Here is a 54,847-nt window from a genome sequence, read left to right on the forward strand (position 1 = left end):
ACCACCCAGAAACGCCTGAACCGCGAGGAGCGCCTGGCCCGGTTCAGGGCCGCGCTGCTGGAAAGGAACATCGATCTGGACGACCTCGAGCGGTTCAGAACCGAGCGCACCGCCTTTCACATGGACGTGTCCGAACAAGTGACGACGACGGCGGCAACGGCGACGACGACCACCACCACGACAACAACGACGACCACAAGGGTCATGGGCCACCAGCTCCAGTGGCTGCTGGAGGTGCTGATCGACCCCAGCGAGCACGTCCCGTCCCCGCGCCATCTGCAGCCCCTGGCCCAGGCACCCAAGGTCCAGGCGCCGTTGATGGGCCACGACGTGCTGGTCGGCGCCATTCAGGAAGTCGGCCACACCAAACTGAAACCCTGGTTGGTCAAAGAACTGGAGGGCCCCAGCTTCCGCACGCCCAACCCCATGGGCACGGCGGGGCAGTTTCTGAAGCGGATCGATCAGCGCCCTGAGCTGATCGACGAGGTACTGAACGCCCTGAAGGTGTGGAAGCTGGATAAATTGAGCAAACTGCCCGGCAAGCCCACCGTGCCCCCGGGATTCAACAGCCTGGACAACTGGTTGCTCGCGGCTTTGCAGGAACGCATCGACCACTCCCAGACGCTCAGCGATGGGATGGAGGCCAGCCTGGCCGCCGGGCACAAGCAGCGGGGAAAGCGGCTTTTCCGCCACCTGTCCGACGGCCGCCTGGCGGCCATGGCCTGCGCGCGGCGCCAGGAGGCCCTGATGAACGGAACGGCCACGCTCCTGCATCCCGACACCGGCTTGCAGCGCTTGATTTCCGTGGAGTAGAGAGGCCATGGGCCTCGCCCGTGGCGCTCTTCGGCTGGCGCCACCGGGCGGGCCTCTGCAAACAAAAAGGCCTTGCGATCACTCGCAAGGCCTTTTCTCTGGAACGGGGTTCCTGGTGGGCGGTGCAGGGTTCGAACCTGCGACCCCTGCCGTGTGAAGGCAGTGCTCTACCACTGAGCTAACCGCCCGATCAGCGCCGCTTGGCAACGCTGTCGGAAGCCTCGCATTATAGCCAGATTTTCGGGCCGCTCTTTCAGGCCGCTTCCAGCCGCCGCCACAGGGTTTTGCCCTTGCTGGATTTGTCGAGTTCGGCCAGCACGGTGTCGTGGGCCAGTGCTTCCTGCTCGTTGGCGCGCAGCACGGGCAGGTCCAGGCGGCTCAGGTCCACCACCTCCACCACCCCGCCCTCGCCCGGCGCGTCGGCCACCTCGATGAGCAGCGCGTCCTGGCCGCGCGTCATGTTGATGTAGACGTCGGCCAGCAGTTCGGCGTCCAGCAGGGCGCCGTGCAGCGTGCGGCCCGAGTTGTCCACGCCCAGGCGGTCGCACAGCGCGTCCAGGCCGTTGCGCTTGCCCGGGAACATCTCCTTGGCCATCACCAGGGTGTCGAGCACACCGCTCACCACCTCGGTCACGCGCGGCAGGCCCAGGCGCCTGAACTCCATGTTCAGGAAGCCAATGTCGAAGGGCGCGTTGTGGATGATGATCTCGGCGCCGCGCAGGTACTCGATCAGCTCCTCGGCGATGGCCGCGAACTTGGGCTTGGTGCGCAGGAATTCGTTCTGGATGCCGTGCACCTTGAGCGCGTCCTCGTGGCTGTCGCGCTCGGGGTTGACGTAGTGGTGCAGGTTGTTGCCGGTGAACTTGCGGTTGAGCAGTTCCACGCAGCCGATCTCGATGATGCGGTCGCCGTTCTCGGCCGACAGGCCGGTGGTCTCGGTGTCGAGAATGATCTGGCGCATCAGTGGTTCTCTTTGGCGTGGTTGATCGTGTACTTGGGGATCTCGATCGTCACGTCCTGCTGGGCCAGGATGGCCTGGCACGACAGGCGCGACTGTGGCTCCAGGCCCCAGGCGCGGTCGAGCAGGTCTTCCTCGTCCTCCTGGGCCTCGTTCAGGCTGTTGTAGCCCTCTCGCACGATGACGTGGCAGGTGGTGCAGGCGCAGCTCATGTCGCAGGCGTGCTCGATGTTCACGCCGTTCTCGAGCAGGGCCTCGCAGATGGAGGTACCGGCCGGCGCGCTGATGGTCTTGCCCTCGGGCGCGTACTCGGTGTGCGGGAGGATCTTGATCGTGGGCATGGGGTTTTTCGACTCAGACTTCTTCGATCTTCTTGCCGGACAGGGCCTGCTGGATGCCGCGGTTCATGCGCTCGGCGGCGAAGGACTCGGTGCCCTTGGCCAGCGCCTCGATCGCGGCCTCGATGGCGGCGGCGTCCTCGCCCTCGGCGGTGGTTCGCAGGGCGGCCATGAGGGCGTCGATCGCATCGCGCTCGTCGGCCCGCAGCAGATCGCCATCGGCCGCGAGCGCGGAATGGGTGGCCAGCAGCAGGCGGTCGGCGTCGACGCGGGCCTCGACCAGGGCGCGGGCCTGCATGTCCTGCTGGGCGGTGGCGAAACTGTCCTGCAGCATGCGGGCAATCTGCTCGTCGCTCAACCCGTAGGACGGCTTGACGTCGATGCTGGCCTCGACACCCGAGGTCAGCTCTTTCGCGGCCACGGCGAGCAGGCCGTCGGCATCGACGGTGAAGGTGACGCGGATGCGCGCCGCGCCCGCCGCCATGGGCGGGATGCCGCGCAGCGTGAAACGCGCGAGGCTGCGGCAGTCGGCCACCAGATCGCGCTCACCCTGCACCACGTGCAGCGCCAGCGCGGTCTGGCCGTCCTGGTAGGTGGTGAAGTCCTGCCCGCGCGCGATGGGGATGCTGCTGTTGCGCGGCACGATGCGCTCGACCAGCCCACCCATGGTCTCGATGCCCAGCGACAGCGGGATCACGTCGAGCAGGAGCAGGTCGCCATCCTTGCTGTTGCCGGCCAGGGCGTTGGCCTGGATCGCCGCGCCCAGCGCGACGACCTCGTCCGGGTTGAGGTTCACCAGGGGTTCGGTGCCGAAGAAGCTGCCCACCGTGCGGCGGATGACCGGCATGCGCGTGGAGCCGCCCACCATCACCACGCCCTTCACCTCGTCCTTGGACGTGCGCGCGTCGCGCAGGGCCTTGCGCACGGCGGCCATGGTGCGGGCCGTGAGCGGCTCGGTGCAAGCCTCGAAATCGGCGGCGGTCACGCTTTGCTCCACCACGCGGCCCGCCAGCGTGGCGCGGAACGGCACCTGAGCGTCGGCCGACAGGGCCTCCTTCACGCGCCGCGCCTCCTTGTGCAGCGCCGCGCGCGCGGAGGCGTCCAGCGATTCGATCGCCATGCCTTGGCGCTGCAGCACCCAGGCCGCGAGCGCCTGGTCGTAGTCGTCGCCCCCGAGCGCGGAGTCGCCGCCCGTGGCCAGCACCTCGAACACGCCGCGCGTGAGGCGCAGGATGGAAATGTCGAAGGTGCCCCCGCCCAGGTCGTAGACCGCGTAAACGCCCTCGGCGCCGTTGTCCAGGCCGTAGGCGATGGCCGCGGCCGTGGGCTCGTTGATGAGGCGCAGCACCTCGATGCCGGCCAGCTTCGCGGCGTCCTTGGTGGCCTGGCGCTGCGCGTCGTCGAAGTACGCGGGCACGGTGATGACGGCGCCGAACAGGTCGTCGGCGAAGCTGTCCTCGGCGCGGTAGCGCAATGTGGCCAGGAGCTCGGCGCTCACCTCCATGGGGGTCTTGCGGCCGGCCACGGTGTCGATCTGGGCCATGCCGTCCTGGTCGACCACCGCATAGGCCAGCCGGTCCACGTCGACCACCTGGTCGCGCCGGCGGCCCATGAGGCGCTTGACCGAGCTGATGGTGTTGGCCGGGTCGTCCACCTGCGCGGCCAGCGCGTCGTGCCCGATCTGGCGACCCGAACCGCCGGCCGAGGCCGGGAGGTAACGCACCACGCTGGGCAGGATCACGCGGCCTTGCTCGTCGGGCAGGCATTCCGCCACGCCATGCCGCACCGCGGCTACCAGGGAATGCGTGGTGCCGAGGTCGATGCCGACCGCCACCCGGCGCTGGTGCGGGTCAAGGGACTGGCCGGGTTCGGAAATCTGCAGGAGCGCCATCGGGGTTGTCTGTCGTGTCGGTATCGCGGGAACGGGAGCCGCTTATTGTCCCCGCTGATCGAGCCGATCCTCCACGTCGCTGGCAAAGCGCTCAATGAACATGAGGGCTCTGACTTGACGCGCGGCCTCCGGCGCGTCACCCCGCTCGTCCAGCGCGGCGCGCAAGGCCTCGACGCGCGCGCGCCTCGCCTCGGCCACCTCGTCGGCCAGGGCCTCCAGCGCCTCCACGCCCTCGGTCTCGTCGAGCGACTCGCGCCACTGCATCTGCTGCATGAGGAAGTCGGCCGGCATGGCGGTGTTGTTCTCGGCCTCGATCGGGGCGCCGCGCCGCTCGCACAGGTAGGCCGCGCGGCGCAGCGGGTCCTTCAGGCGCTGGTAGGCCTCGTTGATGCGCACCGACCACTGCATGGCCTGGCGCTGCGTGGCCGGATCGGCGTGCGCGTTGCGGTCGGGATGGGCCTGGCGCTGCAGGTCCTTCCAGCGCGCGTCGAGCGCGGCGCGGTCGATGGCGAAGGACTCGGGCAGGCCGAAGAGCTCGAAGTCGCTGGATTGCAGGTTCATGGAAAAAGAAAGACCGCCGAGGCCTGCGCCGGGCGGTCGATTCGAGACCTCATCGCTCAGATTCTGAAGCTCTCGCCACAGCCGCAGCGGTCCCGTTCGTTGGGGTTGTTGAACTTGAAGCCCTCGTTGAGGCCTTCGCGCACGAAGTCGAGTTGCGTGCCGTCGATGTAAGGCATGCTTTTCGGGTCGACCAGCACCTTCACGCCGTTGTCCTCGAACACCACGTCCTCGGGGGCGATCTCGTCGGCGTACTCCAGCTTGTAGGCCAGGCCCGAACAGCCGGTGGTCTTGACGCCCAGGCGCACGCCCACGCCCTTGCCGCGTTTGGCGATGTAGCGCGTGACGTGGCGCGCCGCGGCTTCGGAAATCGTGACGGCCATGGGATCAGTTCGCGTGCTTCTTGCGGTAGTCGTCCACGGCCGCCTTGATGGCGTCCTCGGCCAGGATGGAGCAGTGGATCTTCACCGGCGGCAGCGCAAGCTCCTCGGCGATCTGGCTGTTCTTGAGCGCGGCGGCTTCGTCGAGCGTCTTGCCCTTGACCCATTCGGTCACCAACGAGCTCGAGGCGATGGCCGAGCCGCAGCCGTAGGTCTTGAAGCGCGCGTCCTCGATCACGCCGGTGGCCGGGTTCACCTTGATCTGCAGCTTCATCACGTCGCCACAGGCCGGCGCACCCACCATGCCAGTGCCAACCGTCTCGTCGCCCTTGTCGAAGGAACCGACGTTGCGGGGGTTTTCGTAGTGGTCAACGACTTTTTCGGAATAGGCCATGTTGTTCTCCTTCGGATCAGTGGGCCGCCCACTGGATGGTCGACAGGTCGACGCCATCCTTGAACATTTCCCACAAGGGTGACAGTTCACGCAGCTTGGCGACGTTCTCCTTGATCGTCGCGATCGCGTAGTCGATCTCTTCTTCGGTCGTCCAGCGGCCGATGGTCATGCGCAGGCTGCTGTGCGCGAGTTCGTCGCTGCGGCCTAGGGCGCGCAGCACGTAGCTGGGCTCCAGGCTGGCCGAGGTGCAGGCCGAGCCCGAGGACACCGCGAGGCCCTTGATGCCCATGATCAGCGACTCGCCCTCGACGTAGTTGAAGCTCATGTTGAGGTTGTGCGGGATGCGGCGCGCCTCGTTGCCGTTGATGAACACCTCCTCGATGTCCTTCAGGCCATTGACCAGGCGGTCGTGCAGGGCCTGGATGCGCTTGTTCTCTTCGTGCATCTCGGCCTTGGCGATGCGGTAGGCCTCGCCCATGCCCACGATCTGGTGCGTGGCCAGCGTGCCCGAACGCATGCCGCGCTCGTGGCCGCCGCCGTGCATCTGCGCCTCGATGCGCACACGTGGCTTGCGGCGAACGTACAGCGCGCCGATGCCCTTGGGGCCGTAGGTCTTGTGCGCGGTCAGGCTCATCAGGTCCACGGGCAGGCTCTGAAGGTCGATATCGACGCGGCCCGTGGCCTGCGCGCCATCGACGTGGAAGATCACGCCCTTCTCGCGGCAGATGGCACCCAGGGCCGCGATGTCCTGGATGACGCCGATCTCGTTGTTCACGAACATGACCGAGGCCAGGATGGTGTCCGGGCGGATCGCCGCCTTGAAAGCCTCCAGGTCGACCAGGCCGTCGGCCTGCACGTCAAGGTAGGTGACCTCGAAGCCCTGGCGCTCCAACTCGCGCATGGTGTCCAGCACGGCCTTGTGCTCGGTTTTCACCGTGATGAGGTGCTTGCCCTTGCCCTTGTAGAAGTTCGCCGCGCCCTTGAGCGCGAGGTTGTTCGATTCCGTCGCGCCGCTGGTCCAGACGATCTCGCGCGGGTCGGCGCCGATCAGCGCGGCCACCTGCTCGCGCGCGGTCTCCACCGCCTTCTCCGCCTCCCAGCCCCACGCGTGGCTGCGCGACGCGGGGTTGCCGAAGTGCTCGCGCAACCAGGGAATCATGGCGTCCACCACGCGCGGATCGACCGGGCTGGTGGCGCTGTAGTCCATGTAGATGGGAAAGTGCGGGGTGCTCATGGGCTTGTTCTGTCTGGCGTTGGACAAGGGCTGGCGAGGCCGGCGGCCAACACGCCGCCAGCCCCGCGGGCCGGATTCACTTCGAGAGCGCGGCGCCTCCGAGGGCGAACACGGAGTTCGGCGCGTTCACGCGGATGGGCTTGACCACCGGCGTGCTGGAAATGGCGCGCTTGATCATGGGCGCGTTCTCCACCACCACGCCCTTGGCGAGCTGCTCGTCCACCAGCGACTGCAGCGTCACCGAATCCAGGAAATCGACCATGCGGGCATTGAGCTGGGCCCAGAGCTCGTGCGTCATGCAGCGCTGGCCTTCGCCCAGGCAGTTCTCCTTGCCGCCGCATTGGGTAGCGTCGATCGGCTCGTCCACCGAGACGATGATGTCGGCCACCGTGATCTCGCCCGCCTTGCGGCCCAGTGTGTAGCCACCACCCGGCCCGCGGGTGGACTCCACCAGCTGGTGCCGGCGCAGCTTGCCGAACAGCTGCTCGAGATAGGACAAGGAAATCTGCTGCCGCTGGCTGATAGCCGCCAGCGTGACCGGACCGTTGTTCTGGCGCAGGGCCAGATCGATCATGGCTGTGACCGCGAAGCGGCCCTTCGTCGTGAGGCGCATTGCAAGCTCCTATTGTGTTGCTTGACCTTCGTGGCAAGGCCCGCCGGGCATCCGCCGTGGCGAACCCCTCCTCCACCCGCCCCGACCCTTGAGGGTCTGTTGCTGTCGCGGGGTTTCCCGACTAATTTTGTCGAATTATAGCCCAAAAGCTGAGCGATTTGCTCGGCATTGTACCGGCATGGGGTTTGTGCCAGTGGACAGGCGCCCGGGCACACCCCCCGGATTCTGGGAGTCGGCTTGCCACGAAAACGTTCAGGCCGCGCTGTCGTGCCCGGTGGACCCGAACACCCGGGCCTTGAGCTGGGCGAGTTGGTCGCGCACCTGGGCGGCCTTCTCGAACTCCAGGTTGCGGGCGTGCTCCAGCATGAGCTTTTCCAGCCGCTTGATTTCCCGGGCCACGTCCTTCTCGCTCATTTCCTCGAGCTCGGCGCGGGCGGCGCTTTCGGCGGCCAGGCGGTCGGCCTCCTTGCCCGCCTTCTCGCTGTAGACGCCGTCGATCAGGTCCTTGATGCGCTTGTTCACGCTGCGCGGCTCGATGCCGTGCGCCGCGTTGTGCGCGATCTGCTTGGCGCGGCGGCGCTCGGTTTCGCCGATGGCCGCCTTCATGGAGTCGGTGATCTGGTCGGCGTAGAGGATGGCCTTGCCGTTGAGGTTGCGCGCAGCGCGGCCGATGGTCTGGATCAGGCTGCGCTCGGAGCGCAGGAAGCCCTCCTTGTCCGCGTCCAGGATGGCGACCAGCGAGACCTCCGGAATGTCCAGGCCCTCGCGCAGCAGGTTGATGCCCACCAGCACGTCGAAGGCGCCCAGGCGCAGGTCGCGGAGGATCTCCACGCGCTCGACCGTGTCGATGTCGCTGTGCAGGTAGCGCACCTTCACGCCGTTCTCGGTCAGGTAGTCGGTGAGCTGCTCGGCCATGCGCTTGGTGAGCGTGGTGATGAGCACACGCTCCTGGCGCTGCACGCGCAGGCGGATCTCCTGCAGCACATCGTCCACCTGGTGCATGGCGGGGCGCACCTCCAGCTCCGGGTCGACCAGGCCGGTGGGCCGCACCAGCTGCTCGACCACCTTGCTGGCGTGGGTTTTTTCGTAGTCGGCCGGCGTGGCCGAGACGAACACCACCTGGCGCATGCGCTGCTCGAACTCCTCGAACTTCAGCGGCCGGTTGTCCAGCGCGCTGGGCAGGCGAAAGCCGTACTCCACCAGCGTGGTCTTGCGCGCGCGGTCGCCGTTGTACATGCCGCCGAGCTGGCCGATCAGCACATGGCTTTCGTCCAGGAACATCACCGCATCGCGCGGCAGGTAGTCGGTCAGGGTAGACGGCGGATCGCCCGGGCGCGCCTGCGACAGGTGGCGCGTGTAGTTCTCGATGCCCTTGCAGTGGCCCACCTCGCTCAGCATTTCCAGGTCGAACCGGGTGCGCTGCTCCAGGCGCTGCGCCTCCACCAGCTTGCCCATGCCCACCAGTTCCTTCAGGCGCTGGTCGAGTTCGAGCTTGATGGTTTCCACCGCCTGCAGCACCTGCTCGCGCGGGGTCACGTAGTGGCTGCTGGGGAAGACGGTGAAGCGCGGGATCTTCTGGCGCACCTTGCCGGTGAGTGGATCGAACAGCTGCAGGCTTTCGATCTCGTCGTCGAACAACTCGATGCGGATCGCCATCTCGGAGTGTTCGGCCGGGAAGACGTCGATGGTGTCGCCGCGCACGCGGAACTTGCCGCGGCCGAAGTCGGTTTCGTTGCGCGTGTACTGCATGCGGACCAGCTGGGCAATGGCGTCGCGCTGGCCAATCTTGTCGCCCACGCGCAGGGTCATCACCATCTGGTGGTAGCTCTCGGGCTTGCCGATGCCGTAGATGGCGGAGACCGTGGCCACGATGAGCACGTCGCGCCGCTCCAGGATGCTTTTGGTGCAGCTCAGGCGCATCTGCTCGATGTGCTCGTTGATCGCGCTGTCCTTCTCGATGAACAGGTCGCGCTGCGGCACATAGGCCTCGGGCTGGTAGTAGTCGTAATAGCTGACGAAGTACTCGACCGCGTTCTTCGGGAAGAACTCGCGGAACTCGCTGTAGAGCTGGGCGGCCAGGGTCTTGTTGGGCGCGAACACGATGGCCGGGCGGCCAACGCGCGCGATCACGTTGGCCATGGTGAAGGTCTTGCCCGAGCCGGTCACGCCCAGCAGGGTCTGGAAAACCTCGCCGTCGTTGATGCCTTCGACGAGCTGGTCGATCGCCTCGGGCTGGTCCCCGGCCGGCGGGTAGGGCAGGAACAGCTCGAAAGGGGAGTTGGGGAAGCGCACGAACTCGCCCGGGGTGGGGGCCTCGCTCGCCACTTCCTGCAGCAGGGGGGTGGTCATCGGGAAATTGTGCCGGAACGCGATGGCCCTGGCGGCTATGCTGGCGCCCCATGACCGCGCGCGAAACCCGACCCACGCCCGACAAGGACGCCATCGACGCCCTACCCCCCTTCCCGCCGCTGGACCTCGCGCGCATCGCGCTGGTGCGCAGCGCCGACGGCGCCCGCGACGCCGCCGCCGCGCTGGCCGCTCACCCGGTCTGGGGCTTCGACACAGAATCCAAGCCCACCTTCTTCAAGGACCAGGTGTCTGACGGCCCGCACGTGGTGCAACTGGCCATCGCCGAGCGCGCCTGGGTGTTCCAGCTGGCCGACCCGGGCTGCCGCGCGGCGGTGGCGGCCCTGCTGGCCCACCCGGCGCACGCCAAGGCGGGCTTCGGCCTGCGCGACGACAACCTGCGGGTGCGCGCCAAGCTGGGCATCGAACCCGCGGGCGTGATCGAACTCAACGCCCTCTTCCGCGCCCAGGGTTACCGCAAGGACATGGGCGTGCGCGCCGCCGTGGCGGTGCTGTTCGGCCAGCGCTTCGCCAAGAGCAAGAAGGCCGCCACCAGCAACTGGGCCGCCGCCAGCCTGAGCGAAGCGCAGCTGCTCTACGCGGCCAACGACGCCTGGGCGGCGTTCCGGGTGGCTCAGGCCTTGGGGGTGGAGGCGGGCTGAGTCACGTTGGCCAGCCAGTCCTTGAGCACGGCGTGGAACTCGGCCGGCTTCTGTTTCATGATCCAGTGCCCCGTGTCCAGCGACTTGGCCGCGCAGCCGGTGGTGCGGTTGAGGTGGCGCACCCAGCGGCTGGAATGGAACATGAAGGGCTTGCGCCGGCCATAGACGAACAGGCCCGGCAGCTGCTCGTCGATCAGCCGCTCGGCCTGGCCCGCGCCGCGCAGACCGCCGAAGGCATTGAACCAGCGCATGGCGTAGGGGTAGTTCATCTCCCAGCCGATCAGGGCTGGGTCGTTGCGGCAGCCGATCCGGCGCGCCATCCAGCGCGTCATGCGGTTGGCCAGGCCGGGCGCACGCGGGCCCAGTGACCAGGCGGTGGCCAACCAGAGCTGGTAGCCCGCGATCATGAGCTTCTCGCGCCAGCCCAGGGATTCGAAGTAGTCGCGCGAGCCCACGTCGCCGATGTCCAGCGCCACGATGCGCGCCACGCGCTCTGAGTGGCGCTTGGCGTAGGTGTAGCCGAAGGCGCAGCCCCAGTCGTGCAGCAGCAGGGTCACGCGCTGGTCGGGGCTCACGGCGTCCACGATGCGCGCGATGAGCGCGACGATGTCGCTCTGGCTCATGGGCCGGGGGCCGCGCGCCAGGTCGAAGCCCGGCAGATGGAAGCGCACGCAGCGCCAGTCGGGCACCAGGGCGGCCACGGTGCCATCCCACAGCGCGGGCGTGTCGGGCCAGCCATGCACCATCACCACCGTCTGGGGCCCCACGCCATCGATGAAGACGTCGACGTCGTCGATCACCAGTTCGGGCACGGGGCCCGGTTGTGTCTCGGGACCGTCGTCGGACCCGGCGACCCGGGCAGCGGTGGTGGTGGTGTTCATGTCACAAGGCTTTGCCCAACCGTTGAATGCCTTCCTCGATCTTGTCCAGCGGCGCGGTGGCGAAGCTCAGGCGCAGCGTGGCGTGCACCGGGTCGGTGGCGAAGAACGGGGCGCCTGGCACGAAGGCCACGCCCTGCTCGATGGCCTTCTTCGCGAAGACCGCGCCGTCGGCCACCTTGCCGCCCGCGCCGGTGAGCCAGGCCCACACGAACAAACCGCCCTGGGGCGCGACGAAGTCGATCGCGTCGCCCAGTTCGCGCCGCAGCGCGGCCGTCATGGTGGCGGCACGCTCGGCGTAGACGCGACGCACGCGCGACAGCGTGGCGGGCATGCGACCGGCCTTGAGGTACTGGGCCGCCGTGGCCTGGGCGAAGGTGCTGGTGTGGGCGTCGCTGAACTGCTTGCACATGGTGGCCTTGGCCAGCAATTCGGCCGGCCCCACCATCCAGCCCACGCGCAGGCCGGGGCTGAGCACCTTGCTCAGCGAACCGCAGTGCACCAGGACGTCGCGCGCGCCGGGCACCTCGTCGGCCAGGGCCAGCAGGCTGGGCGGCGGCGCTTCGCCGAAGTACAGGTCGCCGTAGGGGTCGTCTTCCACGATCAGGGTGCCGTGCTTGACCGCCATCCGCAGCACGGCCTTGCGGCGCTCCAGGCTCATCATGGCGCCGCTGGGGTTGCCGAAGGTGGGGATGAGGTAGACGAACTTGGGCTTGTGCTCGGCGATGAGTTGCTCCAGCCGATCGGTCTGGGCGCCCTGCCCGTCCACGGGTACGGTGACCAGGTCGGCGCCGTACAGGCGGAAGCACTGGATGGTGGCCAGGAAGGTGGGGCCTTCGACGATCACCTTGTCGCCGGGCGACACGAGCGTCTTGCCCAGCAGGTCCAGCGCCTGCTGGCTGCCGGTGGTGACGATCAGGTCGCTGGCGGCGAGCCCGCGCACGCCCTTGCTGGCCATGAAGGCGGCCAGCTGCTCGCGCAGGGGCTGGTGGCCCTCGGTGGCGCCGTACTGCAGGGTGGCGCCGGGCTCTTCGCTCAACGCGGCGTTCACGGCCTCGCGGATGCCGTCGACGTCGAACAGGGCGCTGTCGGGAAACCCGCCCGCGAAACTGATGATGCCGGGCTTGCCGAGCAGCTTGAACAGCTCGCGGATGGCGGAGGTTTCGACGTTGTTCAGGCGATCGGCGAAGGGAATGGTGTGGCTCATGCGGACGGGGGGTGGGGTCGGATCGGAATGGCGCATTGTCACCAAAACCGCGCGCCGCGCATCGGCCCCGGGCAAACCCTCGGAGGGATGGATAGACTGCGCGCCCATGAAGCGCGAGCTGATCGAACCCTTCTTCGCCACCCTGAAGGCGAGCAACCCCAGCCCCCAGTCGGAGTTGGAATACACCACCGTCTTCGAGCTGCTGGCCGCCGTGCTGCTGTCGGCCCAAGCCACCGACGTGAGCGTCAACAAGGCCACGCGCCAGCTGTTCCCCGTGGCCAATACGCCGCAGGCCATCTTGGCCCTGGGGCTGCAGGGGCTGGAGGGCTACATCAAGACCATCGGCCTGTTCCGCAGCAAGGCCCGACACCTCATGGAGACCTGCCGCATCCTGGTGGAGCGCCACGGCGGCGCGGTGCCACGCACGCGCGAGGCGCTGGAGGCCCTGCCCGGCGTCGGCCGCAAGACGGCCAACGTGGTGCTCAACGTGGCCTTCGGCGAGCCCACCATGGCGGTGGACACGCACATCTTTCGCGTCAGCAACCGCACCGGCCTGGCGCCGGGCAAGACCCCGCTGGCCGTGGAACTGGCGCTGATGAAGCGCGTGCCGCCCGAGTACGCGGTGGACTCGCACCACTGGCTCATCCTGCACGGGCGCTACGTGTGCCTGGCTCGCAAGCCGCAGTGCCACCGCTGCGCGGTGGCGGCGTACTGCGACTTCACGCCCAAGACGGCGGGTTGACGCTGGCGTCAAGCCAGCGCCCGCCAGCAGGGCTCAGCCCTTGGCCGCCGCCTTCGCCTCGGCGATCCAGCCGTCGAAGGTCTTCTGGTTGGCCTTGATCCAGGCGTCGACGTGGCGCTCGATGTCGGCCGGCTTGTTCTCGCCGTCGCGCATGCGCAGGTTCTGGGCATTGATGTCGCCCACCGACAGCTTCATCACCTCGAACAGCTTGCCCGCGGCCGGGTTCTTCTCCACGAAGGCGCGGTTGGCCACGATGCGCTGCGTGTTGATGACGAAGCCGTAGTTCTGGCCATTGGGCAGCTTGGTGTCCAGCTTGGCCTGCTCGCCGGGCAGCGAGGAGAACGGCACCTGCAGCCACACCACGTCCTGGCCCGGGCGCAGCACGCCGCTCACCCAGTAGGGCGTCCAGGTGTAGTACAGGATGGGCTTGCCCTGCTTGTAGCGGGTGATGGTGTCGGCGATCAGCGCCGAGTAGCTGCCCTGCACGTGGCGCACGGTGTCGCGCAGTTTGTAGGCCGTGAGCTGGTGTTCGATGACGGCCTCGCAACCCCAGCCGGGGTTGCAGCCGGTCAGGTCGGCCTTGCCATCGCCATCGGCGTCGAAGAGCTTGGCGATCTCGGGCTTCTGCAGCTGCGCGACGTTGGTGATCTTGTGGGCGTCGGCCGTCTTCTTGTCGATCAGGTAGCCCTGGGCCGCGCCGGGCGAGTAGGCGCCGGTGCGCGAGAGCTTGGCGTCGCCGCCGGCGTTCTTGTAGAAGTCGGCGTGCAGCGGGTCCCAGTGGCTGGCCAGGTAGGTGGCGTCGCCGTTGGCCAGGGCCACGTGGGCGGTGGCGTACTCCACCTCGCTGATCGGCTGCACCTCATAGCCCAGCTTCTGCAGCGCGCGACCCACCAGCAGGGTCTGGAAGGTTTCTTCAGCGATGGAGCTCTTCACCGGCTTGACCACGACGCCCTTGCCGGGCAGGTCCTGGGCGATGGCGGTGGCCGCCGTGGCGGCCACCAGGCCGGCGGCGAAGAGCTTGCGCCACAGCGTGAATCGGTGGAATGGAACGTTCATGCGGTTTCTCCTTGGGTGAGGTCGTTGGAGGAAGAAAGTGAAGGGTGACGGCGGCTTCGCGCCAGCCGCAGCACCAGGCCCACAGGCCCGGTCTGCCACCAGTGGCGCGCGCCGCGGCGCGGCTGGCCCATGGCCTGGGTGATGCGGTCCAGCGTGATGGCCAGCAGCACGATGCCCAGGCCGCCGACCGTGGCCAGGCCCATGTCCAGGCGGCCGATGCCGCGCAGCACCATCTGGCCCAGGCCGCCCACCGCGATCATGGAAGCGATCACCACCATGGACAGCGACAGCATCAGCGCCTGGTTGACGCCCGCCATGATCGAGGGCATGGCCAGGGGCAGCTGCACCTTGGTCAGCATCTGCCAGGGCGAAGCGCCGTAGGCCTGGGCGGCTTCGATCAGGTCGGGCCGCACCTGGCGGATGCCCAGCGTGGTCAGGCGCACCAGCGGCGGCAGCGCGAACACGATGGTGACGATCACGCCGGGCACGTTGCCGATGCCGAACAGCATCACCACCGGCACCAGGTAGACGAAGGCCGGCGTGGTCTGCATCGCGTCGAGCACGGGCCGCACGACACGCTGGGCGCGGTCGTTGGCCGCCAGGAGCACCCCCAGCGGCAGGCCGATCAGCACACAGAAGGCCAGCGAGGTCAGCACCAGCGAGAGCGTGACCATGGCCTCGGGCCAGATGCCCAGCGTCGACACCAGCAGCAGCGAGACCACCGCGCCGATGGCCACGCCGCGACCCGCGCACTGCCAGGCGATCAGGCCCAGCAGGGCCACCATCACCGGCACCGGCACGGCCAGCAAGGCGGCTTCCACGCCGCCCAGCGTGGCGTCGATGGGGCCGCGCACGGCCTGGAAGAAGGGCCGGAAATGGTCCACGGCCCAGCCCAGGCCGCTGTTGATCCAGTCCTGCACGGGCAGGCTGCCGTCCCAGAGCTGGCTGAGGTGAAAGCCGTCCGCGCCGGGCGCGGCGGCGGCATCGGCCGGCGCGGCGTTCAACCAGTCGCCACCCGAGGCTTGCGTGCTGGTGGACCAGGCGTCGCCGGCCGGCGCCGCGACCGACCCCTGGGGCTCAGCCGCGGGCGCGGCGGAGGCCCAGGGGTCGGTCGCGGCGGCGTCGGCCTGCGCGAGCGGGATGTCGTTCGGGGAAATGGGGGTCGTGTCCTGCATCGCTGCTCCTTTCTCACTCGCCGCCGCGGTCCATGAACCGCAGCAGCGTGGTCTTGCTGATGGCGCCGACGTACCGGCCGTTCGCGCCCACCACCGGCAGCGGCCAGGGTGCTTGCGCCACCTGGCCGAACAGTTCATTGACGGGGTGCCCGGCCTCCAGCGCCTGCACGCCGGGCAGGAAGGCGTGCTGCAGGCCCAGCGGGCCCTCGTGCCCCTTGAGCGCGGCGCGCAGCGACTCCACGGACACCATGCCCTGGAAGCGCTCCTGCGTGCACACCACGAAGGCGTACTCCCGGTCCTGCTGCTCCAGCATGGACAAGGCCGCACGCGCGCCGCGCGTGGGGCTTTCGGCCACCACCACCTGGCTGCGGCGCGCGATGTCGCCGGCCTTGAACACGGCCGCCGCGTCCACGCCGCGCACGAAGTTGCGCACGTAGTCGTCGGCCGGTTCGCGCAGGATCTCCTCGGGCGTGCCCACCTGCACCACCTGGCCATCTTTCATGATGGCGATGCGGTCGCCGATGCGCATGGCCTCGTCCAGGTCGTGCGAGATGAAGACGATGGTGCGGCGCTTGACCTCCTGCAGACGCAGCAGCTCGCTCTGCATGTCGGTGCGGATGATCGGGTCCAGCGCCGAGAAGGCTTCGTCCATCAGCAGGATGGACGGGTCGCTGGCCAGCGCGCGCGCCAGGCCCACGCGCTGCTGCATGCCGCCAGACAGCTCGTCGGGGTAGCTGTCGCCCCAGCCGGCGAGGCCCACCTGCGAGAGGGCCTCGTCGGCCTGGGCCAGGCGCGTGGCCTTGTCCACGCCCGCCAGCTCCAGCCCGAAAGCGGTGTTGTCGCGCACCGTCATGTGCGGCATCAGCGCGAAGGACTGGAACACCATGCTGATGTCCTTGCGGCGCAGGGCACGCAGCTCGCGGTCGCTGTGCTCGAAGATGTTGCGGCCGTCGATCACGACCCGGCCGGCGCTGGGCTCGATGAGCCGGTTGAGCAGGCGCACCAGCGTGGACTTGCCGGAGCCCGACAGGCCCATGATCACGAAGATCTCGCCGGCCTGGATGGTGAAGTGCGCGTCGAAGACGCCGATGGACTGGCCCGTCTCGGCCAGGATCTCCTGCTTGCTGCGGCCCTCTCGCACCAGGGCGAGCGCGGCCTGCGGCTCGTCGCCGAAGACCTTGAACACGTGGTCGATCTGAATGTCTTTTGCCATTGCGGCGGGCCTCCTTGTGGGTGGGCTTTGGGCAATGGCCGCCTGGGGACAAACGCGCAGGCGGCCGCGGACCGCAGCCACGCAGCAGGCACTGAAGACGACGAAGCACGACGCATGCAGCGCCTGTGCACGCCAAGGGGAGCCGTTCAGCGGGCCTGGTCGAGGGGCGTGAACGAGGTGGCGCGACGCGGCGGCAGTTGGCTGGAATCCAGCCGGTGCCGGGCAAGGCCCGGCGGGGTATCACCAGCGCCGCGACGGGATTCAGGTCGATCCGCGAGTAGCGCCCGGTGCGTCAACATGTCTTGTTGACTGTTAGGGAAGCGAGGATTGTAACTTTTTGATCTATGCGAGTCAAGCCAGGCCATTGGCATCGGCTGGCAACGGCCGGCATCGGAAAACAAAAAGCCCGCCGGAGCGGGCTTTTGCCGGGAACCGCAGCGATCAGCCGCTGTGCGGGCGCTTGCCGGGGTTCTTCTTGCTGCGCGTGGCCACGCCGCGCTCCAGGCTGCGGCGCTGGCCACGGCCGGGGGTGGGCAGCACGACGCCATTGGCAGCGACGGGACGGGGGGTGGCCTTGCGGTCGGCCTCGGTGACGATCTTGTTGCCCATGGCACTTTCCTTAGAGCGGCGGGTGACGAAAAACCGGTATTGGACCACAGGACGCGGACGCGTTCGCGCACCACCCCCGTCCACGTATGCTGCCCGCATGCTTCGCCTGCTCGCCACCGTCTCCTGGCCCGAGTTCCGCCACCACCCCTGGCGCACGGCCATCGCCGTGCTCGCCGTGGCGCTGGGCGTGGCGCTGGCGCTGGCGGTGCAGCTCATCAACGCCTCGGCACTGGCCGAGTTCCGCGACGCCGTGAGCGCCGTCAACGGCCAGCCCGACATCGAGCTGCGCGCCCGCCAGGGCCTGCTGGACGACGCCCTGTTCGAGCGCGTGGCCGCGCACCCGGGCGTGGCGGCGGCCAGCCCGGTGCTGGAGCTGCCCGCCTCGCTGGCCACGGCCCGCGGCGAGCGCCTGCCGGCGCGCCTGATCGGCGTGGACGCTCTCAGCGTGGGCCGCGTGGCGCCCGCGCTGATGCCGCTGACGGGTGGGGACGGCGGCCGCCGCCTGGACCTGTTCGCGCCCGACGCCGTGTTCCTGAACGCGAGCGCGCGCCAGGCCGTCGGCGGCGCCGCCACCGTCGGGCTGCGGCTGGGCGCGGCCGATCACGCCTTGCGCGTCGCCGGCCAGGTGAACGCGCCCGGCGCGCCGGTGCTGGTGATGGACATTGCGGCCGCGCAGGCCATGGCCGGGCGGATCGGCGCGCTCAGCCGCGTCGACCTGCGGCTGGTCCCCGGCGCACCGGCCGAGCGCGTGCTGGACGAGCTGCAACTGCCCCCGGGCACCCTGGCCCAGCGCCCCGAACAGGCGGGCGAGCGCATCAGCAACCTGTCGCGCGCCTACCGCGTCAACCTCACGGTGCTGGCGCTGGTGGCCCTGTTCACGGGGGCCTTCCTGGTGTTCTCGGTGCTGTCCCTGTCGGTCGCTCGGCGGCAGGGGCCGCTGGCGCTGCTGGGCGTGCTGGGCCTGTCGGCGCGCGAGCGGCTGCGCCTGGTGCTGGCCGAATCGGCCCTGCTGGGCCTGCTGGGCGGCGCCATCGGCGTGGCCCTGGGCAGCGCCGTGGCGGCGCTCGCGCTGCGCCAGCTCGGCGGCGACCTGGGCGGCGGCTACTTCACCGGCGTGTCGCCCGCCCTGCGCTGGAGCCCGTGGGCCGCGCTGCTGTACGGCGCGCTGGGCGTGGCGGCGGCCGTGGCCGGCGGCTGGTGGCCGGCGCGCGCGGCGCAGGCCCTGGCGCCGGCGCAGGCGCTCAAGGGCCTGGGCACGGACGCGCCCACGGCGCGGCGGCACACACTGGCCCTGGGGCTGCTGCTGCTCGCCGGCCTGGCCGCGCTGGCGCCGCCCGTGGCCGGCCTGCCGCTGGGGGCCTATGTGTCGGTGGGCCTGCTGCTGGTCGGCGGTATCGCGGCGCTGCCGCTGGGCGTGTCGGCCCTGCTGGACCGCCTCGCGCCGCACACCACGCGCCACCTGTTGCCGCTGCTGGCGGTGGAGCGCGCGCGCCGCCTGCGCGAGACCGCCGCCGTGGCCACCAGCGGCGTGGTGGCCAGCCTGGCCCTGTCGGTGGCGCTCACGGTCATGGTGGCGAGCTTTCGCGACTCGGTAACGCACTGGCTGGACACCGTGCTGCCCGCCCCGCTCTACCTGCGCGGCAGCGGCGGCGCCGGGGACAGCCAGCACCTGCCGCCGGCCTTCGTGGACGCGGTGTCGGCCGTGCCCGGGGTGGCGCGCGCCGACCCGCTGCGCGCCCTGCCCCTGCAGTTCGACCCCGCGCGCCCGCCGGTGACGCTGGTGGTGCGCCCGCTGCGCGGCGATCCTTTGCCGCTGCCCCTGGTGGGCGAGACCGCCGCCGTGGCCGCGCCCGACGTGCCCGTCTATGCGAGCGAGGCCATGGCCGACCTGTATGGCGCACGCCTGGGCCAACCCCTGCCCGCGCTGGCCCAGGCCCTGGCCGCGCCCGAGGCCCGGCGCGCCCGCTACGTGGTGGCCGGCGTCTGGCGCGACTACGCGCGCCAGCACGGCAGCGTGGCCATCGACGCCGACACCTTCGCGCGCCTGAGCGGCGAGCGCCTCGTGAGCGACCTGGCGCTGCACCTGGCGCCCGGCGCCGACCCGCAGGCGGTGCGCGACGCCATCGACGCACTCGCGCAAGCGCAGGGCCTGCAGGACAGCATCGAGTTCGCCTCGGCGGAGCAGATCCGCGCCGCCTCGCTGCGCATCTTCGACCGCAGCTTCGCCGTCACCGTCTGGCTGCAAGCCGTGGCCATCGGCATCGGCCTGTTCGGCGTGGCCGCGAGCTTCAGCGCGCAGGTGCTGGTGCGGCGCAAGGAGTTCGGCTTGCTCGCGCACCTGGGCCTCACGCGGCGCCAGATCCTGGGCGTGGTGGCGGCCGAGGGCCTGGCCTGGACGGCCCTGGGCGCGCTGGCCGGCACGGCCCTGGGCCTGCTGGTCAGCCTGGTGCTGGTGCACGTGGTCAATCCACAGAGCTTCCACTGGACCATGGACCTGGTGCTGCCCTGGGCGCGGCTGGGTGCGCTGGCGCTGGCGGTGGTGCTGGCCGGCACGCTCACGGCCTGGCTGGCCGGGCGCGCGGCGGCCAGCCGCGACGCGGTGCAGGCCGTCAGGCAGGACTGGTGAACGCCATGCACCCCCTCTCCCGCCGCCACTGGCTGCTCGGCAGCGCCGCCGCCCTGGCCTGGCCGCTGGCGCCGGCGCGCGACATCGCCCGCCCCGGCGACACCCTGCGCCCGCGCGAACTGGTGTTCCCGCGCGACCACGGCAGCCACCCCGACACGCGCACCGAGTGGTGGTACCTCACCGGCCACGCGCGCGACGGCGGCGGCCGCGACTTCGGCTTCCAGATCACTTTCTTCCGCAGCCGCGTGGACGAGGCGCGCGACCTGCCCGGCCGCCTGGCCGCGCGCCAGCTGCTGTTCGCGCACGCCGCCATCACCGACGTCGCGGGCCGGCGCCTGCACCACGACCAGCGCATCGCGCGCTGGAACGGCGAACGGCCCGCCAGCACCGAACGCGCCGTGTTCGCCAGCGAAACCGACACCGAGGTGGTGCTGCGCGACTGGTTCATCCGCCGCCGCGCCGACGGCGGCTACGCCACGCGCGCCGTGGGCGACACGCTGCTGATCGACATCGAGGCCCGCGCGCCGCAGGCCTGGCTGCTGCAGGGCGACCGGGGCTTCTCGCGCAAGGGGCCGGACGCCGCGCAGTCCAGCTTCTACGTCTCGCAGCCGCAACTCCAGGTCAGCGGCACCCTGGGCCTGGCCGGCCAGCGCTTCCAGGTGAGCGGCAGTGCCTGGCTGGACCACGAGTGGAGCGAGGCCCTGCTGCACCCCGAGGCCGTGGGCTGGGACTGGATCGGCATGAACCTGTTCGACGGCCACGCCCTCACCGCTTTCCGGCTGCGCCGCGCCGACGGCTCGGCCCTGTGGGCGGGCGGCTCCTTCCGCGCCGCGGCCGACGCGCGCGAGCCGAACGCCATCCACCGCTTCGCCCCGGGCGAGGTGGAATTCAAGCCCCAACGCTGGTGGACCAGCCCGCTCACGCGCACGCGCTACCCCGTGGAATGGCTGGTGCGCACGCCGGCCGACTTCTACACCGTGCGCGCGCTGGTCGACGCGCAGGAACTCGACAGCCGCGCCAGCACCGGCGCGATCTACTGGGAAGGCCTGTCGGAGCTGATCGACAGCAACGGCCGCCTGGTGGGGCGGGGCTACCTGGAAATGACCGGGTACGCCCAGCGGCTGGTGCTCTGAGGCGGCGCGCGCGCCGCGCTCAAGCGGGCATCAGGACGGCTTCTTGTCCTCGGCGCCCACGGCGTCGCGCACGCACTTGTTGGTGAAGCTGGTCTTGGCCGCGCCGGAAAGCTTCTTCTCGCCCGCGGCCGTGGTGCAGGCCGCCGTGGCGTCCTTCTTGCATTTGGTCATGAAGGAGTTCTTGGCGGCGCCGGCCAGCTTCTTCTCCATCGCCTTCGCCTGGCAGGTGGCCTCGTCGGCCCAGGAACCGGTGGCGGTGAACGCCAGGGCGGCGGCGAGGATCAGGGTGCGGGTGAGCATGGGGAACTCCTGGGGGTGTCGGAGCGGCGATTGTTATCACGCGATTCGATGGCGTGCAATGGGATGGCGGGGAGAGGACAAGAAGCAACGGCGGCTGCGAGCATGGCGCCGAAACGCCGATGCCGACGTGTTGGCACGCCCGCTCGGCGGCTGTTGTTCGGGGCGTCCCCTTCACTGGCGCCTGGACCGGTGCGGCGAGCCGGGCCGGCGCTGGATCGGCGCATGGCGGGCGCCGCCGCTCGGCGCACGCGTCTTGGCCTAAGCTAAGCACCCCCCTCGGCACCGACCTCCGGGTCCCCTCCCCCATGGCCACCGCCTCCGACCGCCCCTCGGGCAAGAGCCCGCGTTCGCTCACCGGGCTGCTGCCCTTCATGCGTCCCTACCGCCTGCAAATGGGGCTGGCCCTGCTCTTCCTGGTGCTGGCGGCGGCGGCCACGCTGGCGTTTCCGGTGGCGCTGCGCCTGCTGATCGACGACGGCCTGGTGCCGGCGGGGCGTGGTGATCAGGTGCTGGCGCTGCGCGAGCATTTCGCGGCGCTGTTCGGGGTGGCGGTGGCGCTGGGCCTGTTCTCGGCGGTGCGCTTCTACCTGGTCAGCTGGATCGGCGAGCGCATCACGGCCGACCTGCGCAACGCGGTATACCGCCACGTGCTGCGCCAGAGCCCTCAGTTCTTCGAGACCACGCAGACCGGCGAGGTGCTGTCGCGACTGACGGCCGACACCACGCTGGTGCAGACCGTCGTGGGCTCCTCGTTGTCCATGGGCCTGCGCAACGCGGTGATGGGCCTGGGCGCGCTGGTGATGCTGGTGTGGTCGCACCCCTATGTGATGGTGTTGGTGCTGGCCACGGTGCTGCTGGTGGTGCTGCCGGCCATGTGGTTCGGGCGCCGGGTGCGCCGGCTCTCGCGCGCCAGCCAGGACCGCATCGCCGATTCGAGCTCCATCGCGGCCGAGGTGCTGAACGCGATTCCCACGGTGCAGAGCTACGCGGCCGAGGGGCGCGAATCCCAACGCTTCGAGCAATCCACCCAGCACGCGTTCGAGACCGCCGTGCGCCGCACCAAGGCGCGCGCCGCGCTGGTGGCCTTTGTCATCATCGCCAACGCGGCGCTCATTCTCTGGGGCATGTTCCAGGGCACGCAGGCGGTGCTGAACGGCCAGTTGTCGCCGGGGCAACTGGGCCAGGCGGTGTTCTACGTGGTGATCTTCGCGGGCGCGGTGGCCGTGCTGGGCGAGGTGTACGGCGACCTGCTGCGCGCCGCGGGCGCGAGCGAGCGCCTGGTGGAGCTGCTGGCCAGCGAGTCGCCGGTGCGGTCGCCCGCGAACGCCGTGGACGCGCCGCTGCCGGCGGGCGGCAGCGCGCTGGCGTTCGAGCAGGTCCGCTTCAATTACCCTTCGCGCCCGGCGCAGGCGGCGCTGGACGGGTTTTCGCTGGCGGTGGCGCCGGGGCAGACGGTCGCCATCGTGGGCCCCAGCGGCGCCGGCAAGACCACCGTGTTCTCGCTGCTGCTGCGCTTCTACGACCCCCAGCAGGGCCGCATCGTGCTCGACGGCACGCCGATCAACGCCCTGCGGCTGCAGGACCTGCGCGAGCGCATCGGCATCGTGCCGCAGGACCCGGTGATCTTCTCCAGCAGCGCGATGGAGAACATCCGCTACGGCCAGCCGGGCGCCAGCGACGAAGCGGTGAAGGCCGCCGCGCGCGCCGCCTTCGCCGACGAGTTCATCGCCCAACTGCCCGAGGGCTACGCCACCTTCCTGGGCGAGCGCGGTGTGCGCCTGTCGGGCGGCCAGCGCCAGCGCATCGCCATCGCGCGCGCCATGCTGAAGAACCCGCCGCTGCTGCTGCTGGACGAGGCCACCAGCGCGCTGGACGCGCAGAGCGAGCGCGTGGTGCAGGCGGCACTGGAGGCCGCCATGCGCAACCGCACCACCCTGGTCATCGCCCACCGGCTGGCCACGGTGCAGCGCGCCGACCGCATCGTGGTGATGGACCACGGGCGCCTCGTGGAGCAAGGCACGCACGCCGAGCTGGTGGCGCGCGGCGGGGTGTACGCGGGCCTGGCGGCTCTGCAGTTCAACGCCTGATTCCGCCGGCGCGGCGTGCCCGCGCCCAGCCTCAGCGCTCGGGCGCCCACTCGCGGAAGAAGCGGATGCGCTCCTCGTCCGCCGGGTGGCTGGCCAACGCGATCGGCAGCACGCCGTCGGCGTCGCGGTCCTGGTTTTTTCGCGCGGTGGCCAGGCGCTCGAACAGCGAGACCATCACGGCCGGCGACAGGCCCGCGCGGTCCAGCCGCTCGGCCGCGTAGGCGTCGGCGCGGCGCTCCACGTCGCGCGAGTAAGACTGGGTCAGCAGCGCCGCCGGCACGCTGGCGATGAAGCCGCTGGCGTCGCCGAAGACCACGCCCACGATGGCGCTCAGCAGGCTGGCGCGCACCAGCATGTCCAGGCCGTCGCGGTGGCGCACGTGGCCCAGCTCGTGCGCCAGCACGCCGGTCAGCGCGTCGGGCCGGTCGTGCAGCAGCTCGACCAGTTGGTCGGTCACGACCATCTGTCCGCCCGGCAGGGCCAGGGCGTTGGGGCCCAACTCGGGCGCATGCCGGAACGACAGGCGCCAGGCGGGCGCGTCGCCCTCGGGGTGGGCGCGCTCGACGAAGGCCCGCCAGCGCCGCTCGATCGCCTGGCGCCGCGCCTCGTCCAGGCGCGTGGGCTTGAGCAGCGCGCGGTCGAGCTGGGCCAGGCCGTCGCGCCCGATGCGCTCGTCCAGCGACAGCGGCAGGCGCTGCGCGACGAACTGGCTGGCCACGGGCACGCCCCAGAACCAGCTCGCCAGCAGCACCGCGACGGCGCCCACCACCGCCGCGGCGGTGGCGCGCCAGCTCTGCTGCCAGCCCACCACCCAGGACTCGCGCAGGCCCTGGGCGGCCCACCAGGCGTCCCAGCCGCCGGCGTCGGCGTGCTGGATCAGGCCGCCGTCGGGCAATTCGGTCTGGCGCTGGCCGTGTGTGCGGCGCTCGGGCCAGCGCACCTCGCGCAGGAGGTAGCGCCGCGGCGGCTCGGCGCGCTCGGCGTCCAGCGGCTCCAGCACCAGCTCATCGCCCTCGACGCGCAGCTGCACCGCGCGCCCGCGCGGGCTGCGGCCATCGAACCAGCGCGTGGGCAGCGGCTCACCCATGCCCGCTCACAACCCCATGTCGATGCCGAAGAAGTCGCCCGCGGCGTCGCCCAGCGGGCCGACGTCGCGCCGCTGCGCGTGCGCCAGCCAGTCGTTCACCGAGCCCTTGACCTGCAGCGCCATGGCCTCCAGCCGGGCGCGCGCCAGGCGCACCTGGGCGAAAGGCCAATACAGACCCAAGGTCAGCGCGATCAGCAGCCAGTTCACCGCCGTCACGCGCGCCAGCGCGCCAAAGCCCAGCCCGCTGCGAAAGCGCGTGTTGCGGCTGCGGGTGTTCTGCCACACCAGGTTCTGCAGCGCGGCGGTGTAGTGGGTCACCACCAGCATGGGAAACAGCAGATAGCCCAGCGCGACGGCGCCGCTCAGCATCAGCACGCCAGCCGCCGTGCGCCCCGCCAAGCCCACGCCCAGCGCCGCGATGGCGCCCACGATCAGCACCACCAGCAGCATCACGCCGCCGGTGCGCAAGCCAAGCCCGTAGAACTGGCGCACACCGGCGCGCAGCTCGGTGCGCTCGCCAGCAAAGCGGTAGCCGCCGTGCTGGTACTGCTTGATGCGCGCCAGACACCAGGGCATGACCAGCGCGAACAGCGCCATCACGCCCAGGAACAGCAGGCCCATGCGCCGCCGCTCCTCGGGCGAGGCGCCCTCGCCGGGTGCCAGGTCGGGCGCGCTCAGGCCCAGGGCCACGAAACCCAGCACGGGCAGCAGCAGCGGCGCGAAGGCCAGGTAGGCGCCCTTGAGGTCGCCCTCGAAGCTCAGGCGCACACCGCGCCAGCTGGTGTTGCGCAGGCGAAACTGCAGCGAGGCCCGCCACAACGCCGGCCACAGCAGGGCGAACACCAGGAAGATGGCGCCGGCCACCAGCGGCGCCGTTTCCGAGGTGACGCCATAGGCCAGGCCGAACAGCGCCACCACCAGGTAGCCGCGGAACATCTTCCAGGGGTTGGCGTGAAAACCCAGCGGGTCGTCGCCCACCAGGGTGTTGTTCTGGAAATACGCGATGCGCCGCGCCCGCGCGAAGGGCCAATACAGCGTGAACGTCACCAGGACCAACAACAGGTTCACGATCCAGATGCGGAAGTACTCGCTGCCTGAGCCGGTGAACCGGATCGGCAGCGTCTGCACCGGGGGCCGCGCATCCGGTGCGCCCGGCGCCTCACCCAGCCTATCGATGTTGTTCATCTTGCCTCCCTCCTGTTAGCAGGCCGGCGGATGCTAGCACCGGCCGGCCAAGGCCATGCAGCGCAGGCATGGAGCCATCCTCAGCCCGCCTTGGACAAGCGCCGGGGCGCTGCGTACAGTGTTTGGCGCCGTGGCCCCGCAGCGGCCATGCCCCATCGAAGGACCCACCATGTCGTCGCCCACCCCTCCCTCCGTGCTGACCCAGGCCCTGCCCTCCTACCTCGACCCCCACCACCTCGGCCCCTGGGGCATCTACCTCCAGCAGGTCGATCGCGTCGCGCCCTACCTGGGCAAGCTGGGGCGCTGGGTCGACACCCTCAAGCGGCCCAAGCGCACCCTCATCGTGGACGTGCCCATCCATCTGGACAACGGCACCGTGGCCCACTTCGAGGGCTACCGCGTGCAGCACAACACCAGCCGCGGGCCCGGCAAGGGCGGCGTGCGCTTCCACCAGGACGTGACCCTGTCCGAGGTGATGGCCCTGGCGGCCTGGATGTCCATCAAGAACGCCGCAGTGAACGTGCCCTACGGCGGCGCCAAGGGCGGCATCCGGGTCGACCCGAAGCTGCTCACGCGCGGCGAACTCGAGCGCGTGACGCGCCGCTACACCAGCGAGATCGGCATCATCATCGGCCCGACCAAGGACATCCCCGCGCCCGACGTGAACACCAATGAGCAGGTCATGGCCTGGATGATGGACACGTACTCCATGAACGAGGGCGCCACCGCCACCGGCGTGGTCACCGGCAAACCGGTCGACCTGGGCGGCTCGCTCGGCCGGCGCGAGGCCACCGGCCGCGGCGTGTACACCGTCGGCATCGAGGCCGCGCGCCGCATCGGCCTGGACGTGACCCGCTCGCGCGTGGCCGTGCAGGGCTTCGGCAACGTGGGTGGCGTGGCCGGCAAGCTGTTCGCCGAGGCCGGCGCCCGCGTGGTGGCCGTGCAGGACCATGGCGGCACGGTCTACAGCGAGGCCGGGCTGAACGTGCCCGCCCTGCTCGACCACGTGGGCCGCCACGGCTCCGTGGCGGGCTTCGCGGGTGGACAGGTCATCCCCAACGAGGACTTCTGGGGCGTGCCTTGCGACATCCTCATCCCCGCCGCGCTCGAAGGCCAGATCACCGACAAGAACGCCGGCCGCATCCAGGCCCGCATGGTGATCGAAGGCGCCAACGGCCCCACCACCCCGCAAGCCGATGACATCCTGCACGACCGCGGCGTGCTCGTGCTGCCCGACGTGATCGCCAACGCCGGCGGCGTGACGGTGAGCTACTTCGAGTGGGTGCAGGACTTCTCCAGCTTCTTCTGGACCGAGGACGAGATCAACGCCCGCCTGGTGAAGATCATGAAGGACGCCTTCTCGGCCGTGTGGCAGGTGTCGGAGGACCACAAGGTCAGCCTGCGCACCGCCACCTTCATCATCGCCTGCCAGCGCATCCTGCACGCGCGCGATCTGCGCGGCTTGTATCCCTGACTCCCCCTGCGCCGCTGCGCGGCTTCCCCCTTCTCTGGCGCGCCTGCGGCGCTTGGAGGGGGGACGATGCCAGTGGCCCGGCAAAGCCGGTTCCACGGCATCTCTGGCGTTGCGCACGCGCTCCGGGTAGGAAGCTGCGCAGCGGCCGGAGGGAGAATTCCTGCTATTGCAGGGTGTCCTTCACCGCCGGCAGCAGGGGCAGGGGCATCACCTCCACGCCTTCTTCCAGCAGCTCCAGGGCCACGGCCGCGCTGGTCTGGCCGCGGATGTTGCGGCGCTCGATCTCGCCGTGGTGCATGGCGCGGGCCTGCTCGGCGAACCGCTCGCCCACGTCTTCGGTGTTGACCATGATCTCGCGCATGGCCTTGAGCATGCGCGCCTGCAGCTCGGCCAATTCGGCCTGTGCGGGGTGGTTGCTGAGCGTGAGGCCTTCGGGGCCATGGGCCGCGCCCTGTGGCTCGCGGCCCGCGCGCAGGTTCAGGCGCGGCGCCGAGAGTTTTTTCTCCACGCGCTGATCCCCGCACAGCGGGCAGCTCACCAGCCCGCGCTCCAGCTGCTGGTGGAAATCGTCTTCGGAGCCGAACCAGCCCTCGAACACGTGCTGGTGGGCGCATTGCAGATCGAGCACCTTCATGGCGCGCAATTATCCTGCCAGTCCAAGACCCATTGGCCACTGAGCACATTCTGCAGCCACAGCATGCCCACCAGGGTCTTGCTGTCGATGACCCGGCCGTCGCGGCACCAGGCCTGGAGTTCGGCCGGCGTGGCGGTGAAGACGTCCAGCGCCTCGCCGTCGTCGAGCGCGCGCTCGCCCAGGCTCAGGCCGCGCGCGAACCAGACGTCGATGACCTCGTCGGAGTACGCGATGGTGGGCGCCAGGCGGCCCGCGAAGGCCCATTGCCGGGCCGCGTAGCCGGTCTCCTCGCGCAGCTCGCGCCGCGCGCAGGCCAGGCTGCCCTCGCCGGCGTCGAGCTTGCCAGCGGGAAACTCCACCATGACGGCCCCCATGGGGTGGCGGTACTGGCGCTCCAGCACCACGCGGCCATCCTCCAGCAAAGGGACCACCATCACCGCGCCCGGGTGCAGCACGAATTCGCGCGTGGCCTCGGCGCCCGTGGGCAGGCGCACGGTGTCGCGCACCACGTGCAGGAAGTGGCCACGCAGCAGCTCGGCGCGCGCCAGCGGCGCTTCGGTCAGGTGAGGCTCAGCCACCGCGGCGTTTGTAGAGGTAGCGGTACACGAAGCCCGGGAAGGCCAGCGTGAGGAACAGGCTTGCCGTGGTGGCGTAGAACTCCCAGCCCTGCGGGTAGATCTGGCCCACGCGCTGCTCCAGGGCCAGGCCCAGGGCCCCGACGGCGAAGTACAGCAGCACGAGTTCGAGCAGGCGCAGCCACAGCGTCTTGGGCTTCGCGCGCGGCAGCACCGCGAGCCAGCGGTTGTTGACGAAGGGCAGGTTCGCGGCCACCAGGGCGGCCGCCAGCACCAGCCAGATCAGAGCGGTTTGGTTCATGGCGACGGTGTGAGCGGTCCGGCGCGGGAGGGTTCCCCGCGCCGCGGCCTCAGGCGAACAGGGCCGCCACCGCCTGCGCGCACAGGGCCATGAGGCCGCCCGGCACGATGCCCAGAATCAGCACCAGCGCGCCGTTCACCGACAGCACCGAGCGCACGTCCAGGCCGGCCTCGATGGGCGCGCTTTGCGTGGGCGCGTCGAAGTACATCACCTTGACCAGGCGCAGGTAGTAGAAGGCGCCGATCAGCGACATCACCACCGCGAACACGGCCAGGCCGACGTGGAAGGTGCTGGGCGAGGCCAGCAGCGCCTGCAGCACCGAGAGCTTGGCGTAGAAGCCCACCAGCGGCGGCACGCCCGCCAGCGAGAACATGCAGGCCGCCATGACGCCTGCGTACAGGGGGCTGCGCTGGTTCAGGCCAGCCAGGTCCTGGATGGTGTCGGACTCGAAGCCCGCGCGCGAGAGCAGGATGATCACGCCGAAGGTGCCCAGCGTGGTGAGCACGTAGGTCACCACGTAGAACATGGACGAGCTGTAGGCGTTGGCCATGTTGCTGCCATCGCCGCCGGACACGCCGGCCATCAGGCCCAGCATGAGGAAGCCCATTTGCGCAATGGTGGAGAAGGCCAGCATGCGCTTGAGGTTGGTCTGCGCGATGGCGGCCAGGTTGCCCACCAGCAGCGAGAGCACGGCCAGCACGGCCAGCATCTGCTGCCAGTCCACGGCCAGCGGCTGCAGGCCTTCGACGAGCAGGCGGATCACGATGGCGAAGGCGGCCAGCTTGGGCGCGCCGCCGATGAGCAGCGTGATGGACGTGGGAGCGCCGTGGTACACGTCGGGCACCCACATGTGGAACGGCGCCACGCCCAGCTTGAAGGCCAGGCCCGCGACCACGAACACCAGGCCCAGCACCAGCACCTGGACAGAGCCCTTGAGCGTGGCCTCGCCGCCGGCGATGGACGCCATCACCTGGCCGATGTCGAGCGAGCCCGTGGCGCCATAGACCATGGACAGGCCGTAGAGCAGGAAGCCACTGGCCAGCGCGCCCAGCACGAAGTACTTCATGGCGGCTTCGGTCGCGGCGGTGTCGTCGCGGCGCAGCGCCACCAGCGCGTAGCTGGAGAGCGTGAGCAGTTCCAGGCCCAGGTAGATCACCAGGAAGTTGTGGCCCGAGATCATGACGAACATGCCCAGCAGCGCGAACAGGCTCAGGCTGAACAGCTCGCCGCCACGCAGCATGTCGCGCGCGCCGGCGTAGGCGCGGCCGTAGACCAAGGTGGCCATCAGGGCGATGGTGGCGAAGCACTTGAGCCAGTTGCCCATGGGGTCGCTGACGATCATGCCGCCGAAGCCCTCGATGGTGCTGCCCGAGGCGCCGGCCATGCCGAGGAACACCGCGACGACGGCCAGGGTGAGCAGGGTCAGCGCGTAGGTGCTGCCGCGCAGCGGCGTCTTGACCGCGAGGTCGGCCAGCGCGATGACGCAGGTCATCACCGCCAACAGAATTTCCGGGTAGGCCGCGACCCAGCTGAGTTTGTCGATCATGGGGCTGTTCTCGCTCGGTCTATTCTTGTCAGTTCAGCTTGGAGTTCGCCACGTGGCGCAGCAGCTCGGCCACGGCCGGGTCCATCACGTCGGTGAAGGGCTTGGGGTACACGCCCATGGCGAGCACGGCGATGGCCAGCAAGGCCATCACCAGGAATTCGCGCGCATTGATGTCGCTCAGGCCACGCACCTCGTCGTTGCCCGGCTCGCCCAGGTAGACGCGCTTGAACATCCACAGCGAGTAGGCGGCGCCGAAGATCAGGGCGGTGGCGGCCAGCAGTCCGATCCAGAAGTTGGCCTTGACGGCGGCGATGATCACCATCCATTCGCCCACGAAGCCGGCCGTGCCGGGCAGGCCCGCGTTGGCCATGGTGAACAGCAGCGCGAAGGCGGCGAAGCGCGGCATGGTGTTGACCACGCCGCCGTAGTCGGCGATCTCGCGCGAGTGCACCCGGTCGTACAGCACGCCGATGGCCAGGAACATGGCCGCCGACACGAAGCCGTGCGACACCATCTGCACCAGGCCACCGCTCATGCCCAGGTCACTGAAGATGAAGAAGCCCAGCGTGACGAAGCCCATGTGCGCCACGGACGAGTAGGCCACCAGCTTCTTCATGTCCTGCTGGACCATGGCCACCAGGCCGACGTAGATCACCGCGATCAGCGACAGCGCGATCATCAGCCAGGCCCATTCGTGCGAGGCGTCGGGCAGGATGGGCAGCGAGAAGCGCAGGAAGCCGTAGGCGCCCAGCTTGAGCATGATGGCCGCCAGCACGGCGGAGCCACCGGTGGGCGCCTCCACGTGCACGTCGGGCAGCCAGGTGTGCACCGGCCACATGGGCACCTTCACCGCGAAGGCCGCGAAGAAGGCGAAGAACAGCAGGGTCTGCGCGGTGCCGCCGATGGGCAGGCGGTACCAGTCGCTGAGCGCGAAGCTGCCACCCGACTGCACGTACAGGTAGATCAGCGCGATCAGCATGAGCAGCGAGCCCAGCAGCGTGTAGAGGAAGAACTTGAAGGCCGCGTAGATCTTGTTGGGGCCGCCCCAGATGCCGATGATGAGGTACATCGGGATCAGCGTGGCCTCGAAGAACACGTAGAACAGCATCGCGTCCTGCGCGCTGAACACGCCGATCATGAAGCCCGAGAGGATCAGGAAGGCGCCCATGTACTGGTTCACGCGCTCGGTGATCACCTCCCAGCCCGCGATCACCACGATGACGGTGGTGAAGGCCGTGAGCAGCACCAGCCACAGCGAGATGCCGTCCACGCCCAGGTGGTAGTGGACGTTGAAGCCCTCGATCCAGACGGTCTTCTCGACGAACTGCAGGGCCGCGCTGCCGACCTCGAAGCCGGTGTACAGCGGCACGGTGACGGCCAGGCCCGCGAGCGCGCCCAGGAGCGCAACCCAGCGGACCACGCCCGCGTGCTGATCGCGCCCCAGCGCGAGCAGCACGACGCCCACGAGGATCGGCGTCCAGATGGCAAGGCTCAGCAAACCCATGGTCTTTTCTTTCTTCGTTGTCTTATTTCGCGAGCCAGACGAAGTACGTCATGAACAGCATCACCCCCACGAGCATCACCAGCGCGTAGTGGTAGAGGTAGCCGGTCTGCGCGCGGCGCACCACGGCGGCGATGGCGCCGACGATCTTCCAGCTGGCGTTCACCACGCCGCCTTCGATGACGCCACGGTCCCCGCCCTTCCACAGGCCCACGCCCAGGCCGCGCGCGGCGCGGGCCAGCACGTTCTCGTTGAACCAGTCCATGTAGTACTTGTTCTCGAGGATGACCACGATGGGCCGCAGCGCGCGCGCGATGGCCGCGGGCACGGCCGGGTTGATCAGGTAGCAGTACCAGGCGCTCACGGCACCGGCCAGCGCCAGGTACAGCGGCGCCGTGCTGAAGGCGTGCGTGGCCATGGCCCAGGCGCCGTGGAACTCTTCGGCGAAGGTCTTCAGCGCGGGGTGCGCGTCGGCGTTGACGGTAATGGCATCGCGGAAGAAGTCGCCGATGACCATGGGCTCGATCGTGAAGTAGCCGATCACCACGGACGGAATGGCCAGCAGCACCAGAGGCAGGGTCACCACCCAGGGCGACTCGTGCGGCTTGCCGTCGCCGTGGCCATGCCCGTGATCGCCGTGGTGATCGTCATGGTGCGCGTCGGGGTTCTGGTCGTAGCGCTCCTGGCCGTGGAAGACCAGGAAGTACAGGCGGAACGAATAGAACGAGGTCACGAACACGCCCGCCAGCACCGCGAAGTGGGCGAACCCGGCGGCCGGCAGGTTGCTGAAGTGCACCGCCTCGATGATCGAGTCCTTGGAGTAGAAGCCCGAGAACAGCGGCGTGCCGATCAGCGCCAGCGTGCCGATCAGCGAGGTGAGCCAGGTGATGGGCATGTACTTGCGCACGCCGCCCATCCAACGGATGTCCTGGTTGTGGTGCAGGCCCATGATGACCGAGCCAGCCGCGAGGAACAGCAGGGCCTTGAAGAAGGCGTGCGTCATCAGGTGGAAGACCGCGACCGAGTAGGCCGAGGCGCCGAGCGCCACCGTCATGTAGCCCAGCTGCGACAGCGTGGAGTAGGCCACCACGCGCTTGATGTCGTTCTGGATGATGCCCAGGAAGCCCATGAACAGCGCGGTGATGGCGCCGATGACCATGACGAAGTTGAGCGCCGTGTCGGACAGCTCGTACAGCGGGCTCATGCGCGCGACCATGAAGATGCCGGCCGTCACCATGGTGGCGGCGTGGATCAGCGCGGAGATCGGCGTGGGGCCTTCCATGGAGTCGGGCAGCCACACGTGCAGCGGGAACTGCGCGCTCTTGCCCATGGCGCCGATGAACAGGCAGATGCAGATGACGGTGATCAGCATCCAGTCGGTGCCCGGGAAGCCCAGGGCGCCGAGTTCACCCGCTTTGGCGAAGATCTCGCTGTAGTTCATGGTGCCGGCGTAGGCCACGATCAGGCCGATGCCGAGGATGAAGCCGAAGTCGCCCACCCGGTTGACCAGGAAGGCCTTCATATTGGCGAAGATCGCCGAGGGCTTGTTGAACCAGAAGCCGATCAGCAGGTAGGACACGAGACCCACCGCCTCCCAGCCGAAGAACAGCTGCAGCAGGTTGTTGCTCATGACCAGCATGAGCATGGAGAAGGTGAACAGCGAGATGTAAGCGAAGAAGCGGTTGTAGCCGTCGTCGTCTGCCATGTAGCCGATGGTGTAGAGGTGCACCATGAGCGAGACGAAGGTGACCACCACCATCATCATCGCGGTCAGGCCGTCGACCAGGAAGCCGATCTCCATCTTCAGCCCGCCGATGACCATCCATTCGTAGATGGTCTGGTTGAAGCGGGCGCCGTCGATCACGTCGGCCAGCGTCATGACCGACAGGATGAAGGCGACCAGCACACCCAGGATGGTGGCGCCGTGCGAGGCGCGCCGGCCGATGACGTTGCCACCGAAGGCAGTGCCCAGGATGCCGGCCACCAGCGAGCCCACCAGGGGCGCCAGCGGCACGGCGAGCAGCGTGGAGGCGGATAGCGTGTTGCTCATGTTCCGGTCAGCCCTTGAGCGTGTTGAGTTCTTCGACGCTGATCGACGACTTGTTGCGGAACAGCAGCACGAGGATGGCGAGGCCGATGGCCGACTCGGCGGCCGCCACGGTGAGGATGAAGAACACGAACACCTGGCCGTGCAGGTCGCCCAGGTAGTGCGAGAAGGCCACGAAGTTCATGTTGACCGCGAGCAGCATGAGCTCGATGGCCATGAGCAGCACGATCAGGTTCTTGCGGTTGAGGAAGATGCCGACGACGGAGATCGCGAACAGGATCGCGCCGACCGACAGGAAATGACCCAGCGTGAGGCCGCTCATTTGAAATCCTCCGCGCAGTGCGCTACGGTGCGAGCCCCTTCGGGCGGCCGGGCGTGGCTCATGCCTTGCCCTCCTCGGTGTTGGGGGTGGCGGCCACGGGCGCCGGCTTGGCCGCCGCCATGGGCACGACCACCAGGCGGTCGCGGGCGCGCACGTGGACCTGGTCACCCGGGTTGATGGCCTTGCTGTCCTTGCGCTTGCGCAGCGTCAGCGCGATGGCCGCGACCATGGCCACGAGCAGGATGAAGCCCGCGACCTGGATGGGATAGAGGTAGGCCGAATACAGCAGCTTGCCGAGTTCGCCCGTGTTCGACACGTTGGCGGGCACGGTAGCGGCGGTGGTGGCGATGGAGGGGAAGCCCACCCACAGCACGGCGATCAGCTCGCCAGCCACCACGGCGCCGAGGATGGCCGCCAGCGGGAAGTGGTGCCAGAAGCCGCGGCGCAGCGACTCGATGTTGATGTCCAGCATCATCACCACGAACAGGAACAGCACCATGACAGCGCCGAGGTAGACCAGCACCAGCGTGATGCCCAGGAACTCGGCCTTGAGCAGCAGCCACAGCGCGGCCGCCTGCGAGAAGGAGAGCATCAGGTACAGCACCGCGTGCACGGCGTTGCGCGAGGTGACCACGCGAAAGGCCGCGAACAGCAGCACCGCCGCGAAGAGGTAGAAGAAACCGGTGGTGAAGTCCATGGGATCTCTGGATGGGCTCGGTCGCGCCGCGCTCAGCGGTACTTGGCGTCGGCGGCCTTGGCCGCGGCGATCTGGGGTTCGTAGCGGTCACCCACCGCGAGCAGCATTTCCTTGGTGAAGTACAGGTCGCCGCGCTTTTCGCCGTGGTATTCGAAGATGTGCGTCTCGACGATCGAGTCGACCGGGCAGCTCTCTTCGCAGAAGCCGCAGAAGATGCACTTGGTGAGGTCGATGTCGTAGCGCGTGGTGCGGCGCGTGCCGTCGGCACGCACATCGCTTTCGATGGTGATGGCGACGGCGGGGCACACGGCCTCGCAGAGCTTGCAGGCGATGCAGCGCTCCTCGCCGTTCTCGTAGCGGCGCAGCGCGTGCAGGCCGCGGAAGCGCGGCGACAGCGGCGTCTTCTCCTCGGGGAACTGCACCGTGACCTTGCGGCGGAAGGCGTAACGGCCGGTCAGGGCCATGCCCTTGGCCAGTTCGACGAGCATGAAGCTCTTGAAGAAGTCGCGGAAACTGAAGGGCGCGACGGCGGTGGTGGTACTCATGCTTGTGCCCTCCTCACTGCCAGATGTTCCAGCGCGTCTGCATGAGCGCACCCACGAGCAGCAGCCACACCAGCGTGACGGGGATGAAGATCTTCCAGCCCAGACGCATGATCTGGTCGTAGCGGAAGCGGGGGAAGGTGGCGCGGATCCAGATGAACATGGACACCACCACGAAGGTCTTGAGGCCCAGCCAGATCCAGCCCGGCACCCAGTTGAAAATGGCGCTGTCGATGGGGGGCAGCCAGCCGCCCAGGAACATCAACACGGCCAGGATGGACACCAGCCACATGCTGGCGTATTCGGCGAGGAAGAAGATCGCGAAACCCATGCCCGAGTACTCGACCATGTGGCCGGCCACGATCTCGGCCTCGCCCTCGACCACGTCGAAGGGGTGGCGGTTGGTTTCGGCCACGCCCGAGATCACGTAAACCACGAAGATGGGCAGCAGCGGCAGCCAGTTCCAGGACAGGAAGTTCAGGCCCATGCCGGCGCCCATGCCGCGGGCCTGCGAGTTCACGATCTCGGCCAGGTTCAGGCTGCCGGCGGTCATCACCACCACCAGGAAGCAGAAGCCGATGGCGATCTCGTAGCTCACCATCTGGGCCGAGGCGCGCAGCGCGCCCAGGAAGGCGTACTTCGAGTTCGAGGCCCAGCCCGCGATGATCACGCCGTAGACCTCGATGGAGGTGATGGCCAGGATGACCAGCAGGCCGGCGTTGACGTTGGCCAGCACGGCCTCGGGGCCGAAGGGAATGGCCACCCAGGCGGCCAGGGCCGGCATGATGGCCATGACCGGGCCGAGGCGGAACAGGCCGTTGCTCGCCGCGCTGGGGCGGATCAGCTCCTTGGTCAGCAGCTTCAGCGCGTCGGCGATGGGCTGCAGCAGGCCGAAGGGGCCCACGCGGTTGGGGCCGTGGCGCACCTGCATCCAGCCCAGCAGCTTGCGCTCCCAGAGCGTGAGGTAGGCCACCGCGCCCATCAGCGGCGCCAGCACCGCGACGATCTTGATGAGGGCCCAGAGCACGGGCCAGGCCGCCGCGGTCCACCACGCGGCGTTGATGAGGCCCAGGCCGCCGTTGTACATCGCGTCGATCACGCTGCCACCCCTTCTTCTGCGCGCGCGCGGCGGGCATCGGCCGTGAGCTGCAGCGACGGAGCGCGGCGCACCAGGGCGTCGAGTTGGTAGATGCTGGCCACGCAGGGCGGGGCCGCCGCAGGCGTGGTGTCGATGGTCGTGCCAGGGGCCTGGTTGTTCAGGCGCTCGGCCGCCACCAAGGCGCCCGACTCGACACCCGGCAGCGCGCGCGCGAGCACGGCCTGCGAGGAATCGGCGTCGAAGCCCGGCAGCTCGAGCAGGTTGCCCAGCACGCGCAGCACCTTCCAGGCCGGACGGGTGTCGCCCAGGGGGCGCACCACGGCGTGGAAGCTCTGCAGGCGGCCTTCGGCGTTGACGAAGCTGCCGGAGGTTTCGGTGAACGGTGCGATCGGCAGCAGCACGTCGCTCACGTCCAGGTTGGTCTTGAAGGGGCTCAGGGTCACGACCATGTCGGTGTTCGCCAGGCCCTGGAGCCCGGGGGCCGTGTCCTCGGCTTCCACGTTGAGCAGCAGCGCGGCCTTGAGCGCCCCGCCGAGCATGCGGCCGGCGTGCAGGCCGCCCTGCCCCGGCACGGCGCCCACGAGCTGCGCGCCCACGGTGTTGGCCGCCTCGGTGAGGTAGCCCACGCTGGCGCCGGTGTGCTGGGCGATGAACTGGGCCAGGGCCAGCAGGCTGGTGGCCTGAGCGTGGTGCGCGGCGGCGTTGCCGAGCAGCACCGCCTTGTGCTCGCCGCCCAGCAGGGAGGCCGCGATGGCGCGCTGAGCGTCGGTCGCCTCGACCGGCACCGGAGCGGACACGCCCTTCTCGGCGGCCACCGCGGCGGCCACGCCGGCCAGGGCCGATACCCAGGCCGCACTGTCGCTGAGCAGCGTGTGCTTGACGTTCATGGCCCACTGGGGCACGGCCTCGACCAGCGCGCTCAGTTGCGCGCCGCGGCGCACGGCCTGGCGGATGCGCTGCGCAAACAGCGGGTGGTCTTTGCGCAGGTTCGAGCCCACGACCAACACACGCTGCAGCGTGGAGAGTTCGGCGATGGGCCGGCCCAGCCAGCGCGCCTGGCCCTGGGGCGCCACGGCGCCGGGGTCGGCCGCGCGCAGGCGGCTGTCGATGTTCTCGCTGCCCAGGCCGCGCACCAGGGCGCCGGCCAGGGCCAGCTCTTCCACGGTGGCGTGCGGGCTGGCCAGCAGGCCGATGGCGCCGGCGCCGTGCGCGGCCTTGACCTGCCGCAGCCCATTGGCGACGTACTCCAGCGCGGTCTGCCAGTCCACGGTCTTCCACTCACCGCCCTGCTTGAGCATGGGCTGGGTGAGGCGGTCCGCGCCATTGAGCGCTTCGTAGGAGAAGCGGTCGCGGTCGGCGATCCAGCACTCGTTGACCGCTTCGTTCTCGAGCGGCACCACGCGCATCACCTGGTGGTTCTTGACCTGCACCACGAGGTTGGCGCCGGTGGAGTCGTGCGGGCTCACGCTCTTGCGGCGCGAGAGTTCCCAGGTGCGCGCGCTGTAGCGGAAGGGCTTGCTGGTGAGCGCGCCCACAGGGCAGATGTCGATCATGTTGCCCGAGAGCTCGGAGTCGACCGACTGGCCCACGAAGGTCTCGATCTCGGCGTGCTCGCCGCGGTGGCTCATGCCGAGCTCCATGACGCCCGCGATCTCCTGGCCGAAGCGCACGCAGCGCGTGCAGTGGATGCAGCGGCTCATCTCCTCCATGGAGATCAGCGGCCCCACGTTCTTGTGGAAGACCACGCGCTTTTCTTCCTGGTAGCGCGAGCCGGAGCCGCCGTAGCCCACGGCCAGGTCCTGCAGCTGGCATTCGCCGCCCTGGTCGCAGATGGGGCAGTCGAGCGGGTGGTTGATGAGCAGGAACTCCATCACCGACTTCTGGGCCTTGACGGCCTTGTCGCTCTGGGTGCGCACGATCATGCCCTGCGTGACGGGCGTGGCGCAGGCCGGCATGGCCTTGGGCGCTTTCTCCACGTCGACCAGGCACATGCGGCAGTTGGCCGCAATGGACAGCTTCTTGTGGTAGCAGAAGTGGGGGATGTAGGTGCCCGCCTTCTCGGCCGCATGCATGACCATGCTGCCCGGAGGCACTTCGACCTTCTTGCCGTCGAGTTCGATTTCAACCATGGGGATGTCCGTGTTCCTCGTGCTCTCAGGCCGTGGCCGCCTTGTTGCCCGTTTCGGCCTGCGCGGCGTTGATCTTGGCCTCGAACTCGTGGCGGAAGTGCTTGATCATGGCGCGCACCGGCATGGCCGCCGCGTCGCCGAGCGCGCAGATGGTGCGGCCCATGATGTTCTCGGCCACGTTGTCGAGCAGGGCCATGTCCTCGGGCCGGCCCAGGCCGCGGTCAATGCGATCGACCATGCGCCAGAGCCAGCCGGTGCCTTCGCGGCAGGGCGTGCACTGGCCGCAGCTCTCGTGCATGTAGAAGTACGACAGGCGCTTGAGCGACTCGACCATGTCGCGCGAGTCGTCCATCACGATGACGGCGCCCGAGCCCAGCATGGAGCCGGCCTTGGCGATGGAGTCGTAGTCCATCGTGCACTCCATCATGATGTGCGCCGGCAACACCGGGGCCGAGGAGCCGCCGGGGATCACGGCCTTGAGCGTGCGGCCCTTGCGCACGCCGCCGGCGAGTTCGAGCAGCTTGCTGAAGGGCGTGCCCAGCGGGATCTCGAAGTTGCCGGGCATCTCGACGTCGCCGCTGACCGAGAAGATCTTGGTGCCGCCGTTGTTGGGTTTGCCGATTTCCAGATAGGCCTGGCCACCGTTGCGGATGATCCAGGGCACCGCGGCGAAGGTCTCGGTGTTGTTGATGGTGGTGGGCTTGCCGTAGAGGCCGAAGCTGGCCGGGAACGGCGGCTTGAAGCGCGGCTGGCCCTTCTTGCCTTCCAGCGATTCGAGCAGCGCGGTTTCCTCGCCGCAGATGTAGGCGCCGAAGCCGTGGTGGCCGTGCAGCTGGAAGCTGAAGCCCGAGCCGAGGATGTTGTCGCCCAGCAGGCCGGCCGCCCTCGCCTCTTCCAGCGCGGCCTCGAAGCGCTCGTACACCTCGAAGATCTCGCCGTGGATGTAGTTGTAGCCCACGCTGATGCCCATGGCGTACGCCGCGATCGCCATGCCTTCGATGACGATGTGCGGGTTGTACATGAGGATGTCGCGGTCCTTGCAGGTGCCCGGCTCGCCTTCGTCGGAGTTACAGACCAGGTACTTCTGCCCCGGGAACTGGCGCGGCATGAAGCTCCACTTGAGGCCGCTGGGGAAACCGGCGCCCCCGCGGCCGCGCAGGGCCGATTCCTTGACGGTGGCGATCACCTGGTCGGGCGTGAGGCCTTCGCCGCCGTCCTTGCCCAGGATCTTGCGCAGGGCCTGGTAGCCGCCGCGCGCCTCGTAGTCCTTGAGGGACCAGTTCTTGCCGTCCAGGTCCGCGTAGATCTGCGGGCTGATGTGGCGGCCATGGAAGCAGGTCTGCACGCCGGTGGCGGCGAACTGACCGATGATCTGTTGGGCGTTCATCAGGACTGGCCCTCCGCGGCGCGCAGGCCATCGACGAGCTGGTCGAGCTTGTCGTGGCTCATGAAGCTGCACATGTGGCGGTCGTTCACCAGCATCACGGGTGCGTCGGCGCAGGCGCCCAGGCACTCGCTCTGCTGCAGCGTGAACAGGCCGTCGGGCGTGGTCTCGCCCATTTCGATGCCCAGCTTCTGCTCGAGGTGGTGCAGCGCCTTCTGGCCATCGCGCAGCTGGCACGGCAGGTTGGTGCAGACGTTGAGCTTGAACTTGCCCACCGGCCGCTGGTTGTACATGTTGTAGAAGGTCGTGACCTCGTGCACCGCGATCGGCTCGACGCCGATGTAAGCGGCCAACGCGGCCTCTGCCTCGGTGCTGACCCAGCCCTGCTCCTGCTGGATGATGGACAGGCAGGCCATGACGGCCGAAATGCGCTGCTCGGCCGGGTACTTGGCGACCTCGCGGTCGAAGCGCGCGATGGTCGCGGCGGAGAATTGCACGGGGGTGCTCATCGGTCGATCTCCCCGAAAACGATGTCCATGGTGCCGATGATGGCGACTGCGTCGGCCAGCATGTGGCCACGCGCCATCTCGTCGAGCGTGGCGAGGTGCGCGAAACCGGGCGCGCGGATCTTCAGCCGGTAGGGCTTGTTGGCGCCGTCGCTCACGAGGTAGATGCCGAACTCGCCCTTGGGGTGCTCGACGGCGGCGTAGGCCTCGCCCTCGGGCACGTGGAAACCTTCGGTGAAGAGCTTGAAGTGGTGGATCAGCTCTTCCATGTTGGCCTTCATGGCCTCGCGCGCGGGCGGCGCCACCTTGTGGTTGTCGGTGATCACCGGGCCCGGGTTGGCGCGCAGCCAGGCCACGCACTGCTGGATGATGCGGTTGGACTGCTTCATCTCCTCCATGCGGACGAGGTAGCGGTCATAGGTGTCGCCGGTCTTGCCGACCGGGATGTCGAAGTCCAGGCGGTCGTACACCTCGTAGGGCTGCTTCTTGCGCAGGTCCCAGGCGATGCCAGAGCCGCGCAGCATGGGGCCGGTCATGCCCAGGTTGAGCGCGCGCTCGGGCGGCACCACGCCAATGCCCACGGTGCGCTGCTTCCAGATGCGGTTGTCGGTGAGCAGCGTGTGGTACTCGTCGAGGTAAACCGGGAAGCGCCGGGTGAAGTCGTCGATGAAGTCGAGCAGCGAGCCCTGGCGGTTCTTGTTCAGCTCGTCCACGCCGCGCTGGTTGCGCACCTTGCTCGCCTGGTACTGCGGCATGCTGTCGGGCAGGTCGCGGTAGACGCCGCCGGGACGGAAGTAGGCCGCGTGCATGCGCGCGCCCGACACCGCCTCGTACATGTCGAACAGGTCCTCGCGCTCGCGGAAGGCGTAGATGAGGATGGTGGAACTGCCGCAGTCGTTGCCGTGCGAGCCCAGCCACATCAGGTGGTTGAGCAGGCGGGTGATCTCGCTGAACATCACGCGGATGTATTGCGCGCGGATCGGCACCTCGATGCCCAGCAGCTTCTCGATGGCCAGGCAGTAAGCGTGCTCGTTGCACATCATGGACACGTAGTCGAGACGGTCCATGTAGGGCAGCGACTGGATGAAGGTCTTGTGCTCGGCCAGCTTCTCGGTCGCACGGTGCAGCAGCCCGATGTGCGGGTCGGCGCGCTGCACGACCTCGCCGTCGAGCTCCAGCACCAGGCGCAGTACGCCGTGCGCGGCCGGGTGCTGCGGGCCGAAGTTCAGGGTGTAGTTCTTGATCTCTGCCATGTCGGTTCGTCCTGCGCCTTCAGTGCAGGCCGCCGTAGTTGTCCTCGCGGATCACGCGCGGCGTGATTTCGCGGGGTTCGATGGTCACCGGCTCATAGATGACGCGCTGGCGCTCGGCGTCGTAGCGCATCTCGACGTGGCCCGAGAGCGGGAAGTCCTTGCGGAACGGGTGGCCGATGAAGCCGTAATCGGTGAGGATGCGGCGCAGGTCGTCGTGGCCATCGAAGACGATGCCGTAGAGGTCGAAGGCCTCGCGCTCGTACCAGTTGGCGCTGTTCCACAGGCCGTTGACCGAGGGCAGCACGGGGAAGTCATCGTCGGCGCAGAACGCGCGCACGCGCACGCGCTGGTTCAGGCTTACCGACAGCAGGTGAGAGACGGCCGCAAAGCGCGGGCCTTCCCAGCGGCCGTCGCCGTAGGTGGAGTAGTCCATGCCGCAAAGGTCGATGAGCTGCTCGAAGCGGGCCTGGGGCGCGTCGCGCAAGGTCTGCATGACCTCGAGGTAGGCGGTGGCGTCGACCGTGACCGTGACCTCGCCGCGTTCCAGGTCGACCGCGCGCACGCGGCCAGCGAGCAGTTCCTGGAGGCTGGCCTGCAGGGTCTCGGGCGCGACCAGGTGGTGGTTGGATGCGTCGCTCATGTCGTGGGGCTCGGTGGTGTTCTGTGACTCAGGCGCGGGCAATGGTCTGCGTGCGCCGGATCTTCTGCTGCAACTGGATGATTCCGTACAGCAGCGCCTCGGCGGTGGGCGGGCAGCCGGGCACGTAGACGTCGACCGGCACGATGCGGTCGCAGCCGCGCACGACCGAGTAGCTGTAGTGGTAGTAGCCGCCGCCGTTGGCGCAGGAGCCCATGGACAGCACCCAGCGCGGCTCGGCCATCTGGTCGTAGACCTTGCGAAGCGCCGGCGCCATCTTGTTGCACAGCGTGCCGGCCACGATCATGAGGTCGGACTGGCGCGGGCTGGCGCGAAAGACCTCGGAGCCGAAGCGCCCGATGTCGTAGCGCGCGGCGGCCGCATGCATCATCTCCACCGCGCAGCAGGCCAGACCAAAGGTCATGGGCCACAGCGAACCGGTTTTGGCCCAGTTCACCACCGCGTCGTAGCTGGTGGTGACGAAGCCTTCCTTGAAGACACCTTCAATCATGTGCTGCTCCGAAGCGCCCGCGCAGCGGGGGTGAACTCACTCCCAGTCCAGGGCGCCCTTTTTCCATTCGTAGGCGAAACCCACCGTGAGGATGGCCAGGAACACCACGCCGGCGACGAAGCCCGTCATGCCGATGTCGGAGAAGGCCACGGCCCAGGGGATGAGGAACGCGATTTCGAGGTCGAACAAGATGAAGAGGATGGCCACCAGGTAGTAGCGCACATCGAACTTCATCCGCGCGTCTTCGAAGGCCTCGAAGCCGCATTCGTAAGGGGAGTTCTTCTCGGCGTCCGGCAGGTTCGGGCCGAGGATGAAGCCGAGGACCTGGGGAATGATCCCGACCGCGATGCCCACGACGATGAACAGAAGCACGGGCAGGTACTGGTCAAGGCTCATGGTGGGGCGGTTCCGTGGACAGGGCCTGCTGGCCCTGCCTTCAACGATCTGGTGCCGACGGCGAGACTCGAACTCGCACAGCTTTCGCCACTACCCCCTCAAGATAGCGTGTCTACCAATTTCACCACGTCGGCTTGGGTCTGCGTTGTCGTGCTCATGAGGGACACTGAGCACTGCGGACAACTCATAGAGTTTACCCTGAATCGCCTCCCCAATCTGGGGAGCGGCCCATCCTTTTTTCATGGGCGTCCCCGAGGCGTCAGGCCCCGCCGTCGGCGGGGTTTCGCATCACTGCGCGGGAATCTGGCCCGCGCCCGTGGGCGCGGGTGCGGTGGCGGGCGCCGGGGCATTGCCCGGGGCTGCAGGCGCGGTGGGCGCGGCGGCGCCACCCGGGATCTGCTGCACCGGGCTCGCCGGTGCGGCGGGCGCGTTTTCGAGCACGCTGCCCGAGCTTGCCGGCGCGGCGCGCAGGTTGCCGAAATAGGCCAGGCCCAGCGTGCAGGCCAGGAACACGCCCGCCAGCACGGCCGTGGTGCGCGACAGGAAGTTCGCGCCGCCCGAGGCGCCGAACAGGCTGGCCGAGCCCGCGCCGCCGCCGCCGAAGGCGGCGCCCGCGTCGGCGCCTTTGCCGTGCTGCATGAGGATCAGGCCGATCATGCCGAGCGCAGCGAGGATCTGCACCACGAGCAGGAGGGTCAACAGGACGTTCATCAGGTTCTCCGTAAGGGTCGATCGGCGCCTTCGCGGCGCCATCGGTTCGATGCTGTGTTCAGTGGGCGGCGGCAATGATCTGCAAAAAATCGGGCGCCTTGAGCGAGGCCCCGCCGATCAGCCCGCCGTCGATGTCGGCCTGGGCCAGCAGGCTGGCGGCGTTGGCGGCGTTCATGCTGCCGCCGTAGAGGATGCGCACACGCTCCGCTTGGCCCGTGGCCGCGGCGAGCTGGGCGCGCAGCACGGCGTGCACCTGCTGGGCCTGCTCAGGCGTGGCCGTCTGGCCGGTGCCGATGGCCCACACGGGCTCGTAGGCCACCACGATTTCGCTGGTGCAGTGCGCCACGGCGTGGATCACAGCGGCCAGCTGGCGCTTGACCACGGCCTCGGTCTGCTCGGCCTCGCGCTCCACCAGGGTCTCGCCCACGCACACGATGGGCGTGAGGCCCGCGGCCAGCGCGCGCTGCGCCTTGGCGGCGACGGTGGCGTCGGTCTCGCCGTGGTACTGCCGGCGCTCGGAATGGCCCACGATGGCGTAGCGGCAGCCGAAGTCCTTGAGCATGGCGGCCGACACCTCGCCGGTGTAGGCGCCCTGCTCGTGCGCGGACAGGTCCTGCGCGCCCCAGCCGATCGGGCCGCCGGCCAGCAGGCCCTGCAGCTGCGCGAGATAGGGCGCGGGCGCGCAGACGGCCACGTCGGCCGAGGGCTGGCCGAGACCGGCCAGCAGCGCGCGCAGCAGCGCCTCGTTGGCGGCCAGGCCGCCGTTCATTTTCCAGTTGCCGGCGATGAGCTTTTTCTTCGTCATGACATCAGGCCCACTTCAGCACGAGTTTGCCGACGTGGCGGTTCGATTCCATGAGGGCGTGCGCCTCGGCCGCCTGCGCGGGGGCGAACACCTGGTGGATGACAGGCTTGATCGCGCCCGATTCGAGCAGCGGCCAGACGTGTTCCCTGAGCGAGCGCGCGATGGCGGCCTTGAAAGCCACCGGGCGCGGGCGCAGCGTGGAGCCCGTGACGGTGAGGCGGCGGCGCAGCACGAGGCCAGCGTTGAACTCGGCCTTGACGCCGCCCTGCACCGCGATGATGACCAGGCGGCCGTCCTCGGCCAGGCAATCGATCTCGCGCGCGACGTAGCCGCCCGCGACCATGTCGAGGATCACGTCGACGCCGCGGCCGCCGGTGACGTCGGCCACCGCGGCGACGAAGTCCTGCGTGCGGTAGTTGATGGCGTGGTCGGCACCGAGCGCCTGGCAGGCCGCGCACTTCTGATCGCTGCCGGCGGTGGCGATCACGGTCGCGCCGCGCGCCTTGGCCATCTGGATGGCGGTGACGCCGATGCCGCTGGTGCCACCCTGCACCAGCAGGGTTTCACCGGACTGCAGACGGCCGCGGTCGAAGACGTTGCTCCAGACGGTGAAGAAGGTTTCGGGCAGCGAAGCGGCGGCGACATCGTCCAGGCCACGCGGCACCGGCAGGCACTGGCCGACCGGCGCCACGCACCACTCGGCGTAGCCGCCGCCGGCCACCAGCGCGCAGACCCCGTCGCCGAGCTGGAGGCCAGCCTCGGCCAGCGCCGCGGCGTCACCCGACTCGATGGTGCCGGCCACCTCCAGTCCGGGGATGTCGGACGCGCCGGGCGGCACCGGGTAGTTGCCGGTGCGCTGCAGCACGTCGGGGCGGTTCACGCCCGAGGCCGCAACGCGGATCAGCAACTCGCCGGCGCCCGCGACGGGGCGCGGGCGCTCGGCCAGGCGCAGCACCTCGGGCCCGCCAAAGCCGTTGATCTCGACCGCTTGCATGCTCGACATCGCGCGCGGGTTACTGCTGCTGTTGCTGTTGCTGCGCGGCCTCGTCGACCGACGCCGCGGGGCGCTGGTCGCGGTGTTCACGCGGTTCGCGCGGCTCACGGTGCTCGCGCGGCTCGCGATCGCCACCGCCGCTGCGCTCCAGCAGCGCCTTCATCGACAGCTTGACGCGGCCCTTCTCGTCGGTCTCCAGCACCTTGACCTTGACGATCTGGCCTTCCTGCAGGTAGTCGCTGACCTTCTCCACGCGCTCGTGGGCGATCTGGCTGATGTGCAGCAGGCCGTCCTTGCCGGGCAGCAGGTTGACCAGGGCGCCGAAGTCCAGGATCTTGGTGACCGGGCCTTCGTAGACCTTGCCCACTTCCACCTCGGCCGTGATCTCGGCAATGCGGCGCTTGGCTTCCTCGGCGCGCGCGCCGTCGGTGGAGGCGATGGTGATGGTGCCGTCTTCGCCGATGTCGATCTGCGTGCCGGTCTCTTCGGTCAGCGCGCGGATGGTGGCGCCGCCCTTGCCGATCACGTCGCGGATCTTCTCGGGGTTGATCTTCATGGTGTAGAGGCGGGGCGCGAAGTCGCTGATCTCGGTCTTGGCCTCGCCCATGGCGGCCTGCATCTTGCCCAGGATGTGCATGCGCGCCTCTTTGGCCTGGGCCAGGGCGACCTGCATGATTTCCTTGGTGATGCCCTGGATCTTGATGTCCATCTGCAGGGCGGTGATGCCGTTGGTGGTGCCGGCCACCTTGAAGTCCATGTCGCCGAGGTGGTCCTCGTCGCCCAGGATGTCGGTCAGCACGGCGAAGCGGTTGCCGTCCTTGATCAGGCCCATGGCGATGCCGGCCACATGCGCCTTCATGGGCACGCCGGCGTCCATCAGCGCCAGGCAGCCGCCGCACACAGAGGCCATGGAAGACGAGCCGTTGGACTCGGTGATCTCGGACACCACGCGGATGGTGTAGGGGAAGTCTTCCTTGGTGGGCAGGCAGGCCACCAGGGCGCGCTTGGCCAGGCGGCCGTGGCCGATCTCGCGGCGCTTGGGGCTGCCCACGCGGCCGGTTTCGCCGGTGGCGAAGGGCGGCATGTTGTAGTGCAGCATGAAGCGGTCTTCGAACTCGCCGGCCAGCGCGTCGATCTTCTGGGCGTCGCGGTCGGTGCCCAGGGTGGCGACCACCAGGGCCTGCGTCTCGCCGCGCGTGAACAGCGCCGAGCCGTGGGTGCGCGGCAGCACACCATTGCGGATCTCGATGGGGCGCACGGTGCGGGTGTCGCGGCCGTCGATGCGGGGCTCGCCGGCCAGGATCTGGCCGCGCACGATGCCGGCCTCGATGTCGAACAGCAGGCCCTCGACCTTGACGCTGTCGAATTCGACGCCGGCGGCCTTCAGGCCGCTCATGACGGCGGCGTAGGCCTCGCGGCAGGCCTGGGTGCGGGCCTGCTTGTTGCGGATCTGGTAGGCCGCGCGCAGCTTGTCGCCGCCGAGTTCGTTCACCCGGGCGATCAGCGCCTCGTCGCGCGCCGGGGCCTGCCACTGCCACTCGGGCTTGCCGGCCTCGCGCACCAGTTCGTTGATGGCGTCGATGGCGATGTTGGCCTGCTCATGGCCGAACACCACGCCGCCCAGCATGATTTCTTCGGACAGCTGCAGGGCCTCGGACTCGACCATCAGCACCGCGGCCTGCGTACCGGCGACCACGAGGTCCATCTGCGAGTTCTGGCGCTCGGTCTGGCCCGGGTTGAGCACGTAGGCGCCGTTGACATAGCCCACGCGCGCGGCGCCGATGGGGCCGTTGAACGGGATGCCCGAAACCGACAGCGCGGCCGAGGTCGCGATCATCGCGGCGATGTCGGCGTCCACCTCGGGGTTGAGCGACAGCGTGTGGATGACCACCTGCACTTCGTTGAAGAAGCCCTCGGGGAACAGCGGGCGGATCGGGCGGTCGATCAGGCGGCTGGTCAGCGTTTCCAGCTCGCTCGGGCGGCCTTCGCGCTTGAAGAAGCTGCCGGGGATCTTGCCGGCGGCGTAGGTCTTCTCGATGTAGTCGACGGTCAGGGGGAAGAAGTCCTGGCCGGCCTTGGCCTCGCTCTTGGCGACCACGGTGGCCAGCACGACGGTGCCGTCCATGTCGAGCAGCACGGCGCCGCTGGCCTGGCGGGCGATCTCGCCCGTTTCCATGGTGACCGTGTGCTGGCCCCACTGGAAGGTCTTGGTGACTTTGTTGAACATGCTCATGGCGTATCTCCGTTGGCGTCCCGTTCATCGGGACTGCGTGGCGTGCAATGCCTTGCACGAACCCGGAGAACGCACCCGCCAGACGATGCCATTCCAGAGGGACTGCGCTGGCCGCAGCCCCGTTGGAATGACACAGCTTCGCTCGGTGTGTGAACTCCGGAGGGATGGAGCGGGGGCGCCAAACGCAAAAAGCCCGAGCCAGCGAACCAACTCAGGCTTTTCGATCGGGCACACCCGGCTCGGTTTACTTGCGCAGGCCCAGTTTCTGGATCAGGGCCAGGTAACGGTCGGCGTCCTTGGACTTGAGGTAGTCCAGCAGCTTGCGGCGACGGCTCACCATGCGCAGCAGGCCGCGGCGGCCGTGGTGGTCCTTGGCGTGCGTCTTGAAGTGCGGGGTGAGTTCGTTGATGCGGGCCGTCAGGATGGCGACCTGGACCTCGGGGCTGCCGGTGTCGTTGGCGGAACGGGCGTTGTCGGCGATGACGCCGGCCTTGACTTGCTGATCGATCATGTGAAGCTTTCCTGTTGACTTGCGTCCCGCTGCAGCGCGGGCCACCCGAAGGGATGGCCTGCCGCGACGGGCGTGAAGCCGCTCCAGCTGGAACGGCAACCGCGCATTCTAGCCGAATCGGCGCGCTGGCGGCCTAGCGGCGGGGCCGGTTGTCCGCCAGCCAGCCGTTCAGGCGCCGCACGCCCTCCTCCAGCCGCGACACGTCCCGGCTGGCGAAACACCAGCGCAGCCAGCCGGCCGCCTCCGGGGCGAAGGCGCTGCCCGGCGCCAGGCCCAGGCCGGCCTCGCGCACCAGGCGCTTGGCCACGTCCAGGCAGTCGGCCTGTCCAGGCAGGCGGAAGAAGGCGTACATGCCGGCGCGCGGCGTGGCCAGCTCCACCCCGGGCAGGGCCTGCAGCAGGGGCACCAGCGTGTCGCGGCAGCGGCGCAGGTGGGCCACCAGGGCGGGCGTCACGGCGTCGCCGTGGGCGATGGCGGCCACCGCCCCGCGCTGCACGAACACCGGCGCGCAGGAGGTGTTGAACTCGATCAGCTTGCCCACCGCTTCGGTCAGCGCGGGCGGCAGCACCAGCCAGCCCAGGCGCCAGCCGGTCATCAGGAAGCTCTTGGAGAAGCTGTGGGCGACGATGAGGCGGTCGTCGGGATCGGCCACGTCCAGGAAGCTGGGCGCCGCGCCATTGGCGGTGTCGGTCTCGAAATAGAGCCGCTCGTAGACCTCGTCGGCCACGATCCAGGTGCCGGTGGCGCGGCAGTGGGCCAGGATCTGGCGCTGCTGCTCGGCCGTGAGCGCGAAACCGGTGGGGTTGGCCGGGGCGTTGACGATGAGCACGCGCGTGGCCGGGGTGACGGCCTGTCGCAGGGCGTCGAGGTCCAGCGTCCAGGCGCCGCCGCGCGGCACCAGCGGCAGCGCCTTCACGCGCGCGCCCAGGATGAGCGGCTGGGCCGCCAGGTTGGGCCAGGCCGGCGTGACCACCGCCACCTCGTCGCCCGCGTCGACCAGGGTCTGCGCCGCCAGCATGAGACCGTTGACGCCGCCCGAGGTGACGGCGATGCGCCCGAACCAGTGGGCCGCGCCGCGGCCGGGGTGCAGGCGCTCGGTGTAGCCGGCGATGGCCTCGCGCAGCTCGGGCAGGCCCAGGTTGTGCGCGTAGAAGGTTTCGCCGGCCTGCAGCGAGGCGATCGCGGCCTGCCGGATGGGCTCGGGCGTGACCTCGTCGCTCTCGCCGAACCAGAACTTGAGCACGCCCTCGCGGCCGATGCCTTCGTTCGCCACCTCCCGAATGCGCGAACCCTCCAGGCCCGCCACCACGTCACGCATCAAGACACTCCAAAAAGAAACCCGCCGGCGACAGCGCCGTCCAGGGGTGCCGCGGAACCGGCTTTGCCAGGCCGCAGGCAGCGCCCCCTTAAGGGGTCGCGCGCGGCGCGGCGGGGGTACAGCTCAAGGACGGGTCATCGTACAGCTGTGCGGCATCTCGGCCTGCTGCGGGCTCAGGCTTCGGATCACGCGAAAACCGTAGCCCGATCCCTCGACGTCGAACTTCACACCAGGCGTGCCCTGGCGGTCCATCACGGCCACGGCCAGGCTCTGCTGGAACTGGTGGTCGGCGCCGCGCATGCGCGCGCGCTGGCCGGCCAGGGTGACGTCGGCCTTCTCCAGTTCGGCGGCGATGGCCCCCGCCTCCACCCGACCCGCGCGCTCGATGGCCTGCGCCAGCGCCTCGACCATGAGCTGCATGCGCATGTGCACGTAGTCGTCCTCGGGCTTGGGAAAGCGCTCGCGAAAGGCCTGGTAGAAGGCCTCGCTCTCGGGCGTGGGCACGTTGGGGAACCAGTCGGCCACGGCCACCACCTGGCCGATGCCGGCGTCGCCGAGCGCCGCCGGCGCGCCCAGGGCGTTGCCGTAGAAGGTGTAGAAGCGGCCCTCGAAGCCCACCTCGCGCGCGGCCTTCACCAGCAGCGTGAGGTCGTTGCCCCAGTTGCCCGTGAGCACGGCCTGCGCGCCGCTGGCCTTGATCTTGGTGGCGTAGGGCAGGAAGTCCTTGATGCGCGCCATGGGGTGCAGCTCGTCGCCGACGATCTTCACGTCCGGCCGCTGGGCGCCGAGCTGGCGGCGCGCCTCGCGCAGCACGCCCTGGCCAAAGCTGTAGTCCTGGCCGATGAGGTAGATGCGCTGCAGCGCCTTGTCTTCGCGCAGCACGCTCATGAGCGCGGCCAGGCGCATGTCGGCGTGGGCGTCGAAGCGGAAGTGCCAGTAGCTGCACTTCTCGTTGGTGAGCGCCGGGTCCACCGCCGAGTAGTTGAGGAAGAGCTGGCGGCGCGCCGGATAACGCTCGTTGTGCTTGTTGATGGCCTCGATCAGGGCGCTGGCCGCCGCCGACGAGTTGCCCTGGGTGACGATGGCGATGCCCCGGTCGTTGGCCAGGCGCAGGGAAGACAGGGCCTCTTCCGCCTGGTTCTTGCTGTCGAAGCGCTCGATGGCCAGCGGCCGCGCGCCGCCGGGCAGCCTGACGCCGCCGCGCGCGTTGACCCGCTCGGTGGCCCACAGCAGGTTGCGGAACACGGCCTCGCCGGTGTTGGCGAAGGGGCCCGAGAGGCCTTCGATCATGGCGATGCGGATGGGCTCGCCGCGCGCGGCGGGGGCCTGGGCCCAGCCGGACGGGACGGCGCTCAGGCCAAGGACGGCGGCGGCCAGGGTGGCCAGCCGGCGGCGGGAAATCAGGGTCATTCGGAACTCCGTGGTGTCAACGCCGGGCCCGCAAAGGGCCCGCTCTTGTCGCCTGCGCGACAGGACGGGTACTCTAATTCATAATTATTGAAACCCGCCGCCGCCGGTCAGGCGACCAAGGCCCACTCAGGCGGCGGGCGCCAGCTCGGCCAGTGGCCAGCGCGGGGCCACGTCGAAGCGCCCGGCCGGGGCGTCGGCGGCCAGCAGGCCGGCCTGGGCGCGCAGCCCGGCGGCCAGGGCGATCATGGCGCCGTTGTCGGTGCACAGCGCCAGTTCCGGGTAGTGCACCCGCAGGCCGCGCCGCGCGGCCGCCCCATCGAGCTCGGCGCGCAGACGGGTGTTGGCGCCCACGCCGCCGGCCACCACCAGGCGGCGCAGACCGGTGGCGTTCAGCGCCGCCAGCGACTTCTTCACCAGCACCTCCACGATGGCGGCCTGCGCGCCGGCCGCCACGTCGGCCTTCTCCTGCTCGCTCAGTGGGTCGGCCAGGTGGCTGGTGGCCGGGCCCTCGGGCGCGGCGCGCGCCAGGCGCTTCACCTGGGTCAGCACCGCCGTCTTGAGGCCGGCGAAGGAAAAGTCCAGGTCGCCGCTGTGCAGCAGCGGGCGGGGGAACTTGTAGGCGGCGGCATCGCCCCGCTCGGCCAGGCGCGCCAGCGCCGGCCCGCCCGGGTAGCCCAGGCCCAGTAGCTTGGCCGACTTGTCGAAGGCCTCGCCGGCCGCGTCGTCGATGGTTTCGCCCAGCAGCGCGTAGCGCCCCACCCCGTCCACCCGCATGAGCTGCGTGTGCCCGCCCGAGACCAGCAGGGCCACGAACGGGAAGTCGGGCGGATCCGCGCTCAGGAAGGGCGACAGCAGGTGCCCTTCCAGGTGGTGGATGCCATGCACCGGCCGGCCCAGCGCCACGCCCAGCGCGTGCGCCACGCCCGTGCCCACCAGCAGCGCGCCGGCCAGGCCGGGGCCGCGCGTGCAGGCAATGGCGTCGACGTCGGACAGCGCCAGCCCGGCCTGGGCCAGCACGGCGTCGGTCAGCGGCAGCACGCGGCGGATGTGGTCGCGGCTGGCCAGCTCGGGCACCACGCCGCCATAGGCCTGGTGCATCTCGATCTGGCTGTGCAGCGCGTGGCCCAGCAGGCGCGGCACGCCCTGCCCGCTGGCGTCCACCAGGGCCACGCCGGTTTCGTCGCAAGAGGATTCGATGCCGAGGATTCGCATGAGGGGCGGGAGTTTAAGGGCGGCACGCTTGTTGCTCCCCATCGGGGAGATGTGCCGTCGCAAGGGTGAACGATGAAAACGGGCCTGGACTTCCTGTTGGCCGCCAAGCGCTGCGAGATCGATGGCCTGCAGCGCCTGGCCTTCACCGCCACCCTGGTGGACGTGAGCGCGCGCCTGGTGCACCAGCTGCAGCGCGAGCGCGGGCTCACCAATCTGTACCTGGGCTCCATGGGCCAGCGCTTCGCCGAGGCGCGCGCGGCGCAGATCGGCGCCTCGCGCCAGGTGGAGGCCGAGTGGCGCGCCCAGTTCGAGCGCGTGGACACCGGCACCGCCCAGGCCGGCCACGGCGCGCGACTGTTCAGCCGCATCGCCTACGTGCTGCAGGGCCTGGACGGCCTGGACGCGCTGCGGGGCCAGCTCGATGCCCAGGCCTGGGACACCGACCGCGCCACCGAGGCCTATGCCCGGCTGGTTGCCGCTCTGCTTGCCGTGGTGTTCGAGGCCGCCGACAGCGCCACCGACCCCGAGGTCTCGCGCCGCCTGGTGGCGCTGTTCAACTTCATCCAGGGCAAGGAGTTCGCGGGCCAGGAGCGCGCCGTCGGCGCCGCCCTGTTCGCGCGCGGCCAGTCCGACAGCGCCGGGCAGCAGCGCCTGCTGCACCTGATCGAATCGCAGGAGCGCTGCCTGGAGCTGTTCGACAGCGTCGCCCCACCCACCGCGCGCGCGCTGTGGACGGCGCCGCACACCAGCGCCCCCCTGGCCGAGCTGGAGCGCCTGCGCCGCGTGCTCTACACCGCCCCGCATGGGGCCGCGCTGCGGCCGGAACTCAGCCAGGCCTGGTTCGACGTCTGCAGCGCGCGCATGGACGCCATGAAGCTGGTGGAAGACCGCCTCACCGCCGATCTGCGCGCCCTGTGCGGCGAGAAGATCGCCCAGGCCCAGGCCGAACTGGCCAGCTTCGGCGCGCTCAGCGCCCAGGCCGCGGCCGACCCCCTGGTCTTCTACCTGGCGCCGGCCGATCCGAACGGCCCCGCCGCGCCAGGCGCCGCCCAGGGCTTCTCCCTGCCGCTGGACCGCTCGGTGCTGGAACTGGTGCACGACCAGGCGCGCCGCCTGCAGGCCATGGGCGACGAGCTGGAGGCCGTGCGCGCCAGCCTGAACGAGCGCCGCCTCATCGAGCGCGCCAAGGGGCTGCTGATGGCGCACCGCCAGCTGAGCGAGGCCGAGGCCCACAAGACCCTGCGCCAGATGGCCATGAACCAGAACCGGCGCCTCGTGGACGTGGCCGAGGCCCTGCTGTCCATGGCCGAGGTCATCAAGTAACCCCCGCCGCGCGGCGCCTTGGGGATTCACTCGCACTGCTGCGGTGCACAAAAGGCGGCAGGCGCACCAGACCGCGCACTGGCGCGGCGCCTTGGGGCCGAATTCGCGCTCCCGCGCGGGCCAAACGGGCTGGCACGGTCCCTGCTCAATACGCACAGCACAGCTCGCGGCCAATGGCGGCCGCGGTCTGGACAGTCTTCCCAGACACGGACAACGGCGTCCATTTCCTTCCCGCGTTTCGCGGGCCTGGAAATGGGCGCCGTTGTGCTTTGGGTTTCCGGTTCGCCATTCGCCCCACAGGAGTCCACGACCATGCCATCGATCCCGCTGTCCCGCCGCCGCCTCATCCAACAGGCCGGCGCCCTCGGCTCCGCCGCTTTCGCCGGCGGCCTGCTGAGCCCCCGCGCGCACGCCGCCACCGCGCTGGAAACCAAGGCCGCCAAGCTCGGCTTCATCGCGCTGACCGACGCCGCGCCCCTGTTCGTGGCCGACGAGAAGGGCTTCTTCAAGAAGCACGGCATGACCGAGGTCGAGGTGCTCAAGCAATCGTCCTGGGGCACCACGCGCGACAACCTGGTGCTCGGATCGCCCAAGGGCGGCATCGACGGCGCGCACATCCTCACGCCCATGCCCTACCTCATCACCACAGGCGCGGTCACCGCCAACAACGTGCCGGTGCCGATGAACATCCTGGCGCGCCTGAACCTGGGCGGCCAGGGCATCTCGGTGGGGGCGGAGTACGCCGACCTCAAGGTGGGCACGGACGCCAAGGCCTTCGGCAAGGCCCTGGCGGCCAAGCGCGGCTCGGGCAAGGCGGTGAACGCGGCCATGACCTTCCCCGGCGGCACGCACGACCTGTGGATCCGCTACTGGTTGGCCGCCGGCGGCGTGGACCCGAACAAGGACATCACCACCATCGTGGTGCCACCGGCGCAGATGGTGGCCAACATGAAGGTGGGCAGCATGGACACCTTCTGCGTCTGCGAGCCCTGGAACCGCCAGCTCATCAACCAGAAGATCGGCTACACGGCGCTCACCACCAGCGAGCTGTGGATGAACCACCCGGAGAAGGCCTTCGCCATGCGGGCCGACTGGGTGCAGGCCCACCCCAACGCCACCCAGGCCCTGCTCAAGGCCGTGATGGAGGCGCAGATGTGGTGCGAGGAACCGGCCAACCGCGCCGAGGTGGCCGAGATCTGCTCGCGCCGGCGCTGGATCAACGCGCCCGTGGCCGACGTGATCGACCGCGTCAAGGGCGACTTCGACTACGGCACCGGCCGCGTGGAGGCCA

52 protein-coding genes and 2 tRNA genes (2 of these 54 running past the window's edge) are annotated in these 54,847 nt (G+C 69.4%); 9 read left to right on the forward strand and 45 right to left on the reverse strand.

From position 1 onward, the window contains the following. On the forward strand, window positions 1–813 hold the 3' portion of the coding sequence (locus tag JNX00_RS14955; RefSeq protein WP_204742760.1) for a hypothetical protein. It extends 1,989 nt beyond the left edge of the window; 813 of the gene's 2,802 nt are visible here — the last part of the coding sequence; its start codon lies off the left edge, out of view; the stop codon is at window positions 811–813. Between the two features lie 113 nt (window positions 814–926). Here JNX00_RS14955 and JNX00_RS14960 read toward each other — a convergent pair. From JNX00_RS14960 to uvrB, 10 genes are all read right to left on the reverse strand, one after another. Then, a tRNA-Val gene (locus JNX00_RS14960) sits at window positions 927–1,001 on the reverse strand. Window positions 1,002–1,066: 65 nt separating this feature from the next. Beyond that, window positions 1,067–1,774 carry a DNA polymerase III subunit epsilon gene (dnaQ, locus tag JNX00_RS14965; RefSeq protein ID WP_175442788.1) on the reverse strand — a complete coding sequence of 236 codons (708 nt, stop codon included), beginning with the start codon at window positions 1,772–1,774 and terminating at the stop codon, window positions 1,067–1,069. Then, entirely contained in the window at window positions 1,774–2,112 is a 339-nt protein-coding gene (gene fdx, locus JNX00_RS14970) for an ISC system 2Fe-2S type ferredoxin (RefSeq protein WP_070397671.1), read from the reverse strand. Before fdx ends, dnaQ begins: the two co-directional genes overlap by 1 nt. A gap of 13 nt (window positions 2,113–2,125) precedes the next feature. Further along, window positions 2,126–4,000 carry a Fe-S protein assembly chaperone HscA gene (gene hscA / locus JNX00_RS14975; RefSeq protein WP_204742761.1) on the reverse strand — a complete coding sequence of 625 codons (1,875 nt, stop codon included), beginning with the start codon at window positions 3,998–4,000 and terminating at the stop codon, window positions 2,126–2,128. 42 nt (window positions 4,001–4,042) lie between these two features. Continuing rightward, entirely contained in the window at window positions 4,043–4,561 is a 519-nt protein-coding gene (gene hscB / locus JNX00_RS14980) for a Fe-S protein assembly co-chaperone HscB (RefSeq protein ID WP_070397669.1), read from the reverse strand. 56 nt (window positions 4,562–4,617) lie between these two features. Continuing rightward, complete coding sequence (iscA, locus tag JNX00_RS14985; protein WP_070397668.1) at window positions 4,618–4,941, reverse strand: iron-sulfur cluster assembly protein IscA; 324 nt, start codon at window positions 4,939–4,941, stop codon at window positions 4,618–4,620. A gap of 4 nt (window positions 4,942–4,945) precedes the next feature. Further along, entirely contained in the window at window positions 4,946–5,332 is a 387-nt protein-coding gene (gene iscU, locus JNX00_RS14990) for a Fe-S cluster assembly scaffold IscU (protein ID WP_070397667.1), read from the reverse strand. A 16-nt stretch (window positions 5,333–5,348) separates the two neighbouring features. Beyond that, window positions 5,349–6,566, reverse strand: a complete 1,218-nt coding sequence (locus JNX00_RS14995; RefSeq protein WP_070397666.1) for an IscS subfamily cysteine desulfurase — start codon at window positions 6,564–6,566, stop codon at window positions 5,349–5,351. Between the two features lie 76 nt (window positions 6,567–6,642). Then, window positions 6,643–7,179, reverse strand: coding sequence for a Fe-S cluster assembly transcriptional regulator IscR (iscR, locus tag JNX00_RS15000; protein WP_070397665.1), 537 nt, complete (start codon window positions 7,177–7,179; stop codon window positions 6,643–6,645). A gap of 252 nt (window positions 7,180–7,431) precedes the next feature. Then, on the reverse strand, window positions 7,432–9,528 hold the full coding sequence (gene uvrB / locus JNX00_RS15005; protein ID WP_239478152.1) for an excinuclease ABC subunit UvrB: 2,097 nt from the start codon (window positions 9,526–9,528) through the stop codon (window positions 7,432–7,434). Between the two features lie 50 nt (window positions 9,529–9,578). Here uvrB and JNX00_RS15010 point away from each other — a divergent pair, with 50 nt between their 5' ends. Continuing rightward, window positions 9,579–10,187: a 3'-5' exonuclease gene (locus JNX00_RS15010; protein ID WP_070397663.1), complete on the forward strand. Its 609-nt coding sequence runs from the start codon at window positions 9,579–9,581 to the stop codon at window positions 10,185–10,187. Here JNX00_RS15010 and JNX00_RS15015 read toward each other — a convergent pair. Both JNX00_RS15015 and JNX00_RS15020 read right to left on the reverse strand, forming a co-directional pair. After that, window positions 10,160–11,068 carry an alpha/beta hydrolase gene (locus JNX00_RS15015; protein ID WP_204742762.1) on the reverse strand — a complete coding sequence of 303 codons (909 nt, stop codon included), beginning with the start codon at window positions 11,066–11,068 and terminating at the stop codon, window positions 10,160–10,162. The genes JNX00_RS15010 and JNX00_RS15015 overlap by 28 nt on opposite strands. A 1-nt stretch (window position 11,069) precedes the next feature. Next, window positions 11,070–12,260, reverse strand: a complete 1,191-nt coding sequence (locus JNX00_RS15020; protein ID WP_070397780.1) for a PLP-dependent aminotransferase family protein — start codon at window positions 12,258–12,260, stop codon at window positions 11,070–11,072. A 118-nt stretch (window positions 12,261–12,378) separates the two neighbouring features. Here JNX00_RS15020 and nth point away from each other — a divergent pair, with 118 nt between their 5' ends. Then, window positions 12,379–13,014: an endonuclease III gene (nth, locus tag JNX00_RS15025; protein WP_204742763.1), complete on the forward strand. Its 636-nt coding sequence runs from the start codon at window positions 12,379–12,381 to the stop codon at window positions 13,012–13,014. 33 nt (window positions 13,015–13,047) lie between these two features. Here nth and proX read toward each other — a convergent pair whose 3' ends face one another. The 4 genes from proX to JNX00_RS15045 form a co-directional block, all read right to left on the reverse strand. Next, entirely contained in the window at window positions 13,048–14,070 is a 1,023-nt protein-coding gene (gene proX, locus JNX00_RS15030; protein ID WP_070397661.1) for a glycine betaine/L-proline ABC transporter substrate-binding protein ProX, read from the reverse strand. Next, window positions 14,067–15,245: a glycine betaine/L-proline ABC transporter permease ProW gene (proW, locus tag JNX00_RS15035; protein WP_204742764.1), complete on the reverse strand. Its 1,179-nt coding sequence runs from the start codon at window positions 15,243–15,245 to the stop codon at window positions 14,067–14,069. Before proW ends, proX begins: the two co-directional genes overlap by 4 nt. Window positions 15,246–15,258: 13 nt before the next feature. Next, window positions 15,259–16,458 carry a glycine betaine/L-proline ABC transporter ATP-binding protein ProV gene (gene proV, locus JNX00_RS15040; RefSeq protein ID WP_204742765.1) on the reverse strand — a complete coding sequence of 400 codons (1,200 nt, stop codon included), beginning with the start codon at window positions 16,456–16,458 and terminating at the stop codon, window positions 15,259–15,261. Window positions 16,459–16,899: 441 nt separating this feature from the next. Continuing rightward, entirely contained in the window at window positions 16,900–17,067 is a 168-nt protein-coding gene (locus JNX00_RS15045) for a hypothetical protein (protein WP_009515307.1), read from the reverse strand. A 97-nt stretch (window positions 17,068–17,164) separates the two neighbouring features. Here JNX00_RS15045 and JNX00_RS15050 point away from each other — a divergent pair, with 97 nt between their 5' ends. Both JNX00_RS15050 and JNX00_RS15055 read left to right on the forward strand, forming a co-directional pair. Then, the gene (locus JNX00_RS15050; protein WP_204742766.1) at window positions 17,165–19,693 is read left to right on the forward strand and encodes an ABC transporter permease; all 2,529 of its coding nucleotides are present in this window, start codon (window positions 17,165–17,167) and stop codon (window positions 19,691–19,693) included. Between the two features lie 5 nt (window positions 19,694–19,698). Further along, complete coding sequence (locus JNX00_RS15055) at window positions 19,699–20,826, forward strand: carotenoid 1,2-hydratase (RefSeq protein WP_204742767.1); 1,128 nt, start codon at window positions 19,699–19,701, stop codon at window positions 20,824–20,826. Window positions 20,827–20,856: 30 nt separating this feature from the next. On the opposite strand, the gene JNX00_RS15060 is transcribed toward JNX00_RS15055, so the two are convergent. Then, window positions 20,857–21,126 carry a hypothetical protein gene (locus JNX00_RS15060; RefSeq protein WP_204742768.1) on the reverse strand — a complete coding sequence of 90 codons (270 nt, stop codon included), beginning with the start codon at window positions 21,124–21,126 and terminating at the stop codon, window positions 20,857–20,859. A gap of 305 nt (window positions 21,127–21,431) precedes the next feature. On the opposite strand from JNX00_RS15060, the gene JNX00_RS15065 reads away from it, so the two are divergent. Continuing rightward, complete coding sequence (locus tag JNX00_RS15065) at window positions 21,432–23,213, forward strand: ABC transporter transmembrane domain-containing protein (protein ID WP_204742769.1); 1,782 nt, start codon at window positions 21,432–21,434, stop codon at window positions 23,211–23,213. Between the two features lie 31 nt (window positions 23,214–23,244). Here the strand turns inward: JNX00_RS15065 and JNX00_RS15070 are convergent, their stop codons facing one another. Further along, window positions 23,245–24,300 carry a M48 family metallopeptidase gene (locus JNX00_RS15070; RefSeq protein ID WP_204742770.1) on the reverse strand — a complete coding sequence of 352 codons (1,056 nt, stop codon included), beginning with the start codon at window positions 24,298–24,300 and terminating at the stop codon, window positions 23,245–23,247. A 6-nt stretch (window positions 24,301–24,306) separates the two neighbouring features. Next, window positions 24,307–25,485: a YjgN family protein gene (locus JNX00_RS15075; protein WP_070397654.1), complete on the reverse strand. Its 1,179-nt coding sequence runs from the start codon at window positions 25,483–25,485 to the stop codon at window positions 24,307–24,309. 169 nt (window positions 25,486–25,654) lie between these two features. Here JNX00_RS15075 and JNX00_RS15080 point away from each other — a divergent pair, with 169 nt between their 5' ends. Then, window positions 25,655–26,959 (forward strand): Glu/Leu/Phe/Val dehydrogenase, encoded by a 1,305-nt coding sequence (locus JNX00_RS15080; protein WP_070397653.1) that lies wholly within the window; start codon window positions 25,655–25,657, stop codon window positions 26,957–26,959. 163 nt (window positions 26,960–27,122) lie between these two features. Here JNX00_RS15080 and JNX00_RS15085 read toward each other — a convergent pair whose 3' ends face one another. The 26 genes from JNX00_RS15085 to tsaD form a co-directional block, all read right to left on the reverse strand. Continuing rightward, on the reverse strand, window positions 27,123–27,593 hold the full coding sequence (locus tag JNX00_RS15085) for a DUF1178 family protein (RefSeq protein WP_070397652.1): 471 nt from the start codon (window positions 27,591–27,593) through the stop codon (window positions 27,123–27,125). Beyond that, a complete protein-coding gene (locus JNX00_RS15090; protein ID WP_204742771.1) occupies window positions 27,590–28,171 on the reverse strand; it encodes an NUDIX hydrolase in 582 nt (193 codons plus the stop codon). Before JNX00_RS15090 ends, JNX00_RS15085 begins: the two co-directional genes overlap by 4 nt. Continuing rightward, window positions 28,164–28,469, reverse strand: coding sequence for a DUF2818 family protein (locus JNX00_RS15095; RefSeq protein ID WP_070397650.1), 306 nt, complete (start codon window positions 28,467–28,469; stop codon window positions 28,164–28,166). The genes JNX00_RS15090 and JNX00_RS15095 overlap by 8 nt, the downstream gene beginning before the upstream one ends. A 49-nt stretch (window positions 28,470–28,518) precedes the next feature. Beyond that, window positions 28,519–30,015 (reverse strand): NADH-quinone oxidoreductase subunit NuoN, encoded by a 1,497-nt coding sequence (gene nuoN / locus JNX00_RS15100; RefSeq protein WP_204742772.1) that lies wholly within the window; start codon window positions 30,013–30,015, stop codon window positions 28,519–28,521. Between the two features lie 28 nt (window positions 30,016–30,043). Then, complete coding sequence (locus tag JNX00_RS15105) at window positions 30,044–31,519, reverse strand: NADH-quinone oxidoreductase subunit M (RefSeq protein WP_204742773.1); 1,476 nt, start codon at window positions 31,517–31,519, stop codon at window positions 30,044–30,046. A gap of 22 nt (window positions 31,520–31,541) precedes the next feature. Then, entirely contained in the window at window positions 31,542–33,566 is a 2,025-nt protein-coding gene (gene nuoL, locus JNX00_RS15110; RefSeq protein ID WP_204742774.1) for an NADH-quinone oxidoreductase subunit L, read from the reverse strand. Window positions 33,567–33,573: 7 nt separating this feature from the next. Next, complete coding sequence (gene nuoK / locus JNX00_RS15115) at window positions 33,574–33,885, reverse strand: NADH-quinone oxidoreductase subunit NuoK (protein WP_070397646.1); 312 nt, start codon at window positions 33,883–33,885, stop codon at window positions 33,574–33,576. A 58-nt stretch (window positions 33,886–33,943) separates the two neighbouring features. Continuing rightward, entirely contained in the window at window positions 33,944–34,582 is a 639-nt protein-coding gene (locus JNX00_RS15120) for an NADH-quinone oxidoreductase subunit J (RefSeq protein ID WP_070397645.1), read from the reverse strand. Between the two features lie 32 nt (window positions 34,583–34,614). Beyond that, window positions 34,615–35,127 carry an NADH-quinone oxidoreductase subunit NuoI gene (gene nuoI, locus JNX00_RS15125; protein WP_070397644.1) on the reverse strand — a complete coding sequence of 171 codons (513 nt, stop codon included), beginning with the start codon at window positions 35,125–35,127 and terminating at the stop codon, window positions 34,615–34,617. Window positions 35,128–35,140: 13 nt separating this feature from the next. Next, entirely contained in the window at window positions 35,141–36,223 is a 1,083-nt protein-coding gene (gene nuoH, locus JNX00_RS15130; protein WP_070397643.1) for an NADH-quinone oxidoreductase subunit NuoH, read from the reverse strand. Beyond that, the gene (gene nuoG / locus JNX00_RS15135) at window positions 36,220–38,352 is read right to left on the reverse strand and encodes an NADH-quinone oxidoreductase subunit NuoG (RefSeq protein WP_204742775.1); all 2,133 of its coding nucleotides are present in this window, start codon (window positions 38,350–38,352) and stop codon (window positions 36,220–36,222) included. The genes nuoH and nuoG overlap by 4 nt, the downstream gene beginning before the upstream one ends. Window positions 38,353–38,377: 25 nt before the next feature. Continuing rightward, a complete protein-coding gene (gene nuoF, locus JNX00_RS15140; protein WP_116960405.1) occupies window positions 38,378–39,739 on the reverse strand; it encodes an NADH-quinone oxidoreductase subunit NuoF in 1,362 nt (453 codons plus the stop codon). After that, on the reverse strand, window positions 39,739–40,245 hold the full coding sequence (nuoE, locus tag JNX00_RS15145; RefSeq protein WP_204742776.1) for an NADH-quinone oxidoreductase subunit NuoE: 507 nt from the start codon (window positions 40,243–40,245) through the stop codon (window positions 39,739–39,741). Before nuoE ends, nuoF begins: the two co-directional genes overlap by 1 nt. Next, window positions 40,242–41,495: an NADH-quinone oxidoreductase subunit D gene (locus JNX00_RS15150; RefSeq protein WP_070397639.1), complete on the reverse strand. Its 1,254-nt coding sequence runs from the start codon at window positions 41,493–41,495 to the stop codon at window positions 40,242–40,244. Before JNX00_RS15150 ends, nuoE begins: the two co-directional genes overlap by 4 nt. A gap of 19 nt (window positions 41,496–41,514) precedes the next feature. Then, window positions 41,515–42,135, reverse strand: a complete 621-nt coding sequence (locus tag JNX00_RS15155; RefSeq protein WP_204742777.1) for an NADH-quinone oxidoreductase subunit C — start codon at window positions 42,133–42,135, stop codon at window positions 41,515–41,517. A 28-nt stretch (window positions 42,136–42,163) separates the two neighbouring features. Then, on the reverse strand, window positions 42,164–42,643 hold the full coding sequence (locus JNX00_RS15160) for an NADH-quinone oxidoreductase subunit B (RefSeq protein ID WP_009520160.1): 480 nt from the start codon (window positions 42,641–42,643) through the stop codon (window positions 42,164–42,166). Window positions 42,644–42,679: 36 nt separating this feature from the next. Continuing rightward, window positions 42,680–43,039 carry an NADH-quinone oxidoreductase subunit A gene (locus JNX00_RS15165; protein WP_070397638.1) on the reverse strand — a complete coding sequence of 120 codons (360 nt, stop codon included), beginning with the start codon at window positions 43,037–43,039 and terminating at the stop codon, window positions 42,680–42,682. Window positions 43,040–43,088: 49 nt separating this feature from the next. Next, window positions 43,089–43,173 (reverse strand) — tRNA-Leu (locus JNX00_RS15170). Window positions 43,174–43,327: 154 nt separating this feature from the next. After that, window positions 43,328–43,750: a preprotein translocase subunit SecG gene (secG, locus tag JNX00_RS15175; RefSeq protein WP_204742778.1), complete on the reverse strand. Its 423-nt coding sequence runs from the start codon at window positions 43,748–43,750 to the stop codon at window positions 43,328–43,330. Between the two features lie 58 nt (window positions 43,751–43,808). After that, window positions 43,809–44,555 (reverse strand): triose-phosphate isomerase, encoded by a 747-nt coding sequence (gene tpiA / locus JNX00_RS15180; RefSeq protein ID WP_070397636.1) that lies wholly within the window; start codon window positions 44,553–44,555, stop codon window positions 43,809–43,811. Between the two features lie 4 nt (window positions 44,556–44,559). Next, window positions 44,560–45,549, reverse strand: a complete 990-nt coding sequence (locus JNX00_RS15185) for an NAD(P)H-quinone oxidoreductase (RefSeq protein ID WP_204745074.1) — start codon at window positions 45,547–45,549, stop codon at window positions 44,560–44,562. A 19-nt stretch (window positions 45,550–45,568) separates the two neighbouring features. Continuing rightward, window positions 45,569–47,782, reverse strand: coding sequence for a polyribonucleotide nucleotidyltransferase (gene pnp / locus JNX00_RS15190; RefSeq protein WP_204742779.1), 2,214 nt, complete (start codon window positions 47,780–47,782; stop codon window positions 45,569–45,571). 244 nt (window positions 47,783–48,026) lie between these two features. Beyond that, entirely contained in the window at window positions 48,027–48,293 is a 267-nt protein-coding gene (gene rpsO / locus JNX00_RS15195) for a 30S ribosomal protein S15 (protein WP_070397633.1), read from the reverse strand. 133 nt (window positions 48,294–48,426) lie between these two features. Beyond that, entirely contained in the window at window positions 48,427–49,611 is a 1,185-nt protein-coding gene (locus JNX00_RS15200; RefSeq protein WP_204742780.1) for a pyridoxal phosphate-dependent aminotransferase, read from the reverse strand. A 123-nt stretch (window positions 49,612–49,734) separates the two neighbouring features. Next, the gene (locus JNX00_RS15205; protein ID WP_204742781.1) at window positions 49,735–51,021 is read right to left on the reverse strand and encodes a branched-chain amino acid ABC transporter substrate-binding protein; all 1,287 of its coding nucleotides are present in this window, start codon (window positions 51,019–51,021) and stop codon (window positions 49,735–49,737) included. Between the two features lie 126 nt (window positions 51,022–51,147). Continuing rightward, window positions 51,148–52,233 carry a tRNA (adenosine(37)-N6)-threonylcarbamoyltransferase complex transferase subunit TsaD gene (gene tsaD / locus JNX00_RS15210; protein WP_204742782.1) on the reverse strand — a complete coding sequence of 362 codons (1,086 nt, stop codon included), beginning with the start codon at window positions 52,231–52,233 and terminating at the stop codon, window positions 51,148–51,150. Between the two features lie 72 nt (window positions 52,234–52,305). On the opposite strand from tsaD, the gene JNX00_RS15215 reads away from it, so the two are divergent. After that, window positions 52,306–53,556 carry a nitrate regulatory protein gene (locus JNX00_RS15215; RefSeq protein ID WP_070397630.1) on the forward strand — a complete coding sequence of 417 codons (1,251 nt, stop codon included), beginning with the start codon at window positions 52,306–52,308 and terminating at the stop codon, window positions 53,554–53,556. A 312-nt stretch (window positions 53,557–53,868) separates the two neighbouring features. Next, window positions 53,869–54,847 carry the 5' portion of a CmpA/NrtA family ABC transporter substrate-binding protein gene (locus JNX00_RS15220; protein ID WP_204742783.1) on the forward strand. Its footprint extends 314 nt past the window's final position, so only the first 979 of its 1,293 coding nucleotides appear in the window; it begins with the start codon at window positions 53,869–53,871; its stop codon lies off the right edge, out of view.

The sequence above is a fragment of the Hydrogenophaga sp. YM1 genome (genome assembly GCF_016903055.1).
GTDB lineage: Bacteria > Pseudomonadota > Gammaproteobacteria > Burkholderiales > Burkholderiaceae_C > Hydrogenophaga > Hydrogenophaga borbori.

Excerpts from the sequence above, each read along its gene's own strand:
- JNX00_RS15075 (WP_070397654.1), bottom strand. The coding sequence starts at position 25,485 with ATGAACAACATCGATAGGCTGGGTGAGGCGCCGGGCGCACCGGATGCG.
- JNX00_RS15010 (WP_070397663.1), top strand. The coding sequence starts at position 9,579 with ATGACCGCGCGCGAAACCCGACCCACGCCCGACAAGGACGCCATCGAC.
- JNX00_RS15155 (WP_204742777.1), bottom strand. The coding sequence starts at position 42,135 with ATGAGCGACGCATCCAACCACCACCTGGTCGCGCCCGAGACCCTGCAG.
- JNX00_RS15165 (WP_070397638.1), bottom strand. The coding sequence starts at position 43,039 with ATGAGCCTTGACCAGTACCTGCCCGTGCTTCTGTTCATCGTCGTGGGC.
- JNX00_RS15085 (WP_070397652.1), bottom strand. The coding sequence starts at position 27,593 with ATGAAGGTGCTCGATCTGCAATGCGCCCACCAGCACGTGTTCGAGGGC.
- nuoG (WP_204742775.1), bottom strand. The coding sequence starts at position 38,352 with ATGGTTGAAATCGAACTCGACGGCAAGAAGGTCGAAGTGCCTCCGGGC.
- secG (WP_204742778.1), bottom strand. The coding sequence starts at position 43,750 with ATGAACGTCCTGTTGACCCTCCTGCTCGTGGTGCAGATCCTCGCTGCG.
- nuoF (WP_116960405.1), bottom strand. The coding sequence starts at position 39,739 with ATGAACGCCCAACAGATCATCGGTCAGTTCGCCGCCACCGGCGTGCAG.
- tsaD (WP_204742782.1), bottom strand. The coding sequence starts at position 52,233 with ATGCGAATCCTCGGCATCGAATCCTCTTGCGACGAAACCGGCGTGGCC.
- tpiA (WP_070397636.1), bottom strand. The coding sequence starts at position 44,555 with ATGACGAAGAAAAAGCTCATCGCCGGCAACTGGAAAATGAACGGCGGC.
- JNX00_RS15200 (WP_204742780.1), bottom strand. The coding sequence starts at position 49,611 with ATGCGTGACGTGGTGGCGGGCCTGGAGGGTTCGCGCATTCGGGAGGTG.
- JNX00_RS15185 (WP_204745074.1), bottom strand. The coding sequence starts at position 45,549 with ATGCAAGCGGTCGAGATCAACGGCTTTGGCGGGCCCGAGGTGCTGCGC.
- JNX00_RS15160 (WP_009520160.1), bottom strand. The coding sequence starts at position 42,643 with ATGATTGAAGGTGTCTTCAAGGAAGGCTTCGTCACCACCAGCTACGAC.
- nuoN (WP_204742772.1), bottom strand. The coding sequence starts at position 30,015 with ATGATCGACAAACTCAGCTGGGTCGCGGCCTACCCGGAAATTCTGTTG.
- proV (WP_204742765.1), bottom strand. The coding sequence starts at position 16,458 with ATGGCAAAAGACATTCAGATCGACCACGTGTTCAAGGTCTTCGGCGAC.
- nuoK (WP_070397646.1), bottom strand. The coding sequence starts at position 33,885 with ATGAGCGGCCTCACGCTGGGTCATTTCCTGTCGGTCGGCGCGATCCTG.
- JNX00_RS15080 (WP_070397653.1), top strand. The coding sequence starts at position 25,655 with ATGTCGTCGCCCACCCCTCCCTCCGTGCTGACCCAGGCCCTGCCCTCC.
- JNX00_RS15045 (WP_009515307.1), bottom strand. The coding sequence starts at position 17,067 with ATGGGCAACAAGATCGTCACCGAGGCCGACCGCAAGGCCACCCCCCGT.
- JNX00_RS15120 (WP_070397645.1), bottom strand. The coding sequence starts at position 34,582 with ATGGACTTCACCACCGGTTTCTTCTACCTCTTCGCGGCGGTGCTGCTG.
- iscR (WP_070397665.1), bottom strand. The coding sequence starts at position 7,179 with ATGCGCCTCACGACGAAGGGCCGCTTCGCGGTCACAGCCATGATCGAT.
- JNX00_RS15065 (WP_204742769.1), top strand. The coding sequence starts at position 21,432 with ATGGCCACCGCCTCCGACCGCCCCTCGGGCAAGAGCCCGCGTTCGCTC.
- hscA (WP_204742761.1), bottom strand. The coding sequence starts at position 4,000 with ATGGCGCTCCTGCAGATTTCCGAACCCGGCCAGTCCCTTGACCCGCAC.
- hscB (WP_070397669.1), bottom strand. The coding sequence starts at position 4,561 with ATGAACCTGCAATCCAGCGACTTCGAGCTCTTCGGCCTGCCCGAGTCC.
- rpsO (WP_070397633.1), bottom strand. The coding sequence starts at position 48,293 with ATGATCGATCAGCAAGTCAAGGCCGGCGTCATCGCCGACAACGCCCGT.
- proX (WP_070397661.1), bottom strand. The coding sequence starts at position 14,070 with ATGAACGTTCCATTCCACCGATTCACGCTGTGGCGCAAGCTCTTCGCC.
- dnaQ (WP_175442788.1), bottom strand. The coding sequence starts at position 1,774 with ATGCGCCAGATCATTCTCGACACCGAGACCACCGGCCTGTCGGCCGAG.
- JNX00_RS15150 (WP_070397639.1), bottom strand. The coding sequence starts at position 41,495 with ATGGCAGAGATCAAGAACTACACCCTGAACTTCGGCCCGCAGCACCCG.
- iscA (WP_070397668.1), bottom strand. The coding sequence starts at position 4,941 with ATGGCCGTCACGATTTCCGAAGCCGCGGCGCGCCACGTCACGCGCTAC.
- JNX00_RS15015 (WP_204742762.1), bottom strand. The coding sequence starts at position 11,068 with ATGAACACCACCACCACCGCTGCCCGGGTCGCCGGGTCCGACGACGGT.
- proW (WP_204742764.1), bottom strand. The coding sequence starts at position 15,245 with ATGCAGGACACGACCCCCATTTCCCCGAACGACATCCCGCTCGCGCAG.
- nuoE (WP_204742776.1), bottom strand. The coding sequence starts at position 40,245 with ATGAGCACCCCCGTGCAATTCTCCGCCGCGACCATCGCGCGCTTCGAC.
- JNX00_RS15050 (WP_204742766.1), top strand. The coding sequence starts at position 17,165 with ATGCTTCGCCTGCTCGCCACCGTCTCCTGGCCCGAGTTCCGCCACCAC.
- JNX00_RS15105 (WP_204742773.1), bottom strand. The coding sequence starts at position 31,519 with ATGGGTTTGCTGAGCCTTGCCATCTGGACGCCGATCCTCGTGGGCGTC.
- JNX00_RS14995 (WP_070397666.1), bottom strand. The coding sequence starts at position 6,566 with ATGAGCACCCCGCACTTTCCCATCTACATGGACTACAGCGCCACCAGC.
- nuoI (WP_070397644.1), bottom strand. The coding sequence starts at position 35,127 with ATGAGTACCACCACCGCCGTCGCGCCCTTCAGTTTCCGCGACTTCTTC.
- nuoL (WP_204742774.1), bottom strand. The coding sequence starts at position 33,566 with ATGAGCAACACGCTATCCGCCTCCACGCTGCTCGCCGTGCCGCTGGCG.
- pnp (WP_204742779.1), bottom strand. The coding sequence starts at position 47,782 with ATGAGCATGTTCAACAAAGTCACCAAGACCTTCCAGTGGGGCCAGCAC.
- nth (WP_204742763.1), top strand. The coding sequence starts at position 12,379 with ATGAAGCGCGAGCTGATCGAACCCTTCTTCGCCACCCTGAAGGCGAGC.
- JNX00_RS15095 (WP_070397650.1), bottom strand. The coding sequence starts at position 28,469 with ATGAACCAAACCGCTCTGATCTGGCTGGTGCTGGCGGCCGCCCTGGTG.
- iscU (WP_070397667.1), bottom strand. The coding sequence starts at position 5,332 with ATGGCCTATTCCGAAAAAGTCGTTGACCACTACGAAAACCCCCGCAAC.
- JNX00_RS15205 (WP_204742781.1), bottom strand. The coding sequence starts at position 51,021 with ATGACCCTGATTTCCCGCCGCCGGCTGGCCACCCTGGCCGCCGCCGTC.
- JNX00_RS15215 (WP_070397630.1), top strand. The coding sequence starts at position 52,306 with ATGAAAACGGGCCTGGACTTCCTGTTGGCCGCCAAGCGCTGCGAGATC.
- JNX00_RS15060 (WP_204742768.1), bottom strand. The coding sequence starts at position 21,126 with ATGCTCACCCGCACCCTGATCCTCGCCGCCGCCCTGGCGTTCACCGCC.
- uvrB (WP_239478152.1), bottom strand. The coding sequence starts at position 9,528 with ATGACCACCCCCCTGCTGCAGGAAGTGGCGAGCGAGGCCCCCACCCCG.
- fdx (WP_070397671.1), bottom strand. The coding sequence starts at position 2,112 with ATGCCCACGATCAAGATCCTCCCGCACACCGAGTACGCGCCCGAGGGC.
- JNX00_RS15070 (WP_204742770.1), bottom strand. The coding sequence starts at position 24,300 with ATGGGTGAGCCGCTGCCCACGCGCTGGTTCGATGGCCGCAGCCCGCGC.
- JNX00_RS15055 (WP_204742767.1), top strand. The coding sequence starts at position 19,699 with ATGCACCCCCTCTCCCGCCGCCACTGGCTGCTCGGCAGCGCCGCCGCC.